The 57,671-nt window shown below is 42.8% G+C and carries 55 protein-coding genes and 1 pseudogene (2 of these 56 running past the window's edge); 8 read left to right on the top strand and 48 right to left on the bottom strand.

Going from position 1 to position 57,671, the window contains the following annotated elements; translation table 11 throughout:
• The 9 genes from pepF to nagB form a co-directional block, all read right to left on the bottom strand.
• Positions 1-731, bottom strand: partial view of an oligoendopeptidase F gene (gene pepF, locus FKX92_RS10300; RefSeq protein ID WP_149566256.1) — the 5' portion only. Its footprint begins 1,072 nt before the window's first position; 731 of the gene's 1,803 nt are visible here — the first part of the coding sequence; its start codon is at positions 729-731; its stop codon lies beyond the left edge, outside the window.
• 163 nt (positions 732-894) lie between these two features.
• Positions 895-1,203: a hypothetical protein gene (locus FKX92_RS10295; protein WP_149566255.1), complete on the bottom strand. Its 309-nt coding sequence runs from the start codon at positions 1,201-1,203 to the stop codon at positions 895-897.
• Positions 1,204-1,238: 35 nt separating this feature from the next.
• The gene (locus FKX92_RS10290; RefSeq protein WP_002896050.1) at positions 1,239-1,613 is read right to left on the bottom strand and encodes a hypothetical protein; all 375 of its coding nucleotides are present in this window, start codon (positions 1,611-1,613) and stop codon (positions 1,239-1,241) included.
• Positions 1,610-3,199, bottom strand: a complete 1,590-nt coding sequence (locus FKX92_RS10285; RefSeq protein WP_149566254.1) for a hypothetical protein — start codon at positions 3,197-3,199, stop codon at positions 1,610-1,612. The genes FKX92_RS10290 and FKX92_RS10285 overlap by 4 nt, the downstream gene beginning before the upstream one ends.
• Before the next feature lies 1 nt (position 3,200).
• On the bottom strand, positions 3,201-3,587 hold the full coding sequence (locus tag FKX92_RS10280) for a DUF1310 family protein (protein WP_149566253.1): 387 nt from the start codon (positions 3,585-3,587) through the stop codon (positions 3,201-3,203).
• Between the two features lie 170 nt (positions 3,588-3,757).
• Entirely contained in the window at positions 3,758-4,708 is a 951-nt protein-coding gene (locus FKX92_RS10275) for a competence protein CoiA (protein ID WP_149566252.1), read from the bottom strand.
• Positions 4,709-4,824: 116 nt separating this feature from the next.
• On the bottom strand, positions 4,825-5,994 hold the full coding sequence (locus FKX92_RS10270; RefSeq protein ID WP_149566251.1) for an MFS transporter: 1,170 nt from the start codon (positions 5,992-5,994) through the stop codon (positions 4,825-4,827).
• A gap of 94 nt (positions 5,995-6,088) precedes the next feature.
• A complete protein-coding gene (locus FKX92_RS10265) occupies positions 6,089-7,444 on the bottom strand; it encodes a DUF1958 domain-containing protein (protein ID WP_149566250.1) in 1,356 nt (451 codons plus the stop codon).
• A gap of 150 nt (positions 7,445-7,594) precedes the next feature.
• Entirely contained in the window at positions 7,595-8,302 is a 708-nt protein-coding gene (nagB, locus tag FKX92_RS10260; protein ID WP_149566249.1) for a glucosamine-6-phosphate deaminase, read from the bottom strand.
• Positions 8,303-8,436: 134 nt separating this feature from the next.
• Between nagB and FKX92_RS10255 the strand changes: the two genes are divergently transcribed.
• From FKX92_RS10255 to FKX92_RS10245, 3 genes are read left to right on the top strand one after another with little or no spacing between them, the layout of a single operon-like run.
• The gene (locus tag FKX92_RS10255; RefSeq protein ID WP_002904113.1) at positions 8,437-8,616 is read left to right on the top strand and encodes a hypothetical protein; all 180 of its coding nucleotides are present in this window, start codon (positions 8,437-8,439) and stop codon (positions 8,614-8,616) included.
• A 9-nt stretch (positions 8,617-8,625) separates the two neighbouring features.
• Complete coding sequence (gene queA / locus FKX92_RS10250) at positions 8,626-9,654, top strand: tRNA preQ1(34) S-adenosylmethionine ribosyltransferase-isomerase QueA (protein WP_032916004.1); 1,029 nt, start codon at positions 8,626-8,628, stop codon at positions 9,652-9,654.
• A 16-nt stretch (positions 9,655-9,670) separates the two neighbouring features.
• Positions 9,671-10,141, top strand: a complete 471-nt coding sequence (locus tag FKX92_RS10245; protein ID WP_002896068.1) for an arginine repressor — start codon at positions 9,671-9,673, stop codon at positions 10,139-10,141.
• Between the two features lie 140 nt (positions 10,142-10,281).
• Here FKX92_RS10245 and FKX92_RS10240 read toward each other — a convergent pair whose 3' ends face one another.
• The 25 genes from FKX92_RS10240 to FKX92_RS10115 all read right to left on the bottom strand — a co-directional run bounded on the left by FKX92_RS10240 (position 10,282) and on the right by FKX92_RS10115 (position 36,196).
• Positions 10,282-11,619 (bottom strand): dipeptidase, encoded by a 1,338-nt coding sequence (locus FKX92_RS10240; protein WP_149566248.1) that lies wholly within the window; start codon positions 11,617-11,619, stop codon positions 10,282-10,284.
• 21 nt (positions 11,620-11,640) lie between these two features.
• The gene (locus tag FKX92_RS10235) at positions 11,641-13,152 is read right to left on the bottom strand and encodes a YfcC family protein (protein ID WP_149566247.1); all 1,512 of its coding nucleotides are present in this window, start codon (positions 13,150-13,152) and stop codon (positions 11,641-11,643) included.
• Positions 13,153-13,357: 205 nt separating this feature from the next.
• Entirely contained in the window at positions 13,358-14,305 is a 948-nt protein-coding gene (gene arcC, locus FKX92_RS10230; RefSeq protein WP_149566246.1) for a carbamate kinase, read from the bottom strand.
• Positions 14,306-14,471: 166 nt separating this feature from the next.
• Entirely contained in the window at positions 14,472-15,488 is a 1,017-nt protein-coding gene (gene argF, locus FKX92_RS10225; protein WP_002897953.1) for an ornithine carbamoyltransferase, read from the bottom strand.
• 50 nt (positions 15,489-15,538) lie between these two features.
• Positions 15,539-16,768, bottom strand: coding sequence for an arginine deiminase (arcA, locus tag FKX92_RS10220; protein WP_125356513.1), 1,230 nt, complete (start codon positions 16,766-16,768; stop codon positions 15,539-15,541).
• Between the two features lie 289 nt (positions 16,769-17,057).
• On the bottom strand, positions 17,058-17,744 hold the full coding sequence (locus FKX92_RS10215) for a Crp/Fnr family transcriptional regulator (protein WP_149566245.1): 687 nt from the start codon (positions 17,742-17,744) through the stop codon (positions 17,058-17,060).
• Between the two features lie 47 nt (positions 17,745-17,791).
• On the bottom strand, positions 17,792-18,289 hold the full coding sequence (locus tag FKX92_RS10210) for a DUF1648 domain-containing protein (protein ID WP_149566244.1): 498 nt from the start codon (positions 18,287-18,289) through the stop codon (positions 17,792-17,794).
• On the bottom strand, positions 18,276-18,557 hold the full coding sequence (locus FKX92_RS10205; protein ID WP_033179130.1) for an autorepressor SdpR family transcription factor: 282 nt from the start codon (positions 18,555-18,557) through the stop codon (positions 18,276-18,278). The genes FKX92_RS10210 and FKX92_RS10205 overlap by 14 nt, the downstream gene beginning before the upstream one ends.
• Positions 18,535-19,323: a YhfC family intramembrane metalloprotease gene (locus FKX92_RS10200; RefSeq protein ID WP_149566243.1), complete on the bottom strand. Its 789-nt coding sequence runs from the start codon at positions 19,321-19,323 to the stop codon at positions 18,535-18,537. The genes FKX92_RS10205 and FKX92_RS10200 overlap by 23 nt, the downstream gene beginning before the upstream one ends.
• Positions 19,324-19,817: 494 nt before the next feature.
• On the bottom strand, positions 19,818-20,327 hold the full coding sequence (locus FKX92_RS10190; RefSeq protein WP_002915640.1) for an SdpI family protein: 510 nt from the start codon (positions 20,325-20,327) through the stop codon (positions 19,818-19,820).
• Positions 20,305-20,592 carry an autorepressor SdpR family transcription factor gene (locus FKX92_RS10185; protein ID WP_002897962.1) on the bottom strand — a complete coding sequence of 96 codons (288 nt, stop codon included), beginning with the start codon at positions 20,590-20,592 and terminating at the stop codon, positions 20,305-20,307. Before FKX92_RS10185 ends, FKX92_RS10190 begins: the two co-directional genes overlap by 23 nt.
• A 202-nt stretch (positions 20,593-20,794) precedes the next feature.
• The gene (locus FKX92_RS10180) at positions 20,795-21,703 is read right to left on the bottom strand and encodes a CPBP family intramembrane glutamic endopeptidase (protein ID WP_002897963.1); all 909 of its coding nucleotides are present in this window, start codon (positions 21,701-21,703) and stop codon (positions 20,795-20,797) included.
• A gap of 128 nt (positions 21,704-21,831) precedes the next feature.
• Entirely contained in the window at positions 21,832-22,656 is an 825-nt protein-coding gene (locus FKX92_RS10175) for a CPBP family intramembrane glutamic endopeptidase (protein ID WP_149566242.1), read from the bottom strand.
• Positions 22,657-22,686: 30 nt separating this feature from the next.
• A complete protein-coding gene (locus FKX92_RS10170) occupies positions 22,687-24,486 on the bottom strand; it encodes a serine hydrolase domain-containing protein (protein ID WP_149566241.1) in 1,800 nt (599 codons plus the stop codon).
• Positions 24,487-24,658: 172 nt separating this feature from the next.
• Complete coding sequence (locus FKX92_RS10165; RefSeq protein ID WP_149566240.1) at positions 24,659-25,156, bottom strand: hypothetical protein; 498 nt, start codon at positions 25,154-25,156, stop codon at positions 24,659-24,661.
• A complete protein-coding gene (locus FKX92_RS10160) occupies positions 25,137-26,717 on the bottom strand; it encodes an ATP-binding cassette domain-containing protein (RefSeq protein ID WP_149566239.1) in 1,581 nt (526 codons plus the stop codon). Before FKX92_RS10160 ends, FKX92_RS10165 begins: the two co-directional genes overlap by 20 nt.
• Positions 26,718-26,982: 265 nt before the next feature.
• A complete protein-coding gene (locus FKX92_RS10155) occupies positions 26,983-27,123 on the bottom strand; it encodes a hypothetical protein (RefSeq protein ID WP_002897970.1) in 141 nt (46 codons plus the stop codon).
• A gap of 210 nt (positions 27,124-27,333) precedes the next feature.
• The gene (locus FKX92_RS10150; protein WP_312022685.1) at positions 27,334-28,413 is read right to left on the bottom strand and encodes a serine hydrolase; all 1,080 of its coding nucleotides are present in this window, start codon (positions 28,411-28,413) and stop codon (positions 27,334-27,336) included.
• A 135-nt stretch (positions 28,414-28,548) separates the two neighbouring features.
• Positions 28,549-29,154, bottom strand: coding sequence for a superoxide dismutase SodA (gene sodA / locus FKX92_RS10145; protein WP_002896081.1), 606 nt, complete (start codon positions 29,152-29,154; stop codon positions 28,549-28,551).
• Positions 29,155-29,216: 62 nt separating this feature from the next.
• Entirely contained in the window at positions 29,217-30,263 is a 1,047-nt protein-coding gene (gene holA / locus FKX92_RS10140) for a DNA polymerase III subunit delta (protein WP_149566238.1), read from the bottom strand.
• Positions 30,264-30,513: 250 nt separating this feature from the next.
• Entirely contained in the window at positions 30,514-31,653 is a 1,140-nt protein-coding gene (locus FKX92_RS10135; protein ID WP_149566237.1) for a DUF805 domain-containing protein, read from the bottom strand.
• 129 nt (positions 31,654-31,782) lie between these two features.
• Positions 31,783-34,023, bottom strand: coding sequence for a DNA internalization-related competence protein ComEC/Rec2 (locus FKX92_RS10130; protein ID WP_149566236.1), 2,241 nt, complete (start codon positions 34,021-34,023; stop codon positions 31,783-31,785).
• A complete protein-coding gene (locus FKX92_RS10125) occupies positions 34,007-34,687 on the bottom strand; it encodes a helix-hairpin-helix domain-containing protein (RefSeq protein ID WP_101771165.1) in 681 nt (226 codons plus the stop codon). The genes FKX92_RS10130 and FKX92_RS10125 overlap by 17 nt, the downstream gene beginning before the upstream one ends.
• A 147-nt stretch (positions 34,688-34,834) precedes the next feature.
• Positions 34,835-35,383 carry an HXXEE domain-containing protein gene (locus tag FKX92_RS10120; protein ID WP_180949284.1) on the bottom strand — a complete coding sequence of 183 codons (549 nt, stop codon included), beginning with the start codon at positions 35,381-35,383 and terminating at the stop codon, positions 34,835-34,837.
• 72 nt (positions 35,384-35,455) lie between these two features.
• A complete protein-coding gene (locus FKX92_RS10115) occupies positions 35,456-36,196 on the bottom strand; it encodes a lysophospholipid acyltransferase family protein (protein ID WP_125340698.1) in 741 nt (246 codons plus the stop codon).
• A gap of 157 nt (positions 36,197-36,353) precedes the next feature.
• Here FKX92_RS10115 and FKX92_RS10110 point away from each other — a divergent pair, with 157 nt between their 5' ends.
• From FKX92_RS10110 to FKX92_RS10095, 4 genes are all read left to right on the top strand, one after another.
• The gene (locus tag FKX92_RS10110; protein WP_149566235.1) at positions 36,354-38,693 is read left to right on the top strand and encodes a cation-translocating P-type ATPase; all 2,340 of its coding nucleotides are present in this window, start codon (positions 36,354-36,356) and stop codon (positions 38,691-38,693) included.
• Positions 38,694-38,821: 128 nt separating this feature from the next.
• On the top strand, positions 38,822-39,568 hold the full coding sequence (locus FKX92_RS10105; RefSeq protein ID WP_002921870.1) for a tRNA1(Val) (adenine(37)-N6)-methyltransferase: 747 nt from the start codon (positions 38,822-38,824) through the stop codon (positions 39,566-39,568).
• Positions 39,558-39,821, top strand: a complete 264-nt coding sequence (locus FKX92_RS10100; RefSeq protein WP_002910268.1) for a GIY-YIG nuclease family protein — start codon at positions 39,558-39,560, stop codon at positions 39,819-39,821. The genes FKX92_RS10105 and FKX92_RS10100 overlap by 11 nt, the downstream gene beginning before the upstream one ends.
• Positions 39,814-40,680, top strand: coding sequence for a DapH/DapD/GlmU-related protein (locus FKX92_RS10095; protein WP_149566234.1), 867 nt, complete (start codon positions 39,814-39,816; stop codon positions 40,678-40,680). The genes FKX92_RS10100 and FKX92_RS10095 overlap by 8 nt, the downstream gene beginning before the upstream one ends.
• 44 nt (positions 40,681-40,724) lie before the next feature.
• Here the strand turns inward: FKX92_RS10095 and FKX92_RS10090 are convergent, their stop codons facing one another.
• The 6 genes from FKX92_RS10090 to FKX92_RS10065 all read right to left on the bottom strand — a co-directional run bounded on the left by FKX92_RS10090 (position 40,725) and on the right by FKX92_RS10065 (position 46,669).
• The gene (locus tag FKX92_RS10090) at positions 40,725-41,258 is read right to left on the bottom strand and encodes an isoprenylcysteine carboxyl methyltransferase family protein (protein WP_149566233.1); all 534 of its coding nucleotides are present in this window, start codon (positions 41,256-41,258) and stop codon (positions 40,725-40,727) included.
• A 183-nt stretch (positions 41,259-41,441) separates the two neighbouring features.
• Positions 41,442-42,188 carry a DeoR/GlpR family DNA-binding transcription regulator gene (locus FKX92_RS10085; protein WP_002900848.1) on the bottom strand — a complete coding sequence of 249 codons (747 nt, stop codon included), beginning with the start codon at positions 42,186-42,188 and terminating at the stop codon, positions 41,442-41,444.
• A 256-nt stretch (positions 42,189-42,444) separates the two neighbouring features.
• Positions 42,445-43,920 (bottom strand): PTS galactitol transporter subunit IIC, encoded by a 1,476-nt coding sequence (locus tag FKX92_RS10080; protein ID WP_149566232.1) that lies wholly within the window; start codon positions 43,918-43,920, stop codon positions 42,445-42,447.
• A 31-nt stretch (positions 43,921-43,951) separates the two neighbouring features.
• Positions 43,952-44,257 (bottom strand): PTS sugar transporter subunit IIB, encoded by a 306-nt coding sequence (locus tag FKX92_RS10075; protein WP_009659841.1) that lies wholly within the window; start codon positions 44,255-44,257, stop codon positions 43,952-43,954.
• A 20-nt stretch (positions 44,258-44,277) separates the two neighbouring features.
• On the bottom strand, positions 44,278-44,754 hold the full coding sequence (locus FKX92_RS10070; protein ID WP_149566231.1) for a PTS sugar transporter subunit IIA: 477 nt from the start codon (positions 44,752-44,754) through the stop codon (positions 44,278-44,280).
• 343 nt (positions 44,755-45,097) lie between these two features.
• Positions 45,098-46,669, bottom strand: a complete 1,572-nt coding sequence (locus FKX92_RS10065; RefSeq protein ID WP_002912002.1) for a DEAD/DEAH box helicase — start codon at positions 46,667-46,669, stop codon at positions 45,098-45,100.
• Positions 46,670-47,026: 357 nt separating this feature from the next.
• On the opposite strand from FKX92_RS10065, the pseudogene FKX92_RS10050 reads away from it, so the two are divergent.
• Positions 47,027-47,424, top strand: a pseudogene (locus tag FKX92_RS10050) (hypothetical protein).
• Positions 47,425-47,455: 31 nt separating this feature from the next.
• On the opposite strand, the gene icd reads toward FKX92_RS10050, so the two are convergent.
• The 8 genes from icd to FKX92_RS10000 form a co-directional block, all read right to left on the bottom strand.
• Positions 47,456-48,667: an NADP-dependent isocitrate dehydrogenase gene (gene icd / locus FKX92_RS10045; protein WP_187759422.1), complete on the bottom strand. Its 1,212-nt coding sequence runs from the start codon at positions 48,665-48,667 to the stop codon at positions 47,456-47,458.
• Positions 48,654-49,772 carry a citrate synthase gene (locus tag FKX92_RS10040; protein WP_002917522.1) on the bottom strand — a complete coding sequence of 373 codons (1,119 nt, stop codon included), beginning with the start codon at positions 49,770-49,772 and terminating at the stop codon, positions 48,654-48,656. The genes icd and FKX92_RS10040 overlap by 14 nt, the downstream gene beginning before the upstream one ends.
• Positions 49,773-49,774: 2 nt before the next feature.
• On the bottom strand, positions 49,775-52,438 hold the full coding sequence (acnA, locus tag FKX92_RS10035; RefSeq protein WP_149566229.1) for an aconitate hydratase AcnA: 2,664 nt from the start codon (positions 52,436-52,438) through the stop codon (positions 49,775-49,777).
• Between the two features lie 211 nt (positions 52,439-52,649).
• Positions 52,650-53,558, bottom strand: coding sequence for a magnesium transporter CorA family protein (locus FKX92_RS10030; RefSeq protein ID WP_002896103.1), 909 nt, complete (start codon positions 53,556-53,558; stop codon positions 52,650-52,652).
• A 337-nt stretch (positions 53,559-53,895) separates the two neighbouring features.
• Positions 53,896-55,440, bottom strand: coding sequence for a peptide chain release factor 3 (locus FKX92_RS10020; RefSeq protein WP_149566228.1), 1,545 nt, complete (start codon positions 55,438-55,440; stop codon positions 53,896-53,898).
• Between the two features lie 436 nt (positions 55,441-55,876).
• Positions 55,877-56,563 carry a YwaF family protein gene (locus FKX92_RS10010; protein WP_149566227.1) on the bottom strand — a complete coding sequence of 229 codons (687 nt, stop codon included), beginning with the start codon at positions 56,561-56,563 and terminating at the stop codon, positions 55,877-55,879.
• 18 nt (positions 56,564-56,581) lie between these two features.
• Positions 56,582-57,268, bottom strand: coding sequence for a YwaF family protein (locus FKX92_RS10005; protein ID WP_149566226.1), 687 nt, complete (start codon positions 57,266-57,268; stop codon positions 56,582-56,584).
• A 107-nt stretch (positions 57,269-57,375) separates the two neighbouring features.
• Positions 57,376-57,671, bottom strand: partial view of an NUDIX hydrolase N-terminal domain-containing protein gene (locus FKX92_RS10000; protein ID WP_149566225.1) — the final stretch only. It continues 316 nt past the right edge of the window; the window shows 296 of its 612 coding nt (coding positions 317-612); the start codon falls outside the window, past its right edge; the stop codon is at positions 57,376-57,378.

Raw genomic sequence — 57,671 nt, 5'->3', positions numbered from 1 at the left:
GCATTGTAGTTGTGAACCTTGACATTGGTCTGCAAAGTCTTAGCGTAGGTATGCTGATACTGCTCGTATACGCTGTAGAGAGCCTCATAAGCTTCCTTACGGACTTCTCGGTTCTTAGACTCAACTAGGGTAATATAGTTACCGTGGCTGAGCTGAACTTCATTTCCATCATCGTCATGCACCATCGGAAAGACGATATCTGCATTATCCAAAACAGAAAAGGTTTCGCCCGCTGCCCCAAAAATTTCACCAGCACCGGCTAGTAGTTCCTCTTCACGCTGTGTCAGGATGTGAGCTTTCTTTTTCAAAAGCTTGTCAAAATAATGCTGATACTGCTGCAAGGCTGGCTGCTCAGCCAAGAAAGCTTGGTACTGCTCTTCTGTAATCGCCATAAATTCGGGCTCATAGAAAGCAAAGCTTTGACCAAAGTCGCTGTATAGAGTCATACCTTTAGCCTGATACTCTTGGTACTTAGCCACACGTGTATCCTGGTCATTCTTCATATGAGCATAAGAATAAAGCTTTTCAATACGACGCATCAAGTCCAGCTGGATTTCAGTCGTTGTTAAGAGACTATCCGCTGAATCCAGCAAATGCCCAGCCAGACCAGCTGCTTTCTTCACTTCTTCTGAAACCTGCGCCAACTCCGCTTCAAAGGCTTCATCTGTTGGGAAAATGGTACTCAAATCCCAAGTATATTTTTCTTCAATTTCATTTCTTTGTTTTGCCATAAAAAAATCCTCCGACTCCCCTATTCTATCACAAAATTCTACTTTTTATAAAACTCAAGTACCAAAATCACATAGTAGCTAGGCAGACAGACTTAATTAATAAAAAAAACTCTTTGAACCTAATTCCTGACCAAAGAAAAATTAGATTCCAAAGAGTTCATTGCTAAATTTCTTCAAATTTCGTACCGCTGTTGTCTATAACGCTTACAACTTTTTTAGAAAATTGCCCTTTCATCGAGCTATCTATCTGATCTGCAGCTACTTTCACGCTCTCTTGAACAGTCTTTGCGACATTGGTAAAAAGAGTATCATAATTGCTTTGAAGGCTGCTTTTTTGAGCTAACAAAAGAGGAGCTAGAACATTCGTTATAATTTGCTTTTCTATTGCTTTTCTAATTTCTGCCAAATCAGATGTTTTAGATGGTGAAAAGTAACTTTTTACTGGTGTTGAAGCTATTTCTGATATAAACATAGACTTTTTCCTTTCCTCTACTCTAAACAGCAGATTTATTTAGAATCACGAAGATGAGAATAGCTATCTTCAATTTCCCATTCTAAACGGCGTCTCTGCTTAGAGAATGTTTCCAAAACTTTCTCATCTTTTAGATCAAGATTTTTCAGTTCCTCGCTGCTAGCCTCTTCCGCCAACATATCATAGGATTCTATATACTGATTTAGAGCTTGCCATTCGATACTAGTGTCCCTTTCTTGTTTCCGTAAAATAGCAGTCGCCATTTCATACTCTTCTTGTAGCATGACGGAAAAAGCTTTTTTCTTAGATAGGATGACATCTCGTTCTTTATCAATCTTCAAGCGTTCCCGCTGAAGTTCTGAGTAAAGCTCCTCCAACTCTTTTTCTTTTTTAGCTATATCCTGCTTCATCGATTGATTTGGTTCCATTGCTCAAAATCTCCTGCTAATGTCTGATCTTTAGCCAGCAGCTGCTCAATTCCAGCTTCAATCTGACCTTGCAAAACTTCAAAGATAGTTAGAAGCATCTGAAATTTAGACAATCGACTTTCAAAGTGCTCTTGTAAAGATCCGACCAATGATTGATAATCTGCACCTCCAGCCTGATAGGCTGCAGTCACCTCATCTGGACTAAGACTGAAGCCCTGAGGAACCTTTCCCAACTGCTCTGCTAGCTTTTCCGCTTCGCTAACAACCTGATCTCTAGCCTGCTGCAACGTGTCATAGCCTAGTTTGGTTACATTTACTAAATTTTGAACAGTTGCCTGGGCTTGAACACTGTCCAGATAAATCTTTTCATTACTGCTAAATCCACCCTTAGACAGATACTTCTTCATATTCTGGTAAGGAATCATATTGGCTTTGATGGTATCCTTGATAGTCGTCTTTCCTGTCCCATCCATAAGCACAAAATTTTTATTTTTATCGTAGATATAGCCCTCCATCATATGCTGAGCACCTATTTCCTTTTCGACAGTCGCAATATGATGTACAATACCAGCAGCATTTTCACTGCCAGATAAGCTGTAGCCTAAGCTGACGATATCCTTATGGTCGATATGATTAAAGATCTTATACTTAGCGCTATCCAGTCGTGCCTGCTGTTCCTTGGGCAAGAGAGGATAGATATTAGGGCCATTGTAGATATGGACTGTGCCAATATGGCGCATCTCCTCCTCTGTCAGGGTGGATAGAGCATACTGGATATCCATAGAACCCAAAGAGTGTCCGTAAAGATCAATCTTGGCATTAGGGTACTTACGAATGGTTTCCTTAAGATGCTTAGCCGCATCCTTAAACTGAGCCGGAGGAAACTCTTGTGTCTTTTTGAGATAACTAGCAGCTACCAAAATATTCGGTGCAGCAATTCCTGTCGTGAAAGTTCCGCCAGAAACACCTGCAAGATTTGATATAACATTCTTCCTCAGCTCATTAAAGGGATTTTTATTGAGAGAATTAAGGCTCTGCTTCACAGCTTGACCAGCATCTTTATTAAAGATTCCGACTACATTTCCTATCTTATTACTTACGTCTCGATCTGCCTTATCTAGTTCTTCTCGGCTTTTTTGAGTAATAATATTTTTTGAATGACGATAAACAAAAGGGGTAGCATATTCTACTGCACCTACAGGTCCCAGACGGTGAGATGCCGTCACAAAGTCTGTAGGCAGCCAATCCGTAACAGTATCGTGGATTAACTTAGGAGTGTGCGTCTTGGTCTGAGAGCCCTGCATCATGACTGTCACATCCTGCACCTGAGCACGCTCAGCATCCGAAGCGGAGTAAGGGACCGGAGATTGCTCAGGTCCTTTACCATTATTTGTAAATACAAAAACTTGCTCTTCATGGCCATTTACATTGTCGTATACCTGAGAAAGATTACCAATATATCCATTCTTACCAGCTATTGAATAATTTTTCCCAAATTCTAATTCACGATACTCTACCAAAGCTGCTGCAACATTCTGCTTATCATTGTACTCTGCATTATTAGCCATGTTAATTCTCTCCTAATAACTCACTCAATTCTTGTGGAATACCATATGATACAACTTCATATTCTCCAGTATCTTCTTCTTGAACAGTCATATCAATATTCAAAACTTCATTCCCATTAATAATTATATAAACATTTAGTCCACCCATAGGATTATAATCTAACTTATCCTTTTGAATTTCATAGGATTTAATCTTTCCTTCTGGTGTCAAAGCTTTAGGATCTAAACCTTTGAGAAAATTTTCCAAGGCTTTCTTCATCTTTTTACTTTCTGAAATCTGAAGAATTTCTTCTTTTTCTGACCGACTGTTTAGCATACTGCAACCTCCTAAAAACATAGCTGAACTGATCGTGATGATACTCAGAAAAATAATAACTATTTTCTTCATGATAGCTCCTTTCACTTCTCATATTTTCTAAAGCTAGCTGAATTAGCACGATTTAGAATTTTTAACTATCTAACTTATTACTTTATTATATTATACAGGATTCTTAAATATTCTAAAACTGAAAGGATAGCTAAAAGTTTATGGCTTCATCAATGGGAAACTAACGATACTTAGCATTTTTCTCTTATCATCTCATAAAAAGCCGGTGAATAAACAATTTGCAGATTTTTTTGCTGGAGATTGGCGTAATAATTCTCAAACTGCTGGTAATAGTCAGTCAGGTCAGTAGTTATCTGACAGAAGGAGGTAGCTTGTATTGGCCGAACCTGCGGATAAAAATCCTCTGCAGTCTTAGTCAATAAATTATCGCCATTCTGGTAGAGCTGGGCCTGCAGCCTCATCCATCTAGGCTGCTGGTAATAAAGCTGACGACGGATATAATTGCAGATGTGCGGATCTTGCTGGGCCAGAAAGCTGTTCATCTCCTGCTTTTGAAAGGGTAAACGCAAAATATCCAAAAGCTGACCGTGACCAAAAGGAAAGTTCTTGGTCTTATGCTGTACCTTTCCATGCAGATCTTCATGAATCAGGTATTGGAGACGCAGAACTTGCTTTTCTTGATCCAGCTCCCAAAGATGAAAGCCCATATTTTTACTAAAATAGAGAAAATCCTTCTGCAGGCGAGTTAGGGAATCCTTGAGCCAAAGTTTTCGCCCCAAAAGCCAGAGAACCTGATAACCATGCTGGCGGTAAGAAAGCGTCCGTTCCTGCAACCGTTCTATACTTAGGAGACTGCACTGGACTTCAAGCGCCAGTTTTTCATCAACCAGTAGATCAGCAATCTGCTGCAGAGCAGGCAAAAAAGCCTCCACCTCAACTTCTTCTGTCTGGACAGCCCAGCGAAAAAGCTCCGCCTTAAGGTTCAGGTGCTCAGCGCTCTCATTTTCCCTGTAAAAACGACACTCTTCTAGCGAAACATGCGCAAAATGCGGCTGCATAACCTTCCCTTTTTTAAAACGGACTGCCCCTGAACAAGCCGGGCAGACGAAATCAGCCCCCTTCTCAATCTTCTCCTCCAGAGCATTACACAAAAGCCCCTTATGATTTCTCGCCACAAACATATCCCAGTCCCCTCTAAAATTTATCTCATTTACTAAAATATTCGCAAAAGAAAAGAGAAAAGATCTACACCATCAAAAAAACGAGTCAAGAGAGCATCTCTCCGACTCGTTTTCTATTATCCAAATAATTGATTTCCTTTTCGTTCTGGCAATTTTAGAAAGAGGGCCAGCAGGCAGACTAGGCAGATAACAGCTGCTAGAAAGAGGTTCATTCCTTCGTAACCCCAATTGTCCAGAAAGTGGCCGGCCAGATTTTGAATGAGAATGGTTCCTAGACTGCGGGATGTCTGGACTAGAGCAATGGCTGTTACCAGGAATTTTTCATCGACTAAACTGGCTACGATTTTCAAGGTCACCATTATCAAAACCATGCCAGTCACGTGCTTGGAAAGGAGAGTCATCCCGATTTTCGAAATCAAACCTAGGTCTAAAGCATAGACGCTGTACTGGAGAAAGATGATTCCCAGACAGATATAAAGCAGCTTTTTCATCGAAATCTTGTCCATAAAAAGATAGGAATAAAAGATAAAAGGCGCTTCAACCAGAACTGATAAGGCAACTACTGTCGAAGCCATATCCACCTCTAAGCCACTGTGCTGTAGCATGGCAGGGATATAGGTATGACCAGTATTCCCCACTCCAGAGTAAAGGGCGACCAAAAGCAGGTAAAAGAGGTAGGTTTTGTTGGTCAAGAGCTTCCCCAGACCTGTCTGCTTGCGGGTATTCCTGCTTTCTAGGGCTGCTCGGTCGTGCTTGGGCTGGATTCCCAAAAGTCCTAGACTGCTGATAAGCATCATGCCAATAAAGACTGGGAAAATAGCCTGCGGTGCGACTCTTTGATAGATTAGTCCTGCTAGCTGAGAGCCTAAGGCATAGCCAATGGTTCCCCAAATCCGAATCTTACCATAAGTATAAGGACTTTGAGCCGCAAGAACATCCATGACTGGATTGACCCCGTTAACCAGCATGAGGACCAGACTATACCAGACCAGTAACTGCCAAAGCTGAGTCGCTTTCATGAAAAATACAGCCCCAACCATCATAACTAGAAAGCTAAAAAGGAAGATCTTTTTAATGCCCAAAACATCGCTGAGAATCCCAAACAGCGGCTGAGCCAACATGGAAGCAAAGAAGGAAGCTGACACTACCATCGATACTTGAGCATTTGAGTATCCTAAGTCCTGCATATAGACTGATATCAGAGTCGAAAAAAGAGAGTAGGCTAAGAAGAAAAAATTAAAGAGTAAAAAATGAGCCAGATAGCTGTTATGAAACTTTTTTTGCATCGAAATCTCCTTAAGACAGAAAGAAAACTCAGCAAAAGAACTGAGTTTTAGCTTGGAAAGTCATTCCGTTCGTATGTGACAGAGGACATTCCCTTTATTCAACATCTGTATTTCTACGACGTTCCTGCTTTGCAGCCTTACGCTTTTGACGACTGCGGTATTCAAAGTACAGAATGATTAGCAGGATGCCAACAGGCAGCATAATTAACATCTTATCGCTGAAGAACACACCATACCAAGGCTTGCTTTCCGACTTGCTGCCAGTCACATTTTCAATGGCTTGAGCAACTGGATTCTCAACTTTCTCGACTTTCATTTCATCAGAGATCTTGCTAGACAAGGTCTTCAAGCCATTTTCAACCTTGAGAACATTATTTTCAACCTTGACTTTAGGCTCGGTTCCCTTTTTAACAGTAGCGTAGAAATCCTCAGGCAGCTTATACTTCTGTCCATCAATCTCCTGCTCACCCTTGGATAAGAGTTTTTTGTACTCATAGTCCGCATAAGCCTTCTCAATCAAAGCATTACCAAAAGGATGGCGGTAATACTCACCGTCTTGGTCAGACCAGTCACCGACTCCCATAATCACAGCAATCATGCGCTGATCTCCACGCTTAATGGTCGCGATATAGTTGAAAGCACCGTTAGGACTAGAGCCCGTCTTCATGCCATCTACGCCCTTGAGAGCGTATTTAGCACCTGGCAGGGAGTAATTATAGGTTTCAAAGGTTTCCTCGTAAGGAGTTCCGGCTTTAACCGTAACCTTGGCTTTATTAGTATAGTTTAGAATCTCAGGATGATGATTGACAAAGTTATAGGCCAGAATCGCCAAATCACGGGCTGTTGTCTGATTGCTGGCATAATTATCGTAGTTTTGAGGGTTATAATAGCCCTTAAAAGAAACCGCCGCTGCACCGCTGGCATTGAACCACTTGGTATTCGTCATGCCCAGCTCTTGAGCCTTGGCATTCATCCGATCCAAGAAAGCATCTGGATCATTGTCCGATAGATAATTGGCCAGCATAACGGTTGTCGCATTGGATGAAGGCACGATTGTCATGGTAATCAGCTCAGATACGGTATAATCCACACCAGCGACAATTTTATTATTAGAAATTTCATAAATATTAGCGGTAGCCTGATCCTGAGGTGTAGCTGTGATGACCGTCTTTTCGCTGATTTTTCCTTCCTTAATCGCTTCAAAGACCAAGTAAAGCGTCATGAGCTTACTCATACTAGCGGGATCACGCACCTCATCGACATTATCTTCCCAGACAACATCACCTGTACTGCCGTCAATAACGAGAGAAGACTTGGGACGATTAATCGCCTGAACATTATCATGCGGATACATCTTTTTAGCCATATCCACCAATTCATCAGCCCTAGCAGCTAGTGGCGCTAACGAGGTCAGGAACGCAATTCCCAATAACAAAAGCTTTTTCTTCACAGGATCCTCCAAAGAACAATTATACCTATCTAGTATATCATATTTTACGCAAAGTCAACCATAAATCTAAAAATCCTACCTAAAAAATAGATAGGAAATTAAGAGACTTTTATCTGGCAAAGCCAGTTTTATAGCATCAATGTCAAAATCTTAGTGTTTTAACAAGCTAAGCGCTTCCTTATCAGCGATAATTACAACATCCGGATGCTTCTGGAGAGCACTGCCTGGCAGCTCCTCTGTCACTTCCCCCTCAACAGTTCCTGCTATAGCCTTGGCCTTAGCAGAACCATAAGCAAAGAGAATGATGGACTTAGCATTGAGAATGTTGCCAATCCCCATGGAAATAGCCTGAGTCGGAACATCTTCCATCTTGTCGAAGAATCGAGCATTGGACTGAATGGTGGACGGTGTCAAATCCACTAAGTGAGTCTGGCTGTCAAAACTAGTCCCCGGCTCATTAAAGCCGATATGGCCATTCGTACCGATTCCCAAAATCTGTAAATCAGCCGGATGCTCTGTGAGAAGCTGATTGTAGCGCGTCACTTCTGCTTCTAAATCTTTCGCTGCGCCATTGGGCAGGAAGCTTTCCTTAAAAGGCTTTTGGTTAAAGAGGTGCTGATTCATGAAATAGCGATAAGACTGAGGATCGTCCTCCTGCAAACCAACATATTCATCCAGATTAACACTGAACATCTCTGAGAAATCAAGATCGCTCTCAACGATCTGCTTGTAAAATCCTTCTGGGCTGCTGCCTGTAGCCAATCCCAACGTTTTTGCTCCCTGATCTAGTTTTTCCTTGAGCAATTCGAGAGCCACTTTGCCACCTTCTACTTGGTTTTCCACTTGAATAATTTTCATTTTCTACCTCCACTTCTGTTCTTAATTTTATTATATGGTATAGACCAATTTTTGTCAAGAAAAAGTCTGCAAAATAGACATACTTTTTAGTCATGCTCGCTTCCTTTTGCAGCAAATCGTGTTATAATAGAGACATGTTTTTACTGATTGTTTTATTGATTTTATTTTTAGTCGGAGTCTTACTCTGCAGCCTGAGTTTCCTCATGAAAAAACAACCAGGCTGGCAGATGCTAAGTTTGATTTTGGGCGGCTTACTTACAGCCAGTCCCTTTCTACTCGCTGCCTATCTACTCTGGCTGATGAAAACAATATAAGGAGATACGATGAATACCGCTGATTTTGATTTTGACTTACCCGAAGAGCTGATTGCTCAGACACCTTTGGAGAAAAGGGATGCTTCCCGCTTGCTAGTGGTTGATAAAGAAACGGGAGCCTTCTCCGACCAGCACTTTGACCAGATTATTGATCAGCTCCAGCCCGGCGATGCCCTAGTGATGAATAATACGCGTGTCCTGCCTGCCCGCCTTTATGGTATCAAACCTGAGACAGGGGGCCATGTCGAGCTACTGCTACTCAAAAATACCCAGGGCGATGATTGGGAGGTGCTAGCCAAGCCAGCCAAGCGCCTCAGAGTAGGTGCTCAAATTTCCTTTGGCGATGGCCGCTTAACTGCTACTGTGGTAGAGGAGCTTGACCATGGTGGTCGAATCGTACGCTTTGGCTATGAAGGGATTTTCCTAGAAGTCTTGGAAAGTTTGGGAGAAATGCCGCTTCCGCCTTATATTCACGAGAAACTAGCAGACCGCGAACGCTACCAGACTGTCTATGCTAAAGAAAACGGCTCTGCTGCTGCGCCAACTGCTGGACTTCATTTCACAGAAGAGCTATTGGAGCAGATTGCTGCCAAGGGAGTCAAGCTGGTCTATCTCACCCTTCATGTCGGACTGGGAACTTTCCGACCGGTTTCTGTAGACAGCTTAGATGATCACGAGATGCACTCCGAATTTTACAGTCTGTCCGAGGAAGCTGCCCAGACACTCCGTCAGGTCAAGGCAAATGGCGGACGTGTCATTGCAGTCGGCACAACATCTATCCGCACCTTGGAGACAATTGGCAGTAAATTTCAGGGTCAGATTCAGGCTGACTCTGGCTGGACCAATATTTTTATCAAGCCGGGATACGATTGGAAGGTCGTTGATGCTTTTTCAACCAACTTCCACCTGCCCAAGTCAACTCTGGTCATGTTAGTCTCTGCCTTTGCCGGACGTTCCTTAACACTTAAAGCTTATGAGCACGCTATTGCTGAGCGCTATCGCTTCTTCAGCTTTGGTGATGCTATGTTTATCAAATAACTATAGGTGAAAATATATGAATAAAATTGAAAGCAGACACCGTCTTATTCGCTCCTTAATCATGGAAAAGAAAATCCATACCCAGCAAGAACTTCAGGAGCATTTGGAAGCAAACGGCGTCATTGTAACCCAGTCCACTCTTTCACGAGATATGAAAGCACTCAATCTGGTCAAGGTCAGTGAAAACGATACTTCCTACTATATCATCAACAGCATTGCACCATCCCGTTGGGAAAAACGCCTTCGTTTCTATATGGAGGATGCTTTGGTCATGCTGCGGCCAGTTCAAAATCAAGTCGTCATGAAAACCCTGCCTGGATTGGCCCAGTCTTTCGGTGCAATCTTAGACGCTCTAGAGCTGCCTCAGATTGTAGCTACTGTCTGTGGAGATGACGTCTGTCTGATTATCTGCGAAGATGACCAAGGGGCTCTGGACTGCTTTGAGAAACTCAAAGAATTCACCCCACCATTCTTCTTTAGTAAATAAAAGCTGAGACAACATTGCCTCAGTTTTTTCTATTTACGATTTTTCCCTCAAATGAAACCCATTAGTAAATCAGCAAGCCATACTTGACTAGGGTAAAGAAGTACCAATAAGAATTGAAGATGGTTTTAAAAAGTCAGCATTTAAGGTGTTGTAGCCAAACGATAAATAGCTTCCGCGTAAATATCCATGGCCCGATACAGATCATCTAAGAGCAATCGTTCATTGACCTGATGCTCTGTCTGATCAGCTCCCGGAAAGAGAGCGCCGAAAGCAACACAGTTAGGCATCGTACGAGCAAAGGTCGCTCCGCCAGAAGACATAGCTGGACTGTTGTCTCCTGTTTTCTCCTGATAAATTGCCATCAGGGTGCTGACCAACTCACTGTCCAATGGTACATAGAGCGGAGCCAAGTAATCAAACTCCTGATAGGTCAGCTCGTATTGACTGGCTATTTCTGCCAGCTTTTCAACCAACTTGTCCTTGTCTGCCAAGACCGGAATCCGCATGTCAATCCGAATCTCAGAGCGGTCAGAGGTTAAAGTCAGACCGGCAACATTAAAGGAAAGAAAGCCCGACTGTTCGTCAGACACAGCCCCAAAGAGATGGTTGCCTGTCGCATCTTCACCAACCGCCTGAGCCAGAAAGACAAGAGCCGGATGCGAATCCAAGGGCTGCAAGACCTTAGCTAGGCGAATAATGGCGTTAATTCCTCGGGCAGCATCCTTGGCGTGCTTAGGCAAGCCGATAACCGTTACTTCTTCTGCCGTTCGCTCATATTCATAGCCTAAATCTTCCAGTCCTGCAACGACGGACTCCAGTAAGTCACCCGAATAGGGAGCCTTGGCAGGAACAACATTAAAAGCTTGACCAGCTTCGAGCTCTATAGTGTCAGAGCCAGGCCCTTCCAGCTTAAGCTGCAGAAGCCCCTTCTCAGCATAGTTCAAAGGGAAGGAAGAGTCTGGTGCAAAGCCAAGTGTAGCCTGCTCTTCTAGCTGGTTGTATCTATCCATACAACGCCAAAGTGTCTCCTCATCTGTACCAAAGATAAAGCGAACCCGCTTTTTAAATTCCACTCCACTGTCCAGCAATGCTTTTACAGCATAAAGAGCGGCCATGGAAGGTCCCTTGTCGTCCTGAACCCCACGACCAAAAATCCAGCCATCTTTGACAGTGGCTTCAAAAGGCGGCGTCTGCCAGTCCGACTCATCACCTGATGGAACAACATCCAAATGACAGAGAACGGCCAGGAGCTGAGCTCCATGACCGATTTCTGCATATCCGTAATAACCTTTAGGGTCGAGGTAGGTTGTAAAGCCTAGCCCCCGACAGATTTCTAAAGTTTTTTCTAGGACATCTTGGATAGCTTGTCCAAAAGGTGTTCCATTTTGACCTTCATTCAGTACTGAAGGATAGGAAACGATTGTTTTCAAAGATTCAAGAAAATCTTCTTTAACTTCTTCCGTTATAAAATTTTTCATGGAATCACCTCAGCTTCTAGCTTATAGGAACGGTAAGAAAGTTCCTAGGAGTAAGAGACCAATACTGATCGCAATGATAGCTACAATCAGCTTACCGATAAATTTCCACCAAGTACCAATATTGATATGTCCAAGTGCCAAAGCCCCCATAACAATACCAGAAGTTGGAGCAACCAGGTTCAGCACACCTGAAGCAGACTGGTAAGCTGTGATGATCAAGCTTGCCTTGACATTGACAAATTCTCCCAAAGGAGCCATGATTCCCATAGTTGCACTGGCCAGACCAGATGATGATGGGATAAGGAAGGACATTGGCAGGTAGAAAATGTAGGTCAAGACGATAAATACTTGTGATGACAGACCGCTGAGTCCTTGTTTGCCCCAGTTGAGGATAGTGTCTGTAATCATACCGTCATTCATGATAACTTGGATACCACGGGCAATTGCTACGATTAGGGCTACGCTAAGCAGGTCAGCTGCACCGTTCATAAAGGCTGAGATAATCTTATCTTCCTTGAGACCGTAAACAGCACCAATCAAGATTCCCATGAAAGCAAAGAGCATAGCTCCTTCTGGGAAGTACCAAGTACCCAGTGCGGAAGTAGATGAACCAACAATCTTACCAACAACTGGAAGACCAGTCAGCCAGGCATTGATGTCCTTAAAGATAGTAATACCGAGACCTGTCCAAGGAATGAAACTTAATACCATAAGGACAAATGTCAAAATGAACAATACTAAGACAATTCTTTGCTTTTTGCTCAGTGTTGACTCAACAGATGAAGAAGTTTCAACGTTGAAGTGTTTCAAATCTTCTTCGCGAGTGCTGTAAACCAGTGACTTGGTCGGATCCTTTTGAATTTTATCTGCATAGCGATAAACAAACCAAGTACTGAGAGCTGTCATGACAAACAAGAAGATGAGACGGAGAGCAATCCCTTCACCGGTACTAACACCAGCAGTCGCTGAAGCGATACCTGTTGCAAATGGATTTAGTGTGGAAGCCAAACATCCGATTTGCGAACCCAGCAGGATAATAGCCACCCCGGTCAGACTGTCAAAACCAACCGCCATCATCACCGGCACCAAAAGCGGATAGAAGGCCATGGTTTCCTCACCCATACCATAGGTAGTACCACCGAGGGCAAAGAGAGGCATCAAGACAACAATCAGCATCTTTTCGCGACCCTTGTACTTCTTAACGATAGAGGCAATTCCCACATCCAAAGCGCCAGTTTCATTGACAACACCAAGGAAACCACCGACCATGAGGATGAAGAAGGCAACATCTATCGCTGCAGTAGTTTCCTTGATCAAGGATCCTTCCTCTGGATGCGTACCCAGCATTGCACGAATCGGTGCCATCAGGACATCCCAAATCCCTTGTGGATTTTGTGGCTGAGGCTGATAAACACCTTTTACAAAAGCCCCTGCTGGGATAATCCAAGTCAGAACTGCCATAATGGCAATGATTATCAACAATACGGTGTAAGATGAAGGCATCTTAAACCCTTTTTTTGTTTTTTCACTCATTTGTATTCCCTCCTAAAAATTTTTTAACGAGGTTACGAACCTGCATTCCCCTGTATGAGCAAACAAGAAAACGCTTACTTTGTTTTTATTTTACCATATTAACATTGAAAAAGCCAGTGTTTTTGAAAATAATCAAAGATTTTCAGGAAAAAACTTGCAGCAGCGACAGATTTCAGCTGCTATCGACTTTCAATCAGTTCTATGCCTAGCCTTTTTCAATAATCGTGCCGCTCTCAGACTCAATCAGAGCGCCAAGATTTTCCAGAGATGTGATAACTGCTTTGCCTTCTGGACGGCCATTGACAAAGGCGATAGCTGCTTCTACTTTTGGAAGCATGCTGCCTGGTGCAAATTGTTCTTGCTTGATGTATTCTTCCAACTGAGCAACATTCACATGTTCCAGCTTAGCTTGGTCTGGTTTGTTGTAGTTAACAAAGACATAGTCCACACCCGTCAAGACGATGAAGAGGTCAGCATCAACCAACTCCGCCAAACGCTGAGAAGCAAAGTCCTTGTCAATAACGGCTTCAACACCAGTAAGATGGCCATTGTCTTCCTTGATGACAGGAATCCCGCCGCCACCCGCAGCCACTACTACTTGACCTTGATTCAAAAGCGTACGGATTGTTTCAATTTCCTTGATATCCACTGGTTTTGGTGAAGCAACGACCTTACGCCAACCACGTCCAGCATCCTCTTTGAAAGTCGCTCCGCTCTTTTCAGCTTCTGCTTTTGCTTCTTCTTCTGAATAGAAAGGCCCGATTGGTTTGCTGAGGTTGACAAAGGCTAGATCGTTCTTATCAACTACTACTTGCGTCACAACAGAAGCAACATTCTTTTCGATACCTTCATCCAAGAGAGCATTTTGCAAAGCATTCTGCAGCCAGAAGCCGATACTGCCTTCTGTCATAGCCACAAGAGAGTCTAGTGGGAAGGCAGGATTCTTTTCAGAGTCTGCTGCCAAGTGTTGCAGCAGCAAATTCCCTACCTGTGGACCATTTCCATGGGTAATGATAAGATCATCCCCGTTTTTTATCAATTTTACCAAATGTTTAGCAGTTTCCGCCAAGGCTTCCTGCTGTGCTTTCGCTGATGGGTCAGATGAAAGGATGGCATTTCCTCCCAAGGCTACAACGATTTTACGATTTCCCATTAAATTCTCCTTAATTGCGCTTCGATGAATGCGCTTCCAATTTATTTTAGTAGATTTTTTAATTTTCAATAAGAAAATGAGCTTTTCTTATCATATAAAAGAGGGCCGGACTAAAGCTATTAGTCGCAGCCCTCATAGCTGTTGGTAGACGGTTTCTTAGGTAAGATTATACTTTTGGAATGTAGAGGTTTCCAAGAGTTGCAGCCATAACCGCTTTAATTGTGTGCATACGGTTTTCTGCTTGGTCGAAATGACGAGCATATTTGCTGCGGAAGACTTCGTCTGTTACTTCCATTTCCTCTACGCCGAATTTTTCAGCGACATCTTTACCGTAAACAGTATTTGTATCATGGAATGCTGGTAAGCAGTGCAAGAAAATCAAGTTTTCGTTATCAGCTTTCTTCACCAAATCCATGTTAACTTGGTAAGGTTTGAGGAGGGCAACGCGTTCTGCAAACTTGTCTTCTTCACCCATAGATACCCAAACGTCTGTGTAAAGAACATCAGCACCTTTAACTGCTTCGTCAGCATCTTCAGTGATGAGGATATGTGCGCCGCTTTCTTTCGCAAAGCCTTCTGCCAATTCAACAATTTCTTTTTCTGGGAAGAGTTCTTTTGGTGAGAAGATGTGAACATTGACGCCAAGGATAGCTCCTGTTACCAGCAAGCTGTTGGCAACGTTGTTACGTCCATCACCACAGTATACCAATGTCAAGCCTTCCAGACGGCCAAAGTTTTCTTGAACAGTCAAGTAGTCAGCCAACATTTGAGTTGGATGCCATTCGTCAGTCAGACCATTCCATACTGGAACACCTGAGAATTCTGCCAATTCTTCTACCATACGTTGGCTGAAGCCGCGGAATTCAATCCCGTCAAACATACGGCCCAAAACTTTGGCTGTATCTTCTGTAGATTCTTTCTTACCAAGCTGGATATCGTTAGCACCAAGATATTCTGGATGTGCCCCTAGGTCAATAGCTGCTGTTGTAAACGCTGCACGAGTACGAGTAGATGTTTTTTCAAACAAGAGAGCGATATTCTTACCAGCAAGATAGTGGTGTTGAATATTGCGTTTTTTCAAATCTTTCAAGTGAGCTGAAAGACCGATAAGGTATTCTAACTCAGCACGGCTAAAGTCTTTTTCTGCTAAGAAGCTACGTCCTTGGAATACTGAATGTGTCATTCTATTATTTCCTCTTTCTATTCTTTATGTATTTGCTAGTACTTGTATACTTAGATTTCTTCACGTTCAAATGGCATAGACATACAGCGTGGTCCACCACGACCTCGAACCAATTCACTTCCGCGGATCTTAATCAAACGCAAGCCGTATTCTTCCAAAATCTTGTTAGTAACGGTATTGCGGTCATACACTACTACCACACCAGGTGCGATGGTCAAGGTGTTAGAACCATCATTCCACTGCTCACGTGCAGCAGCTACGATATTGCCACCACCACAGCGAATCAGGTGAACTTTTTCCACACCAAGGTTTTCAGCTAAGATTTCTGCTAAATCACCTTTTTCTTCAACAATCTTAAGTTTGTCATCAACATAAGTTACAGAGTAAACGCGAAGATCGCCTTCGATTTCTGGGTGAATCGTGAACTTGTCATAGTCAACCATAGTGAAGACAGTATCCAAGTGCATGAACTTACGGTTGTTGGCAAATTCAAAGGCCAAAACTTTCTTGAAGCCAACATTTTTCTTGAAGATATTGACCAAGAGTTTTTCGATAGAAGCTGCGTCTGTACGTTGTGAGATACCAACTGCCAGCACATCTTTTGAAAGAACCAGTTCGTCCCCACCTTCGATACGTGTATCTTCTTCACGATTGTATACCAAATCCACTTTTCCACCATATACTGGGTGGTATTTGAAGATGTATTTACCGTAGAGAGTTTCACGATTACGAGTGTCTGCATACATGTGGTTAAGCGATACAGCATTACCAATTGTAGCAAATGGGTCACGTGTGAAGTAAAGGTTTGGCATTGGATCAATAGCGAATGGATAATCAGATTCTACCAAGTCCGTCAATCCTTTTGCCTCTTCAGGAATTTCTGGCAATTCAACTTTTTGAACCCCTGCCATCGTTTTTTCAACCAACTCTCGGTTATCTTTGATACCACGGAGCAGCTCACGAATAGCCTTCTTGGTTTCACGTCCGCGAATATTGGCTTCTTCCAGATATTCTTCGATGAATTGCTCGCGGATTTCTGGAGAAGTCAGTGACTCAGCAGCCAGCTGCTCAAGATAGAGCACCTCAACTCCTTCATTGCGAAGCGCTTGAGCAAAGTTATCATGTTCTTTTTGTGCATCTTCTAAGAAAGGAATATCGTCAAAAAGAAGACGTTCTAAGTAGTCCGGCTGCAAGTTTTCTAACTCCTTGCCAGGACGGTGCAGCATAACTTTTTTCAGTTTTCCAATTTCTGAGAAAACACGAATTGGATGTGTAGACATCTACTATCCTCCTTTTTCTTTGCGGTTTAGGTTTTTCTAAGCCCGTTTACATGTACTATTCTAGCATTTAATGCTACCGCTTTCAAGAAAAAGCCTACATTGCAAATGCCAAATCCTTTGCTTTTTTCTATTTTTATTTTTATAATATTCTTCTTTAAAGCGTTTTCTTTGAATATTTTATGCATTTTATTATTTTTGTGAATATTTATTTTTTAAAATAAAATTAGTACACGGTTAATATTAGAATATTTTGAATTCATAAGCAAAAAAAGAAGCTAATCAGAACCGATTAGCTTCCAGCAAGGTATTTCATAAAATACTCTTTCTCTTTAAAAGTTAATTTTTTATGTTCGTATTCAATCCGACCTTCATCTAAGAGCTTTTTCAGAACTTGATTGACCGTTTCCCGAGTTGTGGCTCCTAGCTTAGCCAGTTCTTTCATGCTGATAGGAAAGGGCAGGCTATCCCCTTCCTTGCACAAATCCATGCAGAGCAGCGACAGAGACTGGATAATACGCTCGCTTGCACTAGCTGCTACGACATTGCGCAAACGAAGTTCCTGAAATTCCAGGATTTGCGATAGGCGCTTGGTAATGAACAACAGCTGGTCCACACTCTTCTTTGAATAATCTTCAAACAAATCGATAGGAATGGACAAATATTCGACATTGGTGACAGCGCTGGCTGTGTAATGATAGCGCTCATCAAAAAACATACCTCCATAGGGGAAAACACTGTTTTTCTTGACATAATCCATATAAGAAAATGTATCTGTTGAATCATACTGCTCAATCCGCACATAGCCTTGAGACAAGAGGAAAAGACGCTCACGCCGGTCTCCTGCAAAAAAGATAATTTGCCCTTTTGGAATCTTGCGATACTGAATCTCCACTGCTAATTTATCGAAAAGCTCCACTGGCAGATTGACAAAGGCAGGGTGCTGCCGGATAAATTGATAATGCTCCTTGGTAATCATGATAACCCTTTTATTTGATACTTGATACCATTATAGCATAAATCCGCTTACAAATAGAAAATGCTGACTATAAAAGTAAAAAATCCTAACAAAACAAAGAGGTGTGCCCATTTTCTATTCATGGAATTTCTGTCAGCTTGTACTTTTTTGGGCAAGTAATTGCCTACAATTATGAAAACCAAAGCAACTAGCATAGTTACCATTTTACGCATATCAAAATCCGCATGTAAGCCCCGATAAATGGTAGCTAGATACAGCGAAACAAAGGTACAAGGAAATAGCCAGCGAATAAGGTGCTTAAAGGTTCTATTCACGATATCTTTGGCAATGGTTGTCCAATAGATCATAACTTCTAGCAGCATCATGACAATTGGAAAAGCAGATACTATTAGAAACTTAGGTAAAAAAGCATTTCCTTTTCCAGATAAGTCAAAGTGAATAGCCAAGTTTTCTGGTAATTTTTGATAGACCCAGATGGCATATAAAACTGGCAAGAGCATGACGCCAAGTGCCCAGCCTAATTCTTGAAAACTATTTTTTTTCATTTTTGTTTCCTCCTCCAAGAGATTGAAACCAAACAAGAATTTCTTCAAAAACCGTCACATCTAAGCTGTAATAAATAAAGTTCTTCTGCTTTTCTTCTATGAGCAGACCGGCTTTCTTTAGCTGAGAGAGGTGGTAGGATACCGTCGCAGGCGTCAGCTCAAAAGCTTGGGCAATTTCCCCTGCAGACTTCGGACCATGCTTGAGCATTTCCAGAATCCCCCTTCGAACTGGGTCAGCTAGAGCTTTAAGCGTTTGACTGATCCCCATGATTAGACCTTTCTTTCAGGTAAACTTTCAAAATTTTCTTGGTCAGAAAGACTAGTGCCACTACTTCTACTAAGAGCAGAGCCTCAACAGCCAGTGGCGGAAGAAAGCCTACCTGAGCCAGAGCAGGCGCTAAGTCAATCAGGGCGTGAAGTCCCAGAGCGGCTAAAAAATACACTGGAGCCTTCTCCTTGACCGCTTTCCAAACCCAGAAGGTCAGAAGGATTTGAATGAGAATAGCCAAGATCCGTTCAAAAGCCAAAAGATAGATGCTGCCAGCGCTCATGGAACGGACTTGGTCAATAATTGCTTGAGGAATTTGAGCCAGCGTCTGGGCATTCCCCTGAGTCACTACTTGAGCTATAACCCAAAAGTTTAAGAGACTGACAATACCAACAAACAAAGCCTCAATACCACCATGACCCAAGCCATAGGCCACACCATCCCTAAAGGTCAGTGGGCGCTTCTTTTGCAGCCAGTAAAAGATGACCCAGCGGGCTGTTTCTTCAAAGATAGCTGCCGCAGCAATACCATAAAGGACATATAGCCAAGGATTTTCCGTCTGCAAAGCGATAGTTCCATCAGCCTGAGGCTGTAAAACGATACGATGCAAAATATTTTCCAGAACTTGACTAGACAGATAAAAGCCAACTCCCCCTAAAAGGAAAACTAGCAGAGAAATGTGCTTGGTCTTTTTAAAATAAACCAAAGGAACAAGGACTGACCCTAAAATCAGCAGCATGGCAATCAAGATATGAATGGAAATCATCGTTTTTTCTCCTAAACTGTTTTGGTTTTTTTCTAAATAGATTATACATCTTTCCTTTCTTTCTGTCAAATCTATTTCGAATTTTTTCTAAATAAATTCAATCTAAAAATCATCAAGCTCTACTGCAATAAAAAACGGCTCTATAATTTCTGTAGTGGGTAAAACCACTGTAGGAATGATGGAGCCTATTTGTTGTAGAAAAAAAGTCCCATAAGACCTATAATGAAAAGCGACAAAACCATCATTAGAAAGACTCTTATGGAACAGTTCAATTTTATCACAAACTTACTGGGAATAAAAGACCCTAACATCATAATCTTGGATGTTCTAGATGCTGGAACTCATAAAGAAATCATCGCTTTGAACATCAAAAAGGAGAGGACTGATTTAGTCCTCTCCAGATTATAACTTCTCATCAACCCACTACAGTTGACAAAGAGTCAGAATGAGACTAAACAAAAGCGCACAATCTGTGCACTTTGTTTTCACTTAATTTACAAAAGAAAGAGTCCCACTAGTACGGCTGTCAATCCGACCAGGATAAAGAGGTAGGCTAGCCAACGCGGCGCTGGTTTTTCTTCCACCACCATTTTCTTAGGCATATAATTTCCAGAAATTAGAAACATTACCCCCGAAAAAATCGCTGCAATTTTATTAATGTTGAAGTGGGAATCAAGAGCATAGAACAGAATGGAAAGATAGACAGCAATATGGGTCAAAGGAACAATCCAAAGGACGAAGCGGGCAAAAGCGGGCTTGGTGATTTCTCGGTAAGCCGTTGCCCCATAAACAATCAGCTGTATCAAAGTCATAAAGATTGGCAGACCCCAGATAAAGAGAAATTTGGGTGCATACTCAAATGTCGGGCTAATCAGCGACACGAAATTGATCCTAATATTCTCTGGCAAACTAGGATAAATCCATAAGGCATAAGCAAGTGGCAGCCAAATAACCAAGAAAGTCAGCAGCAATTCCCTAAGGTTATTTCTCAGTTTCGTTTTCATTATTTTTCCCTCCTAGCGCGGCAATCCAGACCAAAATTTCCTCAAAAACCGTGGCATCTAAATGGTAGTAAATGTAATTTTTCTGCCGTTCTTCATAGATGAGCCCCGCTTTTTTCAACTGGGACAAATGGTAGGATACCGTCGCTCCCGTCAAATCGAAGACTTGAGCGATTTCACCAGCCGACTTAGGACCTTTTTTTAATATTTCTAATATTTCCCGCCGAACTGGATCAGCTAGGGCTTTCATGGTTTCACTAATTCCCAATTTTGATACCTCTTAAAATTGATTTCTAGCTAAGGACAAACAAAGCAACTAGCTCTAGATAAGTCATGGCTCCTACAAATGTAAGCAAGGCGCTACTCAAACGGACAAGATTTTCTGCCAGCAATCCTCCTAAAACTATTTAGAGAACTTTCAAATTCTTTTCTCCATTATACTGTTTTTGAGGATAAAAGACAAGGAGGGCTTAGCTAAACACTTGCTTTTTCTTGGCTAGATAGGCGGTGAGAAGAGCAGCCAGCGCCATAACGATGACTGCTATCAGCCCGCCTGATAGAGGTTCGCTTGGCGTTCCTGCTAAGAAACTGTTGGCTTGACTGGTCAAAGTCGTCTGTAAGAAACTACCGTGCTGGAGATTGTTGCCCGTCCCAATCACTCCAAAGACACCTAGATAAATCATGTTATTAGCCGCATGCAGCGCTATGACCAGCCAGAGATTGTCCGTCAGTGCAAAAAGGAGGGAAAGGAAAATCCCGGTCAGAAAGACATTGAGGATATAAAGGACGGGCGTTCCACCTTTAAAAATGTGGATAACCGCAAAGAGCAGGGAGTTGAGCAGGACAGCCGGTAGCAAGTCCAGCTTGGTGCGGAGTTTGTTCATGACAAAGCCGCGGTAAATCATCTCTTCAGCCAGCGCCTGAAAGAAGAAATTGACCAGGAAAAAGAGCCAAATTCCTAGATTGAACTGCTTTTCGACTTGAATGTGGAGCTGTCCGCCGAGCAGATTGAAGCCCACAGCCAGAAGGACTAAGAAGAAACCCAGTGCTGTACCAAGCAGCAGATTGAACCCTAATTTTTCCTTCCAAAGTCCAAAACTGGCAAGGCTGCGCCGCTCCCAAAATTTAGCGACGAAGAGAATGATGAGTAAACTGCTACCTAAAAAGACGGATAAAGAAACGATGCCTATCAGTAAGCGATTGGCGTCCGTCATGCTCGGCAGCAAGAGCCATTGGGACAAAGCTCCGCTGATGAGGCTTCCCGCAGCAATCGCAAGAAAAGCCAGCGGCAGGCTCAGCCACCAATTTTTTGCCCCTGCTTCTTCTTGCAAGATTTCCAGACTAGAGCGATGGGCTGTCTTTTGATAAGTATGTGTCATGTGTGACCTCCTTAAGGTGTATTTTCCCCTACACCCTTATCCTAACAAAAGGGCAGCGCCAAATCTACCCTTTTTCGGTAAGTGGTTAGATTGCGCTAGTAAGTGGTAGAAAAATCACCTAAAAAAGATTAAGAAATCCCCTGCTGACTTTCTCTCTCTTCGCGCTTGGTCAGCCAAACGGCAATGACAAGAGCAATGAGAGCGCTAAAAAGTCCAGTTGGAGCAGGACCAAGGAATTTAAACGTTTCTACCCCACTAACAGTGAAAACGGTAGTTATCATGGCAACGGCATCAATGACCCCATGTCCAAAGGCTGGCAGCCAAATGGTTTTGCTACGTACATAGTAAATATCAAGGATAATCCCAAAAGAAATAGCCATGATATAATAGGGAATTAAATTTAAGAAACGCTCACCCAGCGTCCCTGCTCCAATCATATTGACAGGAAAATGCCAAATAGCCCAGATGAGACCACCAATGATGCGTCCCTTAGTCCGTCCGTAGCGCTCTTTCAAATAAGGATAGAGAATACCCCGCCAGCCAACTTCCTCGCCCAAGCCAGAAAGACTGATGGCTAGAGTTAAGACCGTAAGAATCATTAAAATTTGAAGGGCGACTTGTGGGTTCAGGGCAAAAACCAAATGCTGCGGAAAGACAGCAAAATAGACAAGTGCGCCGCCAAGTACAATGCTACAAATGGCTAACCAGCAGGCTAGGTAATCGCGCCATTTACTGGCGAGCTTCAATTTCCAGCCGATAGACTTTACAGGAGCTTTAGCCAAAAAAGCAGCCACCATAGGGGCGAACATTACCACACTTGCGGATAAAATGTTACCGACAAGTTTCTGATTGATCGCATAAAAGTAAGCTATGACTAGCATACCTGGCCAAGCGAGCCCAAACGCCCATACTAGAAACCTTTTAATGGTTGAAGTTGAAATTGTGTTTTGCATATAAAATGCTCCTTTCTGTCATTTGTAAAATTATAAAGTCCACCATTGGTATAGCGACCAATAGAAAATATTAAAAGCGATGATAAAAGCGACGGAGCTAGTTGCTAGCGTAAGGTACTTATTCCCTTGCTTCAACCTCGCTTTGAAGAAGGGCAGATAGGGAAGAAAAGCACTAATCAGCAAGACCACAGCAAGCAAGGCAAACAGTTGGAAATGCCCCGTCAAACCAGCGAGATCGAAAGAATTTTTCGCGAGAATAATTGAGAAAAATGAGAACAAATTACGAAAAGCCCAAAGAATAAGGAAGCCAGTCAGATAATGCCAACTAGACCAGACAACCGAACCTGTTCCCTTGTTTTTCCTAGTGAGCAAACGATACAATTTTGCCAAAATACCGCTGAGATAGCAAAGGGCGACATACAGTGCGGCAAGCCCAGCGAGTAATAAACTACCATAATCTTTGATAACATCCAACAAGGGCAGCTTTGTCCTATCTGAAATAGGCAGGTTCAGAATATAGTGCCCTCCTCTTTCTCCTGCCGTCCAAAAACCAAAATAGTCTTTGATAGCCGTATTTTCAGAAGGGTTAGTTAGATAGCTAGTCGACTTGAAAACCCTAAATATAGATAGGGGACCTCCACTATAAATACGCGCTTCGCGGTAAAAACCAGCTTGAAAGTCCTTTTGAGCTGCCTTTGAGGCTTCTTTTTTCTTACCGTAAATGAGGTCAGGCATGCTAAGAGCGAAATGAAACTCATTTCTTTGATTGACTGTAACGACTGAGCCAATCCCTGACTTCAAATCAAGCAAGAGGCTGGTCGTAAAGCCTGGTGAGTTTCCCCCGTGCCCAAAAGTTCTGGTGTTTTCAAACTCCGTCACCCAAAGTCCGTGAGCATTGACGGGAATATCTGTACCCGGATAAGTATGGCTAGCGCTGTAAAAATTCTCCCAAGTCTCTGCCCTTTTAAAGAGCTTCTCCTTTTGCAGGAGGGCTTGGGCAAATTTCTTGATGTCGGCAAATGTTCCTGTTGCCCGCCCCGCTGGATATTCTCCAAGAACAAAGGGTTGGTCGCCTTTTAGTAAGTCTCCATTTGTATCATAAGTTTTCTCCTTCTCCCGCTGTTTTTGTACAAATACATTATCTGATAAATCAGGTTTGAGTGCGGTGTGTTTCATACCCAAGGGCTTTAAAATATGCTCGTGGACATAGTCGGCAAAGGATTGCCCGCTAATGCGCTCCACGATATAGCCCGCCAGCGCTGTTCCATAGTTTGAATAGGATGTCACCGTCCCCGGCTCATAAATCTGAGACGGAGTTTTTTTCATCAATGCTCCTAAATCCTTGTCGGAGCCTATATACAAAGGGTAATCTTCAAAGCCCGCTTGGTGGTTCATGAGGTCCAGCATGGTAATGGGCTTGTCGTATTTGAGATTTTTTAGGAGATTTTGGGGCAGATACTCCCTGATGTCCGTTTTCAGGTCAATCTTGCCCTCCTCCCAAAGCTGCATGACGCTGACCCAGACGGTGATTTTGGTGGTTGAACCCCACTCGAAGACCGACTTGTCATCCACCGCTAGCTTCTTTTCCTTGTCCGTATAGCCGAAGTTCTTTTGATAGAGAGTATTGCCGTCTTTGTCAAAGACCGTTGTTGCCAGTCCTGCGCTAGTTTTTTCGTGTTCTTGGTAGTAATTTTCAATCTTCTGACCGATTTGGTCGTAAGACGTGCCTGACGGCAATTTTTGCTGGTCGGCGTAAGCGTGGGCTGCTCCAAAAGCTAGCAAGCCACACGTTACCAGCGCCACAGTGCTTTTCAAAAATGATGATTTCATGATGATCTCCAATCATTATTTTCTATATTTCCTTCACTTAAAAAGGAAAAAGAAAGAGTAAACTGAGTAGACCGAGAAGGAGCCAGATCCAGCCAAAGATAAAGAATAAAAGCATTTTAACAAAAGTAAAAATATGAAACATGATTTTCTCCTTTCCTATCAGATTGCTATTTTAAAAGAGGAAGAGGCTGACCAGAAACAGGATTGAGCCAACTCCTCCGAAGATATAAGCTAAAACGCGTGGAGCCGGCTCTTGGTCTGCCACTATTTTTCTCGTGAGGAAGTAGCTGACAGCATTAAGGATGATTGCAGACATAATCCCATTGACCTTAAATACCGGAAAAGCCGGATTGAGCCCATAAAGAAGAACGCTGATATAAACTACGGCATTGATAAAGGGAACCAGCCAGTAAAGGAAATGGACAAATTGCTTGTCGATAATCTCTTTAATAATCGTCGTGTAGCAAACAATCAGTTGAATTACACTCAAGAGAACTGGCAGAAACCAGATAAAGACTTGCTTGGGCATGCCTAGACCGCTATAGGGCAAATGCCCTCTGATTAGCTGAGGTAGGTCTGCATAGATTGACAAAGCGTAGATAAGCGGTAGCCAAATAACGATTAGGCTTGCCACTAATTCTTTCCTCCTTTTATAATTCCAGACAGTCATCAAAGCGGTCTAAGAGTGCCCTGCCTTGATTATGAGTAATAACGATAACAATGCGGTCCTTGATGGACAAGATATAGTCCATGACTTCCGCCGCCAAGCTCGGGTCAAGATTACTGGTCGGCTCATCAAAAATCAGCACATCATAATCCTTAACCAAGAAACGCGCCAAATCAATCCGCTGCTTTTCACCATAGGAAACTTCCTGCCGCTCCAAATCCAGCTTCTTGCTCAAGAAAGCCTCATTAAAATGCAGACTTTGGTACAAGAAAGTTTGGTCAGGTGCATTTATATATCTGTATAGCGCGATATTGTCCGCCACACTTCCCTCGATAAAAAAGTCATTCTTTTGGATAAAGGCGATTTTCTGATAGAGACTGTCGCTTGCTAGCTGGCTGACCGCTTGACCATTGACCATGATTTGACCAGCGTAGTCCTTGCTATCAAAATAATTGAGCAAGAGCTTCATCAAGGTCGACTTGCCCCGACCAGACTCGCCGATAATAGCATAGTGCTTGTCCTTGGCAAACTGATAAGAAAAATCCTGAAAGAGAGCCTTGTCGCCCAACTCCAGACCGAGATGTTCAAAATCAATCCGATCAATCGTTTCGGTCAGATTTTGAGCGGGCTCCGCTTCTTTCTTAGCCAACTTAGCATCAAAATCATTCTCAATATCCTTGACCGTGCTCATGAGATTTTTGTTATTGATAAAAAGCTGCAAAGGAGTGAAGACAAAGTTCAAAAGCTGAACACTGGCAATCAAAGCCCCAATGGTCAGAGACCCTTGGCTGACAAACCAAATCCCCAGAGACATACAAAATATCTGAGACAGAAAGCTAAAGAACATCATCAGAGTCACAGCGCTCTCCTTAGCCGCATTATAGCTTTTTCTGGCTTGCTCAAAGTCGCTGTTGCTGCTAGACAGGTGCTCAACCACCCTTTTTTGGATTTGCAAAAGTTTGATTTGCTCAAAGCCTTCCAAAAAATTGGTGACTTGCTTCAAAAAGTAATTGCTTTTCTGAGTGAAATTCGCTGTCGCCTTGCGCATCAATATCCCTGGAATTTGTGACGCAGCCATGGTCAAAAAAGAAATGAGAATAAAGCCCAGAGCCATGCGCCATTCAATCCAAAAAATAGCCAGTGTACTGATAAAAACTGAAGAAAAGGCAGCCACAATATCACAGCGCGGGGTCAAGTAATTCTCTTGGTAAATATCCATATTCTTGGTCGTTGTGTTGAGATAGCTATTTTCCTGCTCGGAAGCCTTGTCATGCAAATTCTTGTCATAAAAAGAATGGAAAAGCCTCGTTTTGACTTCTTCCAAGACTTGCTTATTATGATTGTTCTTGAACCAAATAGCCAGCAAGCTGCAAAGAGACCAAGCACAAGTGCAAAAAAGGCAGATAAAGAATTGTCCAAGCAAGTTAGAATGAGCCTTCTGCGCACTGTCCACAACAACTCCCAGCTGCAAAGAAAACAAAGTGATAAAAATCGTTGCTCCAATGCTAAAGATAGTCGCACCCAGATAAGAAGCGCGGTATTTCCGTAAAATTTCTTTCAACATTTAATTTTTCCTTCCAATTTTCGTCTATTTTTGAAAACGATCCAAGACGGGATTGCCCAGCAGACGGATAAAACCGTGAGCAAGCCTATAAGCAATAAAAGTAATCCTCTTTTCATCTTTTCTCCTTTATCTATCTATTTAGAAAATTTTCTAAATAAAGAGTACGAAACGAAGCAATCTAATCCTTCTTAGGTATTTCGATTTGTTTCTAAATACTCTGGATTAAAAAATCTAGTCTAGAAAAACTAGATTGCCTATTTTGTATTTAAAAATGTTTTTGATTGGATATTTTTTGCAGGTCGTCCTTATTTTTATAGAGCACCCAGGAAAAAACAGCCAGCCAAATGGATAGACCCGTCACTAGACCTACTACGGTTAGTAGGATTGAGTTTCTTGCTTTCTTCATTTTTCCTCCTTTTTGAGTAGAGAAATTTAGAATTTTTTCTAAATAGCTTTTATAAAAAATTGCTCAGTGACTAATTAAACAGAGCAGAATGAAGTAATTAGAACATCTTCTAAATAGATTGTAACACTTCTCTTTCAAAAAAGCAAGAGGTATTTTGGTTTTTTTCTAAATAGCTATCAAAAAATCTAGCCTGTCTAGACTAGATTGCTCTTAGTTCATATTAACCCGATGCCATTCATTGATGACGTAGGCTAACTGACCAACTTGCTCAATTCCGACACCACTGATCTCATCACTGGCCTCGGTGCTACCACCTAAATAAGCCGTATAGAGAGCTATAATATAGGGCTTCTCTTCCATAACTAATGCATCCACATTGAGCGCCTCACGAACATATCCAGGCTTTTGATAGATGGTAATGTCACGCAGATAGCGCTTATAGTATTCACCTGGGAAGGATTCGCCTATATAATAAAGGATATCCTTGTACTTTTCCTGATTTTTAGACAAATACTCAAGGACCTGAATATAGTAGTCCGTCGTGGTCTTATTATTCTCACGGCTGATCGTCTTAATATCAGCCTTGGACTGACCGTAGCGACTAAACATATCATAGGCCTTTTCCATGCCGCCTAGACGCTCTGCTAAAGCGTAGGCTGGAGTATTTTCAGAATAAACCAAGGAATATTCCTGCATGTCTGATATTCTCATAGCACCGTTGAAAGCACCAACATAGTTATCATGCTCGCCCCTATATTCATAGTTTGTATTGGTAATATCAAACCGCTCGTCCATAGAAAGTTTGCCGGCAGCAACCTCATCTACTACCAGCATATTGAGAGGGAGCTTGTAGGTCGATCCCGCAGTCATAGGCTGGGTATCATTCATTGCAAAGGTCTTGCCAGTCGTCAAATCCTTATATGAAAATGCAACCTGGGAGGGTTCAATTCCCATTTCAGTCATATAAGCCTGAATGACCTGAGTCAAATCCAAATTTGCATAGTCAAATCGAAGTCCTAAAGCATCCATAGTAGGGCCGTCCGCCTCCATGACCTTCTGCTTCTCCTCTGGACTTTTTTCAACAGGCTTTGGCTTTTCTTCAACTGGTTTGGAATCAGGCTTGACTTTCTCCTCCTCCTGTTCTTGCTCGCCAGACTTTGCAAGTTGGGCAGCCTCTTGTGCTTTCTTTTCAATGGCCTTATTTCGTTGGGTTATAAACAGGAAGATGAAGCCCAGCAGACAAAGACAAGAAAGGACAGCTACGATAATCGTTACAATTTTTTTACTCAAAACATTTCTCCTAGCATTTGTATTATAAAAAATTATGAGGAAAATAACAAGTGAAACCCAGAAAAAAGGCATTTTAAGCATCAAAAAAGGCAAATCATTAATCGATTCGCCTTTTTATCTATTGAAACTGCCTGTTTATTTAGCAGCCGCGTAAAGTTCGTCAACCTTTTTCCAGTTAATAACTGAGAAGAAAGCTTGGATGTAGTTCGGACGAAGATTGCGGTATTTCACATAGTAAGCATGTTCCCAAACATCCAGTCCCAAGATTGGAGTTTTACCTTCTGAAATAGGAGTATCCTGATTTGCTGTTGAAGTTACTTCCAACTTGCCTTCTTTGTTGACAACCAACCAAGCCCAGCCAGAACCAAAACGAGTTGTAGCCGCTGCAGTGAAAGCTGCTTTAAAGTCTTCAAATGATCCAAAAGTAGCTTCGATATCCGCTGCCAACTCTGCAGATGGTGATGTTTCTGCTGGTGTCATCAATTCCCAGAAAAGAGCGTGGTTAAGATGACCACCACCGTTGTTGATGACTGCCTGACGGATATCAGCTGGGATAGACTCCACATCAGCCAATAATTTTTCCAAGTCTTCACCAATTTCAGGATGTTTTTCAAGCGCAGCATTAACATTCGTTACATAGGTATTGTGGTGCTTGTCATGATGCAAGTGCATTGTTTCTTCATCAATGTAAGGCTCTAACGCATCGTAAGCGTAAGGAAGATCAGGTAAGATAATTGCCATTTGATAGACCTCTTTTTCTATATGATTATAAAAATGATAACGCAATCATTAGAATTTTTCAACTATTTTGCTTGTAAGTCACCCGTCGCAATCTTGAGCAGAGCCAAATCAAACAAGTAATCTTTATCATACAGCCCTGACTTAATCTGGTAATCTGTTTCAATCAGACAGGCCATGGTCTTTTTAAGAAAGGATAAACTCAGTGAGCGAGCATCCTTTAAAGCAAACTTGACTTGATAAGGATTGACCTTGCGGCCTAGATAGTCGGACAAATCAGACACAATCTGACTCTCAGCTCTGCCATTTTCTGCTAAAATCTTGACCTGAGTAAAGATACGAAACTGCCCCAGCATAATAGCAATAAGCTTGATTTCATCCTCACCTTGAAGAGTCAAATCTCGCACCAAGCTTCTAGCTTCATCAATCTTCTGTCGCAAAATCAGCTGGGTCAGGTCAAAAATATTGTCCTGAAGAGTCTTGGGAATGGCCTCGGCAATATCTTCTAAACCAATCTGACCAGACTCTTTATATCCTTTCAGAAAGGCTAAATTTTTACTGATTTCACTGAACTGAAAACCTGATTTCAGCAGCAACTGATCGAAAGCTGCCGGAGCAAATTGTAATCCTTCTGCCTGCGCTTCCTTGCTGAAATAAGCCCGCAGATCTGCTTCCTTGAGTTCTGCAGCCTCAAAAATTTTCCCGTCCCGTTTCAGCAGTTTGACCAGACGGCGCTTGCTATCCAACTTACCTTCTGCGAAGATAACCAGACGAGTTGTATCCGCTGGATTTTCCAGATAATTTTCAAAAGATTTGAGTTCTTCATCAGTCAGATAGCGCTTCTTAGCTGTTGTCAAATCAGCAAAATGGTCCAAAATTACGATTTTTTCATCCGCAAAAAAAGGCAGACTGACCAAGTCCAACTCCACATCCTGGTAGTTTGCTTCTTTCATATCAAAAATAGCAGTGTTCAAATCGCCCGGTTGAAACTGAATCTGGCGGAGAAACTGCTCCTTCAACAACTCAAATTGACCCAAGTCATCTCCAGCAAAAATGGTCAAAGCAGGAAGGTTGCTTGGCGTGATTTTTTTAATTTCCTCAATAGCTAACACCGAAAGTCTCCCCTACTTTATATTTCTTGTCAATTTTTTTCATGTATTGATTGTAACAAAAAAGAGTCGGAAAGTCTGTTATTTTCTTTGCAAACAAAATCTAATTTTTGAATAGATCCGCTATACAAATAGAAACTGTTAGCGGCTTCATTTTTCTTTGTTCTAAAAAACTATCCATGTCCAGTTCTGTTAAAACTTTTCTGCGAACGACAGAGCAAAAAGAGCTGGAAAAATTCCAACTCTTCTTTGTTTATTCTTGGTTTTCAGTTGCATCCTCTACACTGTTTTCAGCTGGTGTAGAAGCTTGCTCCTCTTGAATTGGTGAAACAAAAGGATTATCCTCAACAGGTGCCTGAGTTCCAAAATCCTGAGGTGTTGACTGCTCAGGTGTTTCAGCAGTAAATGGATTTTGAACTGGTTCTGCTTGCTCCACTGCCTGGCTTTGTTCAGAAACAGATTGTTGTGGTTGTTGACCAAACTGTTGGCCTTGGAAACCACCTTGCTGTGGCTGTTGGCTAAATGGTTGGCTTTGGACAGGTTGCTGTGGTTGTTGACCAAACTGTTGGCCTTGGAAATCACCTTGTTGTGGTTGTTGGCCAAATGGTTGATTTTGAACAGGTTGCTGTGGTTGTTGACCAAATGGTTGGTTTTGGACAGGTTGCTGTGGTTGTTGACCAAATTGTTGTCCTTGGAAACCGCCTTGCTGTGGCTGTTGGCCAAACTGTTGATTTTGAACAGGTTGTTGTGACTGACCAAACTGTTGTCCTTGGAAACCGCCTTGTTGTGATTGCTGACCAAATTGTTGTCCTTGGAAACCACCTTGTTGTGGTTGTTTTTCATAGTTTAAACCTTGATTGTATGGCTGTTGACCAAACTGTTGACCTTGGAAGTTTTGCTGGCCATATTGCTGACCATATGAATTTCCAACCATTTCAGGCTTAGAGCCTTGACAAAGCAAAACAATCAAAGCAATAAAACATGGAAGAACTACTATTCCTGCAATAATATTTAGAACCGGAACAAATAACAGTACAAGAGGACCGACATACAGGAAAAGAAAAGCCCAATGATAACCAGCGTCACGCAAGCGGCGAACAATAATAGCCATCTCCGGAATAAAGGTAGCTAAATTATAAATCAGTAGGATAAACCAAAAAATGACAGCAAATCCTGCACCAGCCAAGATTGCAGATGGATCCGGTTCATACCCATAAGTTGCGTCCTGAACTGCTGATGAAAAAAAACTTCCTAATGCAGAAACCCAAATAATGATAAACAATGGTACGACGATAATTATTTTGCACAAAAATGCCCACCAAAAATCTGACCGACTTGAACGACCCGAAAAATCAGCATAGTGTGTCCAGAATTTTTTATATGCAGCAAACATAAAATTCTCCTCTATAATTTTTTATACCCATTATCTTATCACAAATGCATAAATAAATCAATATGACTTCCTGACTGAAGCTAAATGGACATGAGAAAAAAGTATCAGTTGGCATCTTCAATCTAGATATCAGCGAACCGTTTCAATTCTCCAGGAATTCCAACCAGTAAACCGAATGGCCCCCTGCTGGTCAGTTCGATAGATGGCTGTATTAAACTTCTCAAATCTTTGCAAAGTTTCCTGATGCGGATGTAGATAACGATTATTCTGACCGGCTGATATCAAGGCCAGTTTCGGCTGAATTTGCTCTAAAAACTCTGGACTGGAAGAGCCTTTGGAGCCATGGTGACCTGCTTTTAAGACATCTGCTTTCAGCTGAGGGAATCGCTGCAGCAGTTCAGTCTCTCCTTGTCTTTCCAAATCACCTGTAAACAAAAATTTTGTCTGAAAGAACTCTCCGTAGAGTACAATTGAATCATCATTTCCACCGTCGCCTGTTCCAATAGGATAGAGAACCTGCAAAGCTGAGTCAAATACCGGAATTTCATCTCCCACTTCTACGACATGGACAGAAGTTTCTATCTGCTCCAGTTTTTGAACAAAATCAGGCTGAGTCAGACTTCCTTTGGAAACATAGATTTCCTTGATGGAAAAATGCTTAGCTACCTCCAGCATATCTCCCATGTGATCGGTATCGGTATGAGTCAGGACCAATACATCCAGACTAGCAACGCCACGACTTTTGAGATAGGGAATTAAGGTCTTTTCTGCATTGGATGAAGTCTGTCGCTCCTGCCAAGCCTCCTTTTTTCCTATCTCAACTCGTCCTCCTACGTCAATCAAAACCGTCCTGCCCTGCCAGTCCCTGAGAAAAATGCTATCCCCCTGACCAATATCCACCACTGTAATCTCATTTTGCAGCGGATGCTTTGTTAGGAAAAATAAGAGAAGAGCTAGCAAACTAAAAGACAAAAACCAGCTTTTCTTTCTCCGAAAGTCATAGATTAAAGCTAAAACCAAAAGCAGAGCGGCCAGTAACCAGAGGTTGGGTTTCCCAAAAATCAAAGGGCGCGGAGTAAAGTCAGCTACCCAATGAATCACACCTTCGAGTAACTCAAAGAAAAAATTGACCTGAGAGATTTTTATAAGTGGTGACAAAATAAAAATGAGGGTTAACCCTGGCAGCATCAGCAAGTCAAAGAGTAATGAAAATAGAAAAGTCAGAAGTACGGACCAAGGCTGAAATTCTGCAAAGTAGTAGATTAGTATAGGCAAAATCCCCAATGAAATAGTCAGACTTTCTGCTAAAAGCTTCCGAATCGGCGGCAACTTTTCAAAATCCATCATAGAAATCAAAAAGGCATAGGCGCAGGACAAGACACCGCCTGCTGTCAGAAGAAAATTGGGCATGATGATAAAGAGAACCATCAGTGTCAGAGCAAAGTTATCTAATCTGGTCAGTCCTTGCTGGGCCAACAAATTCTGAACTAAGCTTCTGACGACAGAAACAGAAAAGCCCGTCAGTCCAGCATAGATAAATGAAAAAGGCAGCTGCAAGGCGTTTACTGTCTCCCTCTTCATCCCCAAACGTAGAAGAATTCTGCGAAAACCATCCAAAAAGAAACCTACCTGCATACCAGACAAGGCAAACAAATGGATGATACCCAAGCTAGAATACAGGTCACTCATTTCTGCAAACTCCGTATCTAAGTCACCAAACAAGAGTCCAGTCATGTAATGACTCATTGGACTAGGAAAATTATTTCTAATGTAAACCAGCGCTTTTCTGCGCCAGACAGACAGCCAATCCATTGGATTCAGGCTGGAAATTGGCCTTAGTGACTGAATTTTATTGATTTTTAAGGTACGGTAAATCCCCTGAGTCTTTAAATAAGCCTGATAGTCAAAGCCCAAAAAATTTCGTTGCTGCTGGGCCTTTTCAAACTCTCCTTCAATATCAAGGACGACCAAATCTGTCAGTTGCTGAAAAGCTTCCTTTTCACTGGCTGATTGAATCCTGTAGAAGACCTGATAAAGCCGACCGTTCGTTCGCCCTCGAAAGGATAGGGAATCTCCATTGACTTTGATCGTATCTGGCAAGACCTGAACCGAGCTAGCTGAAGGAGGTTCCTGCCTAAAGGCCTGCTCTGCCATTTCCCGACGAAGCAAGAAAAAGAGGACAAAAAGGGACAGGAATGCCAAAGCAGCTAGACTTTTTTTGAGAGGATAGCTGAAAAAGAGACGAAGCAGAAGGACACCTAGCCCAAAATAAGCCAAGGAACTGCCAGAATAGACTGCAAAATAGGCCCATACAAGGATGAAAGCTAGATAGATAGGGGTGAGGGGTAACTTTTTAATCCACTGTGACATATTCTTTCAGCTTTTCTAAGGTCTTATCTCCAATACCTGACACCTTTTTCAGATCATCTACTGACTTAAAGCGGCCATTGCTTTCGCGGTAGGCGATGATGTCAGAAGCCCGCTTCTGTCCGATGCCTGAAATAGTCTGCAGTTCAGCCTCTGTCGCCGTATTTAGATTGACCTTGTCCGACTTTCCACCACCGGCACCAGCAGAATCAGAAGATCCTGCTTGATGCTGGCCAGTCTGTGTGACATCAGCTCCTTCTTCACCAATCTTTGCCACATAGATTACTGCTTCATCCGTTAATTTTTGTGCCTGATTAATGGACTTAGCCTCGGCGTCTGCTGTCAATCCGCCAGCTTTTTGGATGGCTTCATGGACTCTCGCTCCTGCTCTCAGCTCATAGACACCAGGATTCTTAACTGCGCCTTTAATATCCACAGTGACTTGCTCGCTCTCCTCTTCGTCCGACTTAGCCTTAGAAACAATCCTTTCGCTTTCTTCATCAGCTGAGCTGGATGAGGAAGTCAGCTCTTGGCTCAAGGCGGTTACTTGATTTTGCGGTTGATGATTTCCTTTGATAAGGAAAAAACTACCTAGCACAGCGCCAACTACTGCCAGACCGACAAAGAGCTTGTATTCTTTCAGCTTTTCAATGATTTCTTCAAGCATATTTTTCTCCTTTGTCTTTTTATTCGTAAAAAATTCAAAAAAATAAAACAAGCCGAAAGAATTTTCAGCTTGTCATATTTTAAAATCTTTATTTTGCAAGTAGTCGTATAGATAGAAGGGTCATTGATGAAAATAGGAGCTGTAATATCAATCTGCTTTGCTTATCCTGTATATCCAAGCTTCTAACTTTTGAGCTCTGCTATGTAAAAAAGCTAGATTTGCCAAAAGAAAAGCCATGACTAGCACGCTTAGAATCAGAAGCAGCGGCCAAGAAACTGACTGCTGACATAGATAAAGGATGAAGACTAAGATAAGTATAGGAAAAGTCGTCAAAGCTGTGAAGCCGCCCGGTACCCAGCGACGAAAGCGAAACACTTGCATGATATGGCCCAGCAGATGAAGAGTATGACAGAAGCCAATGGCCAGAGCTAGCTCGGGAATACGAAATAGAATCGCAAGCAGCAAGAGAATAAAAGCTAGCAAAAATTCCTCCGCAATCATCAGAGCTATACTTTCAGCAGAAAGATAACTTCCTCTCCTAGCAATGAACATCTCCTTTTGATAGTCTTGACGGTCTTGATTCTGAGAAATCCAAGGCCGAATCAGGATAATCTCATCAAACTCGTGCAGCATAAATAGTGATAAGGTTACAAAAGATAAAAATGCAAGAGACATGGCATCCTCCTTATAAAACATACCAACATTATAACTCACTTGCATACAAAAATCAGCTCCCAAGCAAAATTGCTCAGCAAGCTGATTAGTATCTTATTTTCTGTGCTTATCTGGATCCCAGACAAAGCTGGCAAAAAAGCTGAAAATGATGGTCAAAATCCCAATCAAAATAGCAGGAATAAAGACAAAGGCACGTAAAATCCGTAAGAAAATATTGCCTTTCTTTTGCGTCTGGTAAGGGGCTACTTCAGCATCCAGACGGTCAAACTCAGCATGAACACGGCGAGCCACTTCCTCAACTCCCTCATCATTCATCTTCCTAATATCTGAAATATCAATCGGATTACCAAAATTCATGTCCACTCGCTCTCCAGCTGCCAAGCCTTTGAGGGTCATGGGACCAGCATAGACTACTGGCATGATACGGACCTTAGCCATCTTAGCAATCACTGCTACTCCTCCCTTGACATCCGTAGAATGGCGGCTGCCGCTTGGGAACATAATCAGAGAACGATTGCTCTTTTTCAGCATATTGACAGGGTATTTGATAGCTGACGGGCCAGGATTTTCCCGGTCAATGGGAAAGGCACCACACATGCGAATCCACCAGCCGAACACCCGATTTTCAAAGAGCTGTTTCTTGGCCATGAAAATGAACTGCTTGGGCTTGGTCGCAAAAGCCATGTAAACTGGATCCCACCATGTCCGGTGAGGGGCAACTAAGATATAATTTTCATCTTTTGAAGGAATCTTTTCTTTATTGTGGTAATGCGCATTTCCGTTCAAGGTCCACAGGATAAAAATCACTAAACCTCGCAAATAAGTATAAAACATAAACTCTCCTTATTTCAAACTGTGATTGTACTTGAAATTTATTACATCCTTTCCCATTATACCCTATACCCTTATAGTCTGCAATATTTTTCCAAACTTTGGCTGTAACAGCTGATTCTGATAGCCATTTCCATAAAAAAATGGTATCATTAATCTCATGAATAAGAAAGAATTAATTGGTTTAAACCAAACCCAAGTAGATGAAAAGATTTCGCAGGGCTTAACCAACGATTTTACAAGTGACACCAGCACCAGTAACTGGCAAATCGTTAAGCGGAATGTTTTCACCCTTTTTAATGCCCTTAACTTTGTTATTGCTCTAGCCTTGGTCTCTGTCCAAGCCTGGAGCAATCTGGTCTTCTTCGCTGTTATCAGCTTTAATGCTGTCACTGGTATTATTACAGAACTGCGAGCCAAACACATGATTGACAAGCTCAATCTGGTCAGCCGAGAGCTGGTCACAGTCATCCGCGCCGGCCAGGAAGTCAAGATTCAGCCAGAAGAAATTGTACTGGGCGACCTGATCAAGCTGTCAGCCGGCGAGCAAATTCCCAGTGATGCCCGTGTAGTAGAGGGCGTTACCGAGGCCAATGAAGCCATGCTGACAGGGGAGAGTGACTTGGTTCTCAAGGAAGAAGGCGCCGAGCTACTGTCTGGTAGCTTTCTGGCCAGTGGGCAGATCTATGCTGAGGTACACCATGTCGGCGCAGACAACTATGCCAACAAGCTCATGACTGAAGCTAAAACTCTCAAGCCTATCAACTCGCGCATTCTATACAATCTTGCGAAAATTTCCCGCTTTACTGGAAAAATCATCATTCCTTTCGGATTGGCTCTTTTCTTTGAAGCCCTGATGATAAAGGGATTGCCTGTCAAAAACTCTGTCATTACCAGCTCGACAGCTCTTTTGGGTATGCTACCTAAGGGAATCGCTCTGCTGACAGTCACGTCACTCCTGACAGCTGTCATCAAGCTAGGTATGCGCAAGGTTCTTGTTCAGGAAATGTATTCTGTTGAAACTCTGGCCCGGGTGGATACTCTCTGTCTAGATAAGACCGGGACAATTACCCAAGGTAAAATGACTGTTGAAGCCTTGCATAGTCTGTCAGATAAGTTTTCTGATGAGACAGTCGGTCAAATCTTAGCAGCCTACATCCAAACCAGCGAGGATAATAACCCAACTGCTCAGGCTATCCGCAAGGGATACGGCCATTTAGAACACACCTATACTAGCGACAATGTCATCCCATTTTCTAGTGACCGAAAATGGGGCGCTATGCATTTATCCAGTGTCGGAACTATCTTTCTGGGGGCTCCCGAAATGCTGCTGAACAGCAATCCTGCAGCGGTTGGAGAGGCTCAAAAACGCGGATCACGGGTTTTGGTGCTGGCTCACAGCGAGCAAGTGCTAGACAAACACAGCATCCAACTGCCTGAAGATATGACTGCTCTGGCTGTTCTGGAAATCACTGATCCTATTCGGGAGGGAGCGGCCGAGACACTAGACTACCTGCGTTCTCAGGATGTTGATCTGAAAATCATCTCTGGTGACAATCCTGTGACTGTTTCCCATATCGCGAGCCAAGCTGGATTTGCCAACTACGACAGCTACATCGACTGCTCTAAAATCAGCGATCAAGAACTGGTTGAGCAAGCTGAAGAAACAGCTATCTTCGGCCGTGTTTCTCCCCATCAGAAGAAGCTGCTCATCCAGACTCTTAAAGCCGCTGGTCGGACAACAGCTATGACGGGAGATGGGGTTAATGATATCTTGGCCTTACGTGAAGCTGACTGCTCCATCGTTATGGCGGAGGGCGACCCCGCAACTCGGCAAATTGCCAACTTGGTCCTTCTTAACTCCGACTTTAACGATGTCCCTGAGATTCTTTTTGAAGGCCGCCGAGTTGTTAACAACATCGGCCGGATTGCTCCGATTTTCTTCATCAAGACCATCTATTCCTTTATCCTAGCTATTATCTGTATCGCTAGTATCCTGCTCGGAAAAACTGAATACCTCTTGATTTTCCCATTCATCCCGATTCAGATTACCTTGATTGACCAGTTTGTCGAAGGTTTCCCACCCTTTGTCCTCACCTTTGAGCGCAATATTAAGCCGGTTGAAAAGCACTTCCTCAAACGCTCTCTGCAGCTTGCTCTGCCAAGCTCCCTCATGATTATCTTCAGCGTGCTATTTGTTCGCATCTGGGGCAGCAGCCATGGCTGGAGTGACATAGAAATGTCCACCCTGACCTACTACTTACTAGGCAGCATCAGCTTCCTGTCCGTCATTAGGGCCTGTCTGCCACTCAACCTCTGGCGCAGCCTGCTCATTATCTTTTCTGTCTTTGGCTTCTATCTATCAGCCTTTGTCCTGCAGCACCTTTTGGAAATTGCAACGCTGACAGCCGCAACTTTGCCAGTCTATCTGATTCTCATGGTCATTTTTGGACTTGTCTTTGTTGCCTGCACCATCAAGCAGAAATACAGATTTGATTAAGGACTAGCTAAAATAGAATCAGCATTTAAGCTCATGGAAACATGCGAGAATCCTCGCATGTTTTTTGATTGTGCAAAAACTTCCCATATCCCTTTGGAATCCTTGCTAAATCATGCTATAATTGACTTATGAACGAAGCAAAACTAAAAGACGGAGAACGCGTCAACCAGCTCTTTTCGACGGATGTCAAGATTATTCAAAATAGTGAGGTCTTCAGCTATTCGGTAGACAGCGTGCTGCTTTCCCGCTTTCCCAAGCTGCCCCAGCGGGGTCTAATCGTTGATCTCTGTGCTGGAAATGGCGCCGTTGGACTTTTTGCCAGCACTCGCACCAAGGCTCAGATTTTGGCCGTCGAGATCCAGGAACGCCTGGCAGACATGGCCGAGCGCTCCATTGAGCTCAATGATTTGACTCAGCAAATGCAGGTCATTCAGGACGATTTGAAAAACCTAGGCCAATATATCACTGGCAGCAAGGTTGATATGATTCTCTGCAATCCGCCATATTTCAAGGTTGACAAGAAATCCAATCTCAATGAAAGCCAGCACTACCTTTTAGCCCGCCACGAAATCTCAACCAATCTGGGAGAGATTTGCAAAATTGCCCAGCGAGTCCTCAAATCCAATGGTCGGTTGGCTATGGTTCATCGACCAGAACGCTTTTTAGATATTTTAGATACCATGCAAGCCCACAACCTGGCTCCCAAGCGCATCCAGTTTGTCTATCCAAAGTTGGGTAAAGAGGCCAATATGCTACTTATCGAAGCTATTAAAGATGGTTCCCGCGACGGTCTAAAAATCCTGCCTCCTCTCTTTATTCACAATCAGGACGGCAGCTACACTCCGGAGATTCACGAGATTTACTATGGAAAATAAAGCATATATGTACGTGCTTGAATGCGGGGACGGCTCCCTCTATACTGGCTACACAACGAATGTCCAAGCCCGACTCAAAAAACATCAAGCTGGCAAAGGTGCCAAGTACACCCGCGCTCGGCTGCCAGTTACCTTACTTTACCAAGAAGAACACCCTAGCAAGCCGGCTGCCATGTCGGCTGAAGCACTTTTTAAAAAGAAAACTAGACAAGCCAAACTGGCTTACATCAAAGAAAGGACTCAACATGCCTGAAATCCAGTTTAAAGGCGACTTTCATCATATCGAAATTTCCCCAGATAGTCATCTTGATATCGGTCAAGATGTCATCTTCCAATCTTTTACCAGCCTCAATGTAGCCAGCGGCGCACAACTCAAGCTAGGAGCCCGGGTTTTCTTTAACGATCACTGCACTGTCCGCTGTCAGCACTCTATCGAAATCGGCAAGGACACCATGTTTGGTGATGGCGTCCGTATTTTTGACCACAATCATCAGTATTCTAATTACCATATCGAGAAGATTGATTATAGTGTTGCGCCAGTCAAGATTGGAGCTAACTGCTGGATTGGGGCCAATACTGTGATTCTCAAAGGTGTGACCATTGGTGATAATGTCATCATTGGAGCCAACAGCTTGATTTTCCAAGATATTCCCAGCAACTCTATCGCTATGAGCAAGGAAGAGCTTATCATCAAGGAGCGTCCACAGGGCAATTTCCATGCCTTTACGCTGACGGCTTCTGATACTTTGGAACAACTGGCCTATTTAGCAGAAAATCTGCCAGAATTAGAATTTCACATAGCTGCTAAGACCAATATTTCTCCTTACTTAGCCAGCTTTAATGACTATCCCAATATCAACCTCTACACCAATATTCACCAGGATGACTTTATTGAAGACTTGCTCGATAGGGCGGATATTTACTTGGATATCAATCACTGGGGAGAAGTCGACCAGATTGTTCAAAGAGCTATCAGCAAGGGGAAGCCAGTTTTAGCTTTCAGCCAAACTGCCCACCAGCCTGAAGCAAATTCTTTACTTTTCGAAGCGGACCAACCCCAGCAAATGGCTGATGAAATACGAAAATTAATGCAAGAAAAGGCTAGGACATAAACATCCTAGCCTTTCTTTTGCAGTCGATATGCATTTTATTAACTTTATTCACCAGCAATGCCATTTGGAATGATAACTTCCTTGAGTAACTGCTCTTCTTCCTTGATACGAACGTAAAGGGTGATACAGTAAATCGGGAAGAGGATGAAAAGAGCAAAGTAGGCATGACTGAGCAGGGCCAAGCCCACCAATTCTGGTACAACATTCAGGAAATAATTAGGGTGTTTGACATTGCGAAAGAGCCAGTGGTCAACAAACTTATGATCCTTAACCAGCATAAGCTTGATGGTCCAAACTGGTCCCAAGAGCTTGGCAACAAGGTAGAGCATAAACATAGAAAAGAGTAACAAGACAGCTCCCAGTAGGCTCACAAAGTCAAAAGCTGGCTTCTTCAGCAGCAATTCCAGAAAGCAAACCGCATAAAAAAGCATGTGCAGGTACTTCATGATATTTGAGTTTTTCACCCCGTACTCCATGCCTCCCTTGGCCAGAATATCCTGCTCATTCTGAGAGGATTTCCTCAAAAACACCAAACGAAAAAGCGACACAGCCACAAAAATCACTATATTGATTGTCATAAGACCTCCTAAAATTTAATAATACATTTTATTATATAAGGAATTCTGCAGCAAAGTCAAGACTGTTGTTTACAAAATGAGATAAAGATATAAAAAAGCTGCGACTAGAATTTCTAGACAAAATCCCAGTCACAACCTCTATAAAATATTTATTTGAAGCAAGTTTCTCTCACCGGTCAGACATCACAAAATTTCAATATAGGTGCTGTATTTTTCCTTGACTTTCGGAGCGATATTGTCGTCCGTCACAACTGCACTGAGGTTGTCCAGCCGGTAAAAAGAATAGAAAGAATAGCTGTCAAACTTGCTGTTATCGGCTACAATGTATTTGCTGATGGCATTGTTAAGGATAATCGCGTCGCCGTTGCCTTCCTCTTCATTGCTGGTCGTAACATTATGACCGTCAATACCATTCGCCCCAATAAAGGCCTTAGAAACCTTGATTTCTTTCAAAAGATTATTGGCAAACTGACCGACAAAGGTTTGAGTCTTAGCCCGATAGCGTCCGCCAATCAGAATTAAATCTAAATTGGCTCTTTCTTTTAACTTTTCAAAAATTGGTAGCGAATTGGTGACGATGCTGATATTTTTGCCATCCAAATAGTCTCCTATAAAATCCGTTGTGGTGCCTGACCCAATAAAGACCGTATCCCCGTCAACAATCAAATCCGCACATTTACGGGCAATCTGCTTCTTCTCCTCAACATTCAGCATTTGCTTTTCTGAGTGAGAAATCTCGTTGAGAGCATTCTTGACCTTCTTATGGGCTCCACCATGAACACGGGTCAGCATGCCCTGCTTCTCCAAATCAATCAAATCCCGACGGATGGTCATATCCGTGACACCCAGCATTTCCTTGAGGTTTTTAACAGCAACCACACCTGTTTGATCCAGTTCTTGCAGAATGATTCTATGTCTACTTTCTTTCATTTTACATTCTCCTTTTGCTCCTGAATTTCTTACAGACTCACCTTCACCTTATTATACAACAGTTTCAGCATATAAACAAAGATTTGTGAATTTTTTTATTTTAAATAGCTGATATGTTGAATTTAATTATGTAAATTAGTGCTATTTAATCTGTTCTATAACAAGAAAACTAGACTTTATCTATATCAGCCTAGTTTTCTTCGCTTTACTATTTGTTTTTATGGCTTACTTTATACCTCATTCTAGCAACAAGCTTTTATTTTTCCTTTGAAGCGTAGGCTTCGTTACGTTTGATCATTTGTTTTCTGTACCAAGCAAAGATTCCTACATAAGCTCCCAAGAAGATAACTGCGCCGATGATTGCTTTGATATCACCAGTTGTAGTATTACCGATAGTCCAGCCCAGTAGCTTCTCAATCGGTCCTTCTAGCGTAGAGTGAGTGATTAATTGCGATTTGCTGACTCCTTCAGGGAAGGCACCAACACCTTTAGCAAGTTCTGTTGCGAATGGTGCAATCAGAGTCCCTGACAACAGGAAGAGCGGAAGCAAAAGACTTCCAAACACAATCATACGTAAAAGTTTGCCACGTGTAACTACCAAGAGCGCTGGAGTTACACCCATTGCAATGATCCCAGCCAGCGGTAGGATACCATTCCCTACTTTAGAAAGAAGAACTGCTTCAATCAGCATAATTGGTGCAAGTACGTTGGCACAAGCCCAGATTTCAGCACGACCTGCAATAAAAGGCCAGTCCAAACCGATATTGAATTTACGTCCTTGCAAACGTTTTGTAGCAACGTTTGTAATACCTTGTGAAAGTGGTTCTACAGCTGCAATGAACCATGAACCAATCAATGAGAATAATTCCAAGCAGACACCAGCAGTCAAACCTAGAGTCAGCCAACCTTTAATGACTAATTGCCAAGTATTTGCATCTTCTGCACCTGCTACAGGGTGTGGAGTTCCCATAAAACCAATGACCACCCCGAGAAGGAAACCGATAAAGAACTTAGAGCCCCAGAAACCAATCTTTTTATTTAGTGCCGCAGCATCAAAGTCATACTTATCTAGCCAAGGGAAAAACTTATCAAAAATCTTATCCAAAACCATGATGACAGGATTCATCATATAGTTCATGTGAGTAGATGTCATCGGAGATGAACTTGGCGCATTCAAAAGATCATCAAATGTTGGCTTCATCAAGTCTGAGTTGATGATTTTCAAAACACCAACTAGGACAACTGCTGCAGTCGCAATCAGTAGTGATAAAGCCGGACTCACATGATTGTTATCCGCATACCACTTAATTAGTAGTCCAGTGATGGATAAGTGCCAAATATCAAAGATGTCAACATCCAGTGTATCGGTCTTTTTCATAACCAGCATAACGACATTGACAATCAGCATGATAAGCAAGAAGTACAAGGTCCATGGAGAACCCCAAGTAATCGTTGCTAAAGGAGCCCAGCCGACATCTGTGATGTTAAGCTGAATGCCTGTATTTTCAACGAATTTTGCAAGTGAAGCTGAGAACGCTCCATTCAGCATACCGATGATGGCCCCGATACCCGTCAAAGCGATGGCTAGCTTAATACCACCCTCCAAAGCTTTGGAAAATTTTACACCAAACAACAGAGCCAAGACAGTCAAGATAATCAGCATGACTATCGGGCCGCCCATTTTTATAATGGGATCAAAGAACTTATTCGCTATATCAATAATAGCATTCATAACAAAACCTCCTGGTTTAACCTTTTATAACCTAACTTAGACCATGCTCTTTAATGGCCGCTTCAATATTGTCATACACCGGAGCACTCATAGCTGGGATACGGAAGAGAATCGGTCCTGCTTCAATAACAGGAATTTCTGGTGTGAAGCCCAAATCTGTTGCTGCAATCGGTGTAAAGATATCGTATCCTTGAATTAAATCTTCATTGACATCCTTGACCATTACTGCATCACAATGAACATCATAACCACGGTTTGACAATTCTTCCTCAAGGGCACTTTTGATTTGGTGACTGGAATTCACACCAGCTCCACAGGCTGCTAAAATTTTAATCATGGTAAAATCCTCCATTTAATTTATTTGATGACTGTTGAAATATAGTGAAACAAATCTTCATCAGTGTTGCACTTAGCTAACTCAGCTAAATTGCCTTGGCTAGTGAAGAAGTCCATAAGCTTCGCCAAAATGTTAGTTTGACTTGAGCTAGAATGGTTAATAATAAAGAATAAAAGAGAGACTGAAACTGTCTGTGCAGGTGCAATCATATTGTGGAAAGTCACAGGCTGTTCCAACTTAACCACAACCACATTCTCTGTTAAGTTGTGCTCAATGTCTGTATGGGGAATGGCTACATTTGGCAAGTCTTTGCCTAAAAACTCCATATCCAATCCAGTTGGAAAAGATTGCTCTCTTTTTATCAGAGCCTCTTTATAAGAAGGCTTGACAATTTTTCTCTCTTCCAGTAAGTCAGCTACCTGATAAAATAACTCTTCTTGACTTTTTGCAGTTAGACAAAAAACTAACTCTTTATCAAACAATTGAGAAAGCTCCATTATTACCTCACCTTGTTTCTTTTTGTTTGTAAATTCATTATATCATTATGATATAATATAGTCAATAACTTATTATATCTTTTTTATAAATTGTTTGTTTACAATAATTAATAAATCGTGTACTATTTTGTTTGATTTGATAACCAAGTAGCTAAATTACACTTTATGTACTTTTTGCTTATAAGATTTCTCACAAAAAAAGCCACAAGATTGTAGCGCCTTTTATCATAAAATACTTAAATGTTCCAATCAAATTTTTTATAAAAGACGAGTATAATAGCATTAACATCTCATCAAAAGAAAAAACTCCGATACATATTTGATGTATCAGAGTTCTAACTTTTTATTTATCACCCTTGTTACGGATAACAAAGCCGGTTTTCTTCTCGCTAGAAGTATTGCGAGGTTTCTTGTGATCCTTGCGGTAGCGATTTTCTTTGTCAAAACGCTCGTCTTTGCGACCTTTCTTAAATTGATCGCGACGGCCACCTCGGTCACGGCGATTGTCATTGCTGCGACGGTTGCTATTTCCGCCACGACTGCCTTTGCCTTTTCCGCCAAAGCCACCGCCAGACGGTTTAAATGGCAATGGTTTTTCACGGGCAATTTCTACTTCAGGAAGGGCATCTGGATCTTGCACCGTCAAGCTGAGGATATACATAGCCAGCTCTTCTGGGCTGAATTCTGCTGCCAGCTTGCGGGCATCCTTGCCAAATTTCTCAAAGTTAGAACGGATGCTTTCATCCGCAAAATCGCGTTCAATCTTCTTAAGAGCAACTTTTTTCTTGGCTTGGAAAGCTTCTTCTGCAGTCGCAGGCTTAAGGCCCTTCATACGCTTCTTGGTCAGATTTTCGATGATCTGCAGATAGCCCATTTCATTTGGCGCTACGAAAGTGATAGACTGACCTGACTTACCAGCACGACCAGTCCGCCCAATCCGGTGAACATAGCTTTCTGGATCCTGCGGAATATCGTAGTTGTAGACGTGGGTCACACCAGAAATGTCCAATCCACGCGCAGCCACATCTGTCGCCACCAAGACATCCAAATTGCCATTTTTAAAGTCGCGCAGGACACGGAGGCGCTTGCCTTGGTCCAAATCACCATGGATACCCTCTGCTCGGAAACCGCGGATTTTCAGACCGCGAGTCAGCTCATCCACCCGGCGCTTGGTCCGGCCAAAGACGATAGACAGCTCTGGCTGCTCCACGTCCATCAGGCGGGTCATGGTATCAAATTTTTCATTTTCCTTGACACGGATATAATACTGGTCTACCAGCTCCGTCGTCAGCTCTTTAGCAGCAATCTTGACATGTTCAGGCTCCTTCATGAACTTAACACCAATACGCTTGATAGCATCCGGCATGGTCGCTGAAAAGAGCAAGGTCTGACGCTCTTCTGGCACACGTGAAATGATAGACTCAATATCTTCCAAAAAGCCCATGTTAAGCATTTCATCCGCTTCGTCCAAGATTAAGGTTTCAATCTGATTCAGCTTAAGCGCCTTGCGTTTGATCAAATCCAAGAGACGGCCAGGTGTTCCTACGACGATATGAGCACCAGATTTGAGGGCCTTGATTTGCTTTTCGATGCTGGAGCCACCGTAGACAGAGCGTACCTTGACACCCTTGCTGCGGCCAAAACGGAAAAGCTCTTCCTGACTCTGCACGGCCAATTCACGGGTTGGAGCGATAATCAAAGCCTGCACAGCAGGATTATCTGTATCAATCTTCTCCAAAGTCGGAAAGCCAAAGGCTGCCGTCTTTCCTGTCCCTGTCTGGGCCTGACCAATGACATCCTTACCTGCCATAGCAAGCGGAATTGTCTGCTCTTGAATAGGGCTTGCTTCTACAAAGCCAGCTTTTTCAATCTCTGCTAGTAATTCAGCAGATAAATGTAATTCATTAAATTTCAATGTTCTTCTTCTTTCTAAAGGCGGTGCGAAGCCACCTTATAAGGCTTTTGATACTCAACTATCGAAACATACCAAGTGCTTTTCTCTTGCTAAATCTCGATTTTCTGAGAGTATTCGCTCTTCTCTTCATAAATATGGTCTCTCAAGTCCGGGCACTAAAAAAGCGCCGACTCGGTCGCTAGTTCCCACTGAATAGAAAAACTGTATTTCTGCAACTAATCTAGTATACCACAAAAGCACCTAAAAAGATAGAACTTGGCTGTAAAATATTTTATTAGAGATTCTTTTGTAAAAAAATGAAAACTTGAAAATCATTTTCAAAAACATTATAATCTACAAAGAAGAAAGGAGACAGGGATGAATAAATTTTTACGAGTGATTTTCATTTTACTAATCTTAGCTATGCTGGGCGCGGCTATGATCCAGATTTTCCAGCCCCAGCTCTTGGGCAATGAGTCCATCTACGGCCTAGCCCCCTACTGGCAGCGGGAAATTGGTTTCTGGAATCTGGCTATTCTGCCTTTAGTCATTGCCGCCAACATAAAGTATGATTGGTTTTATCTACGGATGACCCTGCTAGCACTGATTCTGGGTGGGCTGGGCTTTGGCACCAACCATCTGCTAGGCTATCTGGAAAAGGCGAATCAAGCCAATCTACTGGGCTGGATTGAAAATTATCTGCTAGTCGTTTGCTGGATCATCGGTTGGGGACTGGAATATCGAAAAAGACAAAAAGTGATGAAGAGACTGTCTAGATAGGCAGATCCTTCATCGCTTTTTTCTTCATTATGGACACTTCTCTATATTAGCCAGCAGCTCCTCAGCAAATTGACCAGTGGTCAAGGCTGCTACTCCTTCCAGCTGACTGGCAAAATCTCCTGTCACTTTTTGCTCAAAGAGAGCCTTCTCAACAGCCTTAGTCAGGAGATGAGAGACCTCCGACCAACCAATGTAATCAAAGAGCATGGCCCCCGATAAGAGAAGAGAACAAGGATTAGCCCTGTTTTGACCTGCTATATCTGGCGCCGTCCCATGAGTAGCTTCAAAAATAGCATGACCAGTCTCGTAATTGATATTGGCCCCTGGCGCGATACCAATCCCGCCCACCTGAGCAGCCAAGGCATCGCTGGCATAATCACCGTTGAGATTGGTCAAGGCAACAACATCAAATTTCTCGGGATAGAGCAGAATCTGCTGCAGAAAATTATCTGCAATGACATCCTGGATAATTAGTTTTCCAGAAGCCAGCTCATCCGCATACTCTCTTTGAGCCAGTTCATAGCCCCATTTTCGAAAACCACCTTCTGTAAATTTCTGGATATTGCCCTTGTGAACCAGAGTGACACGCCTTAGTCCTTTGTCTAGCGCATAGTCAATAGCTGCCCGTATCAGCCGCTCACTGCCCTGCTTAGAAATAGGCTTGATTCCAATAGCAGAGCTTTCTGGGAAGCGAATCTTGTCAACCTGCATATCCTTCTGCAGGAAATCGATAACTTTTTTGACTGCAGCCGTTCCACTCTCCCACTCGATCCCTGCATAGATGTCTTCTGTATTTTCCCGAAAAATCGTGATATCAGTCTTCTCAGGGTGCTTGAGCGGACTGGGAACTCCCTTGAAATAACGAACCGGCCGCAGGCAGGCATAGAGATCCAATTCCTGCCTCAGGGCCACATTCAGCGAACGAATTCCTTCTCCGACTGGGGTTTCTAGCGGGCCCTTAACAGCCACTAGACAATCCTTAATCGTTGCCAGCGTTTCATCCGGTAGCCAGTCACCCGTCAGGTCTGCTGCTTTTTCCCCAGCCAGAACTTCCTTCCAAACAACCTTTCTCTGCCCGCCATAAGCCTTTTCCACTGCCTTATCAAAGACCAGCTGGGCATTTTTCCAGATATCAACCCCAATCCCGTCACCTTGGATGTAAGGAATAATAGGGGAATCCGGCACCTGCAAGCGCCCATTCTCAAACAAAATCTTATCTGCCATTTTATCTCCTTCCAATGGGAAGATACTCCAAACCTTGAGCACCGATATAGTTAGAACGTGGTCGAATCAGCTTATTGTTCTTGCGCTGTTCCTGAATATGGGCAATCCAGCCAGCCACCCGACTCATAGCAAAAATCAGGGTGTAGATACTGCTGTCAATGCCCAGTACATGGTAAACCGTAGCCGAATAAAAATCGACATTCGGTATCAGGTGCTTGGTATGCTTCATATAGGCTTCAATTTCCTCTGAAAGCTGGTACCAGACCTCGTCCTTAGTTCCCTGCGTCAGGTCTTTGGCCATTTGTCGCAGGTATTTTTCACGCGGATCTTGAGTCTTGTAAACTCGATGACCAAAGCCCATAATCTTCTCGTGAGAGGCCAGCTTGCGGTCTAGGTAGGCCTGACAATCCCCTTCCTCTCTGATCTCTTTCAGCATATCAAAGACACATTCATTAGCACCGCCATGAAGCGAGCCCTTGAGCGCTCCAACGGCTGCTGTCACGCAGGAATAAATATCAGTCAAGGTTGAGGCGCAGACTCGAGCCGCAAAGGTTGAAGCATTGAGCTCATGGTCGGCGTGGAGCACCAAGGCACAGTTAAAGGCTTTGACTTCAAGCTCACTAGCTTCTTCTCCCTTGAGCATATAAAGGAAATTAGCCGCAAAACCTAAATCCTCCCGCGGCTCTATCGGAGTCTGACCCGACCTCAGCCTGGCAAAAGCCGCAATAATAGTCGGCATCTTTGCCATAAGCTGGATGCTCTGCTCATAGGTCGCTTCCAAAGAAGCTTCCTCTGCGTGGACATTATAAACACCCAAAAGACTGACCGTTGAGCGCAAGACACTCATGGGATGAAGATGCTTGCGGGACTGGATAAGGATGCACTGCTCCACCGCATCGCTAATAGCATAATTAGCTCGCAGATCTTCCTCAAAATGCTTAAGCTCAATCTGAGTCGGTAAATGCAAATGCCACAGCAGATAAATCACCTCTTCAAAACTGGCATGGTGCTCTACCAATTCAGAAATATTGTAGCCTGCATAAGACAAAGAATCATCCACAATCTGGCTAATCCTGGTATCACAGGCAATGGTATCTTTCAAACCGTCCGTCTGACTCATGCTCACACCTCCTCTAATTTCTTTCTAACGACCATGGGCAAAATTCCTCCGTTTTCATAGTAACGGATATCTGCCTCTGCATCAAAACGCAGCCGAGCTTGAAAAGATATTTCTTCAGCACCCTTCCGAGCTACCACGTCAACTAACTGGCCAACTCGCGGGTTCTGTGGCAGATTGATGTCGAAAGTTTCCTTGCCTGTTAAGCCCAGACTAGCCGCATTTTCACCCTCTAGATACTGCAGAGGAAGAATCCCCATCATGACCAGATTTGACCGATGGATACGCTCAAAACTCTCTGCCAACACCACCTTGACACCCAAAAGATTAGCCCCCTTGGCTGCCCAATCACGGCTGGAACCCATACCGTAGTCTTTACCAGCTAGGACAATGGTGTCAATTTGCTCTTCCTTGTAGCGCATGGCCGCCTCATAAATAGACAGCAACTCTCCTTTATAATCTGTGTAACCACCAATTTTCCCATTCGCCAATTCATTTTTAATCCGAATATTGGCAAAAGTCCCCCGCATCATGACCTCATGATTACCCCGACGGCTCCCATAGGAATTAAAGTCTTGGTAATCCACTCCGTGCTCCAGTAAATAGGAAGCAGCTGGACTGTTTCTGGCAATATTTCCTGCTGGGGAGATATGGTCTGTCGTCACCGTATCCCCAAATTTTGCCAGCACTGCAAGATTTTTCAGCGGCTGAATGGCTAAATCATCAGCTAAGCCATCAAAGTAAGGTGGATTTTGAATATAGGTAGAAGCCTGATTCCACTGATAATTTTGAGAAGAGGCTGTCGGAATCTGATTCCATTTTTCATTGTCGTCAAACACATGGGCATATTCTTTTTCAAAAAGCTGTCGCGTCACATATTTTTGAACATAATCAGCAACCAAGTCATGCTCCGGCATCAAATCCATTAAATAGACTGGCTGCCCTTTTTGATCATAACCCAACGGCTCACTAGTCAGATCGATATTGGTATTTCCAGCCAGAGCATAGGCAACTACCAAGGGCGGACTAGCTAGGAAATTGGCCTTGACCAATGGATTGATCCGTCCTTCAAAATTCCGATTTCCTGAAAGAACAGCACTAGCCAGCAAGTCAGTATCCATAATCACTTGAGCCACTTCCGGTCGGAGATTTCCTGAATTTCCAATACAAGTAGTGCAGCCATAGCCGACAACATTGAAACCAAGCTGATCCAGATAAGTTTGCAGACCACTCTTCTTGAGATAACCTGTGACCACCTTGCTGCCCGGAGCTAATGAAGTCTTGACAGTCTTTGAAACCCGTAAGCCTTTTTCTACTGCTTTCTTGGCCAAAAGCCCTGCCGCTATCAAGACATAGGGATTAGATGTATTGGTACAGCTAGTAATGGCAGCGATAGCCACATGGCCTGTCTTAATCGTCTCCTCATGATCAGAAAATTGAACTACTGCAGACTTTTCCAGCTCGCTCTCATCTAGACCAAAGCCTCGGACTCCCGCTTCTCTGACTAGACTAGCTTGAAACTCCTCTTTAGCAGCTGTTAATTCAATCAAATCTTGGGGCCGCTTGGGGCCTGAAATACTAGGAACAATGCTGGACAAATCAATTTCGACTACCTTGGTATAGTTCGGCTCAACCTTTTCATCATAGAAGAGGTGATTTTTTTGAGCATAGAGACGGGTCAGCTCGATATGATCTTCTGACCGATTGGTCAGACGCATGTAATTAAGCGTTTCCTCATCTATCGGAAAATAACCACAGGTAGCTCCGTATTCCGGCGCCATATTAGCCACTGTTGCCCGATCAGCTAGGCTTAGATTAGACAAGCCAGGTCCAAAGAACTCGACAAATTTGCCAACAACATTTTCCTGCCGCAAGATTTGCGTGACCTTTAAAGCCAAATCTGTCGCTGTCGCAATCTTAGGTAGCTTTCCCAAAAGACGAACACCAATCACCCCAGGAACTGGGAAATAAGAAGCCTCACCTAACATAGCGGCCTCGGCCTCAATCCCACCGACTCCCCAGCCCAGAACACCGATACCATTAATCATAGTCGTATGACTGTCCGTCCCAAACATGCTGTCCGGATAGAGTTGGCCATCCTTTTCAATGATGACATCACTGAGAAACTCGATATTGACCTGATGGATAATCCCAGTAGCAGGGGGAACCGCACGGTAATTATCAAATGATTTTTCTGCCCACTTGAGAAATTCGTAGCGCTCATTGTTGCGGATAAACTCTTGGGTCATATTGGCCTCTAGAGCTGTATCACAGCCATAAAAATCCACTTGAACACTGTGGTCAATAACTAAATCAACCGGAATCTCTGGATTAATCTGATCGGCCTGACCTCCCTGCCCGACAATAGCATCGCGCATACTAGCCAAATCCACCACAACAGGAACACCCGTAAAATCCTGGAGAATAACTCGGCTAGGCTTAAAAGGAACTTCTCCGCTTGGTGATTTAGCTTGATAATGAATCAAAGAGCTAATGTTATCTTTTGTTACGTCAACCCCATCTTCCTTACGAAGACCACTTTCTAATAATATTCGTATAGAATAAGGAAGTTTTTCTATATCCCCTCCTAGTAGAGCCGAGGCTTTCCCAAGGTCTATGTATTGGTATATTTTACATTTGTAATTTAAATCGTTTAGGTATTCTGCCATATTTCTACCCCTCACTTATTTTAAATTGTTTTATATTATACTTTATTATGAAAATTTATGCAATAAAAATTATAATTTTTATGTTATGTTTTATAACATAAAATAACAGTTTATAAAATATAGACAAACTGTACTAATCATTTTCTTTCCAAAGCAAGAAAAAACAAGTACCATTCTCGGTGCTTGTTATAGGGAAAATAATTTCAAATGTTTACTTCTTATTGGCCAACCATTTAAGAAGCTTGGTCAGAAGTCCCCAGATAATAAGACTAATGACAACAATATAGATCCAGGCATTTTTATCATTAGACAAGGGCAGAGGAACATTCATACCAAAGAAACCAGTGATAACTGCAAGTACTGCTAGAAGAACAGAAATAATGGTCAATACCGTCAAATTGTCATTCAGATTGTTGTTCAGGATATTATTGTAGGAGCCAGAGAGCTGGCTGAGAACTTGAGCAATCAGATCAGTCATCGAAACGAGCTGACGAGCCTCAATCATAGCATCCTCAAACTGCTCGGTTTCTAATTCATCAAAACGGCGATAAATGCCATGACTCTTGATATGCTCTAAGAGCATGCGATTCTGCTTAGCTGCAGCAACTAGATAGACCATAGAAGTTTCCAAGTCAGACAGGGCAAAAAGATGCTTTTTGGTAGTTGTCTGACGCAGGAGAGCATTAATCTCATCCTTGCGCTTGTCCATCCGCTCAACAACCGGATAGTAAGAATTGGAGATCAACTCTAGACTAGCAAAGAGAAACTTATAGACCGATACTGGCTCATGACGCTCAGTATAAGACTTCATCATATCGACAACATAGGCATTATCCTGGTTGCTGATCGTAATGAGCCGTCTCTGTTGCACCACAAAGGTCATAGGAATCGTCTCATAATGTTCCTTATCTGTCGCTAGATCAAGGACATTGTAGATAAAGACAACAGTTCCATTCTCACGATTGTAGTCCATGTGAGCCCGCTCGTTCTTATCGAGCGCATACTCGATGGTCTCTTTGTCAATTTCATAATCCTGATAAATCCGGGCATTCTTTTTGAAACTATCTGAGTCAATGTTGATCCAGACAGACTGATCTTTTAGTTTTCTTTCCAGAAACATGGAGCTCCTTTCTACGAGATAGAATGATTCTCTAATAAACTAGCGCCCAACTTCCTAAACTGTTCTTGCAATCAAATATGTTATGCTAAAACACAAAACCAAGCAAATCAACTGCCTCGCCTGATGAGATTAGTCAAGCGGCTAGCAAGGGGCCAACTGAACTCGGCCTTAGTAACTTTAGTTTGTTATACAATCATAACAATCCTATTCACTACGACACGGAGTTTAGCAAATCGATTTTATTTGCCAAACGCAGTTAGTAAGGTACTTAGCCATGCTCCCATAGGACATGGCGTAGATTGCTTAGACTACTATGTAGCCAAGCAATCTTAGTACGTTACATCTTCTCTTCCAATTTAACATCTGGATATTTGTCCGCGAACCAGCGCAGGGCAAAGTCGTTTTCAAAGAGGAAGACTGGCTGATCAAAACGGTCTTTAGCTAGGATGTTACGGCTAGAAGACATGCGCTCGTCTAAGTCATCTGGCGAAATCCAACGGACAGTCTTTTTGCCCATAGGATTCATGACCACTTCAGCATTGTATTCATTTTCCATGCGGTGCTTGAAGACCTCAAACTGGAGCTGACCGACAGCGCCCAGCATGTACTCGCCCGTCTGATAGTTGGTATAAAGCTGGATGGCTCCTTCTTGCACCAGCTGCTCAATCCCCTTATGGAAGGATTTTTGCTTCATGACATTCTTGGCTGAAACCTTCATAAAGATCTCTGGAGTAAAGGTTGGCAGAGGCTCAAATTCAAACTTATTCTTGCCTACAGTCAAGGTATCACCGACCTGATAAGTCCCTGTATCATAAACCCCAATAATATCACCAGCTACAGCATTGGTCACATTTTCCCGACTCTCAGCCATAAACTGGGTAACATTGGATAGCTTGGCAGACTTGCCAGTACGTGGCAGATTGACACTCATACCGCGCTCAAACTCGCCAGAAACGATACGAACAAAGGCGATACGGTCGCGGTGGCGCGGGTCCATATTGGCCTGAATTTTAAAGACAAAGCCTGAGAAGTCTGGGCTGAGTGGCTCGACTACCTCGCCATCTGTCTTCTTATGACCATGCGGTTCCGGAGCAAACTTGAGGAAGGTTTCCAGGAAAGTCTGGACGCCAAAGTTGGTCAGGGCTGAGCCAAAGAAAACAGGTGTCAGCTTACCTGCCAAAATCGCTGCTTCTGAGAATTCATTTCCAGCTTCGCTCAAGAGCTCAATGTCTTCCTTAACTTGCTCATAGAAAGGGTTAGAAGCAAACAGTTGATCGCCTTCTGCCAGAGTTGCAAAGCGCTCCTCGCCCTTATAAAGTTCCAGGCGCTCATTGTAGAGGTCATAAAGACCTTCAAAGCTCTTGCCCATGCCAATCGGCCAATTCATCGGGTAGCTGGCAATGCCCAAAATATCTTCTAGTTCTTCTAACAAATCCAAGGGCTCGCGACCATCACGATCCAGCTTATTCATAAAAGTGAAGACTGGAATACCACGATGCTTAACAACCTCAAAGAGCTTCTTGGTCTGGGCCTCAATACCCTTAGCCGAGTCAATAACCATGACCGCAGCATCCACCGCCATCAAGGTCCGATAAGTATCTTCTGAGAAGTCCTCATGCCCCGGCGTATCCAGGATATTGACCCGCTTGCCATCGTAGTCAAACTGCATGACAGAGGAAGTCACTGAAATCCCCCGCTGTTTCTCGATATCCATCCAGTCAGACTTGGCAAAATTACCCGTCTTTTTCCCCTTGACTGTCCCAGCTTCACGAATCTCGCCCCCAAAATAGAGCAACTGCTCCGTGATGGTCGTTTTCCCCGCGTCCGGGTGGGAGATAATGGCAAAGGTCCGGCGTTTCTTAATTTCTTTTTGTAAAGTCATCTTCTTCTCTTTCTTTCATTTAGGATAATAGTAAATCTTAGTATTTGTTTTTTTATTTTACATCGGAGTTTTTCAATCCTTTCAACCTACCTATTATAGCGGATTTAGCGCTTTTTTTCAATTATCTAAAGAAGATAAAAATCGCCTTTTCGAGCGATTCTATTCTCCTATGTCAATGAAATTTCCTTTAAACCCTGACAATGGCACAAATTGCAAAGATTGAGTTCAAATCCAGTAAATGGAGTAGGCGCTTTTTCTGGTTTCCAGCTCTTCTTTCTCTTCAGATGTCACAGAAGCGTCTAGTTGAACCAGCTTAAAGAGTTGATCGACAAACAGTCCATTTGTCACTAGAAGCAAAGCAAGTCATGATAAAACTCTCTAATTTAAGAAAACTCCTGCCACATTAACTTGACAGGACTTGTAAACTTGAGATGAATTAACTGCGAACCAGACTTAACTGCTTTTTCCACCGTTTCTTAAACAATATATCAAAGAGAACCAGGGCCAGAGAAAGGATGACCGACACAAGAAGGTACTTTATCCATAGGGGGGCATCAGGGATGAAAGGCGGACTTTTTAGCAGACCGTAATTACCTCCCGTCACTTGATTAACGCCGACTAGGAAAAGATTGAGTCCAAAGGTGTAGGCTACAATCATATATTTCTTGAGCAGACTCTTGTCGTAGTGATTCATCAGATAAATCAGGGAATTAACCAAGAGGGCATAGTGCCCAATCAGGAAAGAGAAACTGGTAATATGCGGGAAATCATAGGGGTCAAAGACTGGATAGCCCAAGGCAAAGACCGCTCCGCTGGCTCCTAATAGAGCAAAATACTGCTTACTGCGCCATTTGTCTGGCAGAAAAACCACCGCAAACATAGCCAGGCGGCAATGATAAAAAGGCAAACTGTTGGTAAAGGGAATCCGAAAACCAAAATACCAGCTATAAAGCATCAGCAGTTGAGCAATCTGAATCCACTTAAAAGCCTTGACAAAACGCGGATTATCATGGTATTTGAGCGAACTCCAAATAGACAGCAAGACCAGAGCAATCATCACAGCATACCATAAAATCGAGATGGGCGGTGCCACCGTTTTTGTCGTAGTTAAAAAATCTTTCATAAATCCTCCATGAGATGATTAGGTTAGAGTGACTGTCTTGGTCTGCTCCACGCGCTTAAAAATGTCAGAAACCAAGCAAACTGCTGCACTTAAGACAATTGAGACAAGCAGATAATTGAGCAGGAGTCCGTGATTGCCAACAAGCGGCGGATCTGTAAGAAATCCATAAGAACCCTTTGTCAACATATTGATAACAAACAAAAAAGCATTCATCAGAAAGGTCGTCCACACCACTCGCTGCCAGCTCATAGAGAAAGTATGATAATATCTGAAAAGATAAATCAAACAATTTCCCAAGAGCGCTAGATGGCCGATGATAAAGGACAAAATAGTGATATGGGGAAAAGGATAAGGATCAAAAATCGGATAAATAAAGGCTACAATCGAGCCAAAAGTCCCCAAAAGAGCAAAATAGAATTTATACACTGAGCGATTAGGCAGAAACATCAAGGCAAACATGGCCATTCTACAATGATAAAAAGGCAGACTCTCTGACAGCGGGGCAGCAGTCAGCATATACCAAGAGTAGAGGCCTATCAGCTGACAAGCTTGCATCCCGACAAATAGCTGCTGGTAAGGCTTCCGATTGTAGTAGCGATAGGAAAGCCAGATAATCGCAAAGACCAGCCCCAAAAGAACAAAATACCAAAGTCCCAGTTGAGGCGGTTCGGTTTTATAGGTTGTAAACATATCTCTTATTCCCATCTCCTAGGTTCCATTCTAATATAAGGTTTGAACAAGACTCAGTCTGCCTGTTGTTGCAATAATTTCTAGCTTTTTCAGACAAAAAGCATCCCCAGAAACTTACTTCACTAATCCAAATACTGTTCCCTATCTCCTTGATAAATCTCCCAAAGGATTTTCAACTGTTCTTTTGTCGTCCGTTTAGAAGATAATTCTGGTAAAGATTGGATATCAAAGAAAGCTAACTCTTCTATTTCTGTATTAGGCTGAAAATCTCCATCCTCTATCTGACACTCGAAGACCAGTTTAGCATATTGCTTACTCTGAAATTGAAATTTATTAGTATCAAAAATTGCAAGCAGACGAGAAACTGAAACATTAAATCCCGTTTCTTCTTGGACTTCCTTGACGATATTTTCCTTAG

Origin of the sequence: Streptococcus sanguinis (assembly GCF_008329445.1) — a bacterium.
Classification (GTDB): Bacteria; Bacillota; Bacilli; order Lactobacillales; family Streptococcaceae; genus Streptococcus; species Streptococcus sanguinis_O.
Note: the sequence above shows the minus strand (reverse complement) of the source record. Positions and strands in the feature narration are given on the sequence as shown.

What these genes read in the sequence shown, in the direction of transcription:
- FKX92_RS10020 (WP_149566228.1), bottom strand. Translation starts at nt 55,440, where the DNA reads ATGACTTTACAAAAAGAAATTAAGAAACGCCGGACCTTTGCCATTATC.
- FKX92_RS10165 (WP_149566240.1), bottom strand. Translation starts at nt 25,156, where the DNA reads ATGACTGTCTGGAATTATAAAAGGAGGAAAGAATTAGTGGCAAGCCTA.
- FKX92_RS10135 (WP_149566237.1), bottom strand. Translation starts at nt 31,653, where the DNA reads ATGTTTGCTGCATATAAAAAATTCTGGACACACTATGCTGATTTTTCG.
- FKX92_RS10110 (WP_149566235.1), top strand. Translation starts at nt 36,354, where the DNA reads ATGAATAAGAAAGAATTAATTGGTTTAAACCAAACCCAAGTAGATGAA.
- FKX92_RS10175 (WP_149566242.1), bottom strand. Translation starts at nt 22,656, where the DNA reads ATGCAAAACACAATTTCAACTTCAACCATTAAAAGGTTTCTAGTATGG.
- FKX92_RS10180 (WP_002897963.1), bottom strand. Translation starts at nt 21,703, where the DNA reads ATGACACATACTTATCAAAAGACAGCCCATCGCTCTAGTCTGGAAATC.
- FKX92_RS10005 (WP_149566226.1), bottom strand. Translation starts at nt 57,268, where the DNA reads ATGGGAATAAGAGATATGTTTACAACCTATAAAACCGAACCGCCTCAA.
- FKX92_RS10070 (WP_149566231.1), bottom strand. Translation starts at nt 44,754, where the DNA reads ATGGAGCTTTCTCAATTGTTTGATAAAGAGTTAGTTTTTTGTCTAACT.
- FKX92_RS10245 (WP_002896068.1), top strand. Translation starts at nt 9,671, where the DNA reads ATGAATAAAATTGAAAGCAGACACCGTCTTATTCGCTCCTTAATCATG.
- FKX92_RS10160 (WP_149566239.1), bottom strand. Translation starts at nt 26,717, where the DNA reads ATGTTGAAAGAAATTTTACGGAAATACCGCGCTTCTTATCTGGGTGCG.
- arcC (WP_149566246.1), bottom strand. Translation starts at nt 14,305, where the DNA reads ATGGGAAATCGTAAAATCGTTGTAGCCTTGGGAGGAAATGCCATCCTT.
- FKX92_RS10290 (WP_002896050.1), bottom strand. Translation starts at nt 1,613, where the DNA reads ATGAAGCAGGATATAGCTAAAAAAGAAAAAGAGTTGGAGGAGCTTTAC.
- FKX92_RS10030 (WP_002896103.1), bottom strand. Translation starts at nt 53,558, where the DNA reads ATGTTTCTGGAAAGAAAACTAAAAGATCAGTCTGTCTGGATCAACATT.
- nagB (WP_149566249.1), bottom strand. Translation starts at nt 8,302, where the DNA reads ATGAAAATTATTCAAGTGGAAAACCAAGTAGAAGGTGGCAAAGTGGCT.
- FKX92_RS10155 (WP_002897970.1), bottom strand. Translation starts at nt 27,123, where the DNA reads ATGAAGAAAGCAAGAAACTCAATCCTACTAACCGTAGTAGGTCTAGTG.
- FKX92_RS10085 (WP_002900848.1), bottom strand. Translation starts at nt 42,188, where the DNA reads ATGAAAGAAAGTAGACATAGAATCATTCTGCAAGAACTGGATCAAACA.
- FKX92_RS10210 (WP_149566244.1), bottom strand. Translation starts at nt 18,289, where the DNA reads ATGAAAAAAAATAGTTTTCAAGAATTAGGCTGGGCACTTGGCGTCATG.
- queA (WP_032916004.1), top strand. Translation starts at nt 8,626, where the DNA reads ATGAATACCGCTGATTTTGATTTTGACTTACCCGAAGAGCTGATTGCT.
- FKX92_RS10010 (WP_149566227.1), bottom strand. Translation starts at nt 56,563, where the DNA reads ATGAAAGATTTTTTAACTACGACAAAAACGGTGGCACCGCCCATCTCG.
- FKX92_RS10235 (WP_149566247.1), bottom strand. Translation starts at nt 13,152, where the DNA reads ATGAGTGAAAAAACAAAAAAAGGGTTTAAGATGCCTTCATCTTACACC.
- argF (WP_002897953.1), bottom strand. Translation starts at nt 15,488, where the DNA reads ATGACACATTCAGTATTCCAAGGACGTAGCTTCTTAGCAGAAAAAGAC.
- FKX92_RS10130 (WP_149566236.1), bottom strand. Translation starts at nt 34,023, where the DNA reads ATGTCACAGTGGATTAAAAAGTTACCCCTCACCCCTATCTATCTAGCT.
- FKX92_RS10120 (WP_180949284.1), bottom strand. Translation starts at nt 35,383, where the DNA reads ATGTTTTATAAGGAGGATGCCATGTCTCTTGCATTTTTATCTTTTGTA.
- FKX92_RS10295 (WP_149566255.1), bottom strand. Translation starts at nt 1,203, where the DNA reads ATGTTTATATCAGAAATAGCTTCAACACCAGTAAAAAGTTACTTTTCA.
- acnA (WP_149566229.1), bottom strand. Translation starts at nt 52,438, where the DNA reads ATGGCAGAATACCTAAACGATTTAAATTACAAATGTAAAATATACCAA.
- FKX92_RS10080 (WP_149566232.1), bottom strand. Translation starts at nt 43,920, where the DNA reads ATGAATGCTATTATTGATATAGCGAATAAGTTCTTTGATCCCATTATA.
- FKX92_RS10100 (WP_002910268.1), top strand. Translation starts at nt 39,558, where the DNA reads ATGGAAAATAAAGCATATATGTACGTGCTTGAATGCGGGGACGGCTCC.
- FKX92_RS10090 (WP_149566233.1), bottom strand. Translation starts at nt 41,258, where the DNA reads ATGACAATCAATATAGTGATTTTTGTGGCTGTGTCGCTTTTTCGTTTG.
- FKX92_RS10280 (WP_149566253.1), bottom strand. Translation starts at nt 3,587, where the DNA reads ATGAAGAAAATAGTTATTATTTTTCTGAGTATCATCACGATCAGTTCA.
- FKX92_RS10240 (WP_149566248.1), bottom strand. Translation starts at nt 11,619, where the DNA reads ATGAAAAATTTTATAACGGAAGAAGTTAAAGAAGATTTTCTTGAATCT.
- FKX92_RS10215 (WP_149566245.1), bottom strand. Translation starts at nt 17,744, where the DNA reads ATGATTACCAAGGAGCATTATCAATTTATCCGGCAGCACCCTGCCTTT.
- FKX92_RS10125 (WP_101771165.1), bottom strand. Translation starts at nt 34,687, where the DNA reads ATGCTTGAAGAAATCATTGAAAAGCTGAAAGAATACAAGCTCTTTGTC.
- FKX92_RS10275 (WP_149566252.1), bottom strand. Translation starts at nt 4,708, where the DNA reads ATGTTTGTGGCGAGAAATCATAAGGGGCTTTTGTGTAATGCTCTGGAG.
- FKX92_RS10040 (WP_002917522.1), bottom strand. Translation starts at nt 49,772, where the DNA reads ATGAGTCAGACGGACGGTTTGAAAGATACCATTGCCTGTGATACCAGG.
- FKX92_RS10285 (WP_149566254.1), bottom strand. Translation starts at nt 3,199, where the DNA reads ATGGCTAATAATGCAGAGTACAATGATAAGCAGAATGTTGCAGCAGCT.
- FKX92_RS10115 (WP_125340698.1), bottom strand. Translation starts at nt 36,196, where the DNA reads ATGTTTTATACTTATTTGCGAGGTTTAGTGATTTTTATCCTGTGGACC.
- arcA (WP_125356513.1), bottom strand. Translation starts at nt 16,768, where the DNA reads ATGTCTACACATCCAATTCGTGTTTTCTCAGAAATTGGAAAACTGAAA.
- FKX92_RS10190 (WP_002915640.1), bottom strand. Translation starts at nt 20,327, where the DNA reads ATGAAAACGAAACTGAGAAATAACCTTAGGGAATTGCTGCTGACTTTC.
- FKX92_RS10205 (WP_033179130.1), bottom strand. Translation starts at nt 18,557, where the DNA reads ATGGGGATCAGTCAAACGCTTAAAGCTCTAGCTGACCCAGTTCGAAGG.
- FKX92_RS10095 (WP_149566234.1), top strand. Translation starts at nt 39,814, where the DNA reads ATGCCTGAAATCCAGTTTAAAGGCGACTTTCATCATATCGAAATTTCC.
- sodA (WP_002896081.1), bottom strand. Translation starts at nt 29,154, where the DNA reads ATGGCAATTATCTTACCTGATCTTCCTTACGCTTACGATGCGTTAGAG.
- FKX92_RS10105 (WP_002921870.1), top strand. Translation starts at nt 38,822, where the DNA reads ATGAACGAAGCAAAACTAAAAGACGGAGAACGCGTCAACCAGCTCTTT.
- FKX92_RS10270 (WP_149566251.1), bottom strand. Translation starts at nt 5,994, where the DNA reads ATGCAAAAAAAGTTTCATAACAGCTATCTGGCTCATTTTTTACTCTTT.
- FKX92_RS10255 (WP_002904113.1), top strand. Translation starts at nt 8,437, where the DNA reads ATGTTTTTACTGATTGTTTTATTGATTTTATTTTTAGTCGGAGTCTTA.
- FKX92_RS10075 (WP_009659841.1), bottom strand. Translation starts at nt 44,257, where the DNA reads ATGATTAAAATTTTAGCAGCCTGTGGAGCTGGTGTGAATTCCAGTCAC.
- FKX92_RS10200 (WP_149566243.1), bottom strand. Translation starts at nt 19,323, where the DNA reads ATGATTTCCATTCATATCTTGATTGCCATGCTGCTGATTTTAGGGTCA.
- FKX92_RS10170 (WP_149566241.1), bottom strand. Translation starts at nt 24,486, where the DNA reads ATGAAATCATCATTTTTGAAAAGCACTGTGGCGCTGGTAACGTGTGGC.